Origin of the sequence: Rhodococcus sp. 05-2254-2 (genome assembly GCF_002259095.1) — a bacterium.
In the GTDB taxonomy this organism is placed as follows: domain Bacteria; phylum Actinomycetota; class Actinomycetes; order Mycobacteriales; family Mycobacteriaceae; genus Rhodococcoides.
Map to the genome: position 1 here is coordinate 451,568 of NZ_NOZJ01000001.1, position 57,671 is coordinate 509,238.

At 65.0% G+C, this 57,671-nt stretch carries 57 protein-coding genes and 4 tRNA genes (2 of these 61 running past the window's edge); 47 read left to right on the forward strand and 14 right to left on the reverse strand.

Features of this window, described 5'->3' with window-relative positions; genetic code table 11:
• Positions 1-412, reverse strand: partial view of an o-succinylbenzoate--CoA ligase gene (menE, locus tag CH283_RS02320; RefSeq protein ID WP_217901087.1) — the beginning only. 677 nt of this gene lie to the left of the window's left edge; only the first 412 of its 1,089 coding nucleotides appear in the window; it begins with the start codon at positions 410-412; the stop codon falls past the left edge of the window.
• A gap of 147 nt (positions 413-559) precedes the next feature.
• Here menE and CH283_RS02325 point away from each other — a divergent pair, with 147 nt between their 5' ends.
• Complete coding sequence (locus tag CH283_RS02325) at positions 560-1,921, forward strand: hypothetical protein (RefSeq protein WP_094641488.1); 1,362 nt, start codon at positions 560-562, stop codon at positions 1,919-1,921.
• A gap of 105 nt (positions 1,922-2,026) precedes the next feature.
• A complete protein-coding gene (locus CH283_RS02330; protein ID WP_255183050.1) occupies positions 2,027-3,310 on the forward strand; it encodes a sensor domain-containing phosphodiesterase in 1,284 nt (427 codons plus the stop codon).
• Here the strand turns inward: CH283_RS02330 and CH283_RS02335 are convergent.
• From CH283_RS02335 to CH283_RS02345, 3 genes are read right to left on the reverse strand one after another with little or no spacing between them, the layout of a single operon-like run.
• Positions 3,307-3,687: a VOC family protein gene (locus tag CH283_RS02335; protein WP_094641095.1), complete on the reverse strand. Its 381-nt coding sequence runs from the start codon at positions 3,685-3,687 to the stop codon at positions 3,307-3,309. The genes CH283_RS02330 and CH283_RS02335 overlap by 4 nt on opposite strands.
• Before the next feature lie 46 nt (positions 3,688-3,733).
• Positions 3,734-4,816 carry a GGDEF domain-containing protein gene (locus CH283_RS02340; RefSeq protein ID WP_255183051.1) on the reverse strand — a complete coding sequence of 361 codons (1,083 nt, stop codon included), beginning with the start codon at positions 4,814-4,816 and terminating at the stop codon, positions 3,734-3,736.
• 46 nt (positions 4,817-4,862) lie between these two features.
• Positions 4,863-5,756, reverse strand: coding sequence for a 1,4-dihydroxy-2-naphthoyl-CoA synthase (locus CH283_RS02345; RefSeq protein WP_094641096.1), 894 nt, complete (start codon positions 5,754-5,756; stop codon positions 4,863-4,865).
• A 78-nt stretch (positions 5,757-5,834) separates the two neighbouring features.
• On the opposite strand from CH283_RS02345, the gene CH283_RS02350 reads away from it, so the two are divergent.
• From CH283_RS02350 to CH283_RS02360, 3 genes are read left to right on the forward strand one after another with little or no spacing between them, the layout of a single operon-like run.
• Positions 5,835-6,467, forward strand: a complete 633-nt coding sequence (locus CH283_RS02350; RefSeq protein ID WP_068046293.1) for a PaaI family thioesterase — start codon at positions 5,835-5,837, stop codon at positions 6,465-6,467.
• Entirely contained in the window at positions 6,464-7,435 is a 972-nt protein-coding gene (locus CH283_RS02355; RefSeq protein ID WP_094641097.1) for an o-succinylbenzoate synthase, read from the forward strand. Before CH283_RS02350 ends, CH283_RS02355 begins: the two co-directional genes overlap by 4 nt.
• A gap of 52 nt (positions 7,436-7,487) precedes the next feature.
• The gene (locus CH283_RS02360; RefSeq protein WP_094641098.1) at positions 7,488-7,931 is read left to right on the forward strand and encodes a DUF6918 family protein; all 444 of its coding nucleotides are present in this window, start codon (positions 7,488-7,490) and stop codon (positions 7,929-7,931) included.
• Positions 7,932-7,982: 51 nt separating this feature from the next.
• Here CH283_RS02360 and CH283_RS02365 read toward each other — a convergent pair whose 3' ends face one another.
• The 3 genes from CH283_RS02365 to CH283_RS02375 all read right to left on the reverse strand — a co-directional run bounded on the left by CH283_RS02365 (position 7,983) and on the right by CH283_RS02375 (position 11,104).
• Positions 7,983-9,380: a DUF2252 domain-containing protein gene (locus CH283_RS02365; RefSeq protein WP_068046318.1), complete on the reverse strand. Its 1,398-nt coding sequence runs from the start codon at positions 9,378-9,380 to the stop codon at positions 7,983-7,985.
• A 75-nt stretch (positions 9,381-9,455) separates the two neighbouring features.
• Entirely contained in the window at positions 9,456-10,520 is a 1,065-nt protein-coding gene (locus CH283_RS02370) for an AbrB family transcriptional regulator (protein WP_094641099.1), read from the reverse strand.
• Positions 10,517-11,104: a flavin reductase family protein gene (locus CH283_RS02375; protein WP_094641100.1), complete on the reverse strand. Its 588-nt coding sequence runs from the start codon at positions 11,102-11,104 to the stop codon at positions 10,517-10,519. The genes CH283_RS02370 and CH283_RS02375 overlap by 4 nt, the downstream gene beginning before the upstream one ends.
• 62 nt (positions 11,105-11,166) lie before the next feature.
• On the opposite strand from CH283_RS02375, the gene menD reads away from it, so the two are divergent.
• Genes menD through CH283_RS02390 form a run of 3 tightly spaced genes read left to right on the forward strand, consistent with a single transcriptional unit; the run spans position 11,167 to position 13,942 of the window.
• Positions 11,167-12,777 (forward strand): 2-succinyl-5-enolpyruvyl-6-hydroxy-3-cyclohexene-1-carboxylic-acid synthase, encoded by a 1,611-nt coding sequence (menD, locus tag CH283_RS02380; RefSeq protein ID WP_094641101.1) that lies wholly within the window; start codon positions 11,167-11,169, stop codon positions 12,775-12,777.
• A gap of 45 nt (positions 12,778-12,822) precedes the next feature.
• Entirely contained in the window at positions 12,823-13,302 is a 480-nt protein-coding gene (locus CH283_RS02385) for a DinB family protein (RefSeq protein WP_217901081.1), read from the forward strand.
• A gap of 37 nt (positions 13,303-13,339) precedes the next feature.
• Positions 13,340-13,942 (forward strand): class I SAM-dependent methyltransferase, encoded by a 603-nt coding sequence (locus CH283_RS02390; RefSeq protein WP_176460400.1) that lies wholly within the window; start codon positions 13,340-13,342, stop codon positions 13,940-13,942.
• A gap of 781 nt (positions 13,943-14,723) precedes the next feature.
• Here the strand turns inward: CH283_RS02390 and CH283_RS02400 are convergent.
• Positions 14,724-15,227 carry a DUF2505 domain-containing protein gene (locus tag CH283_RS02400; RefSeq protein ID WP_094641104.1) on the reverse strand — a complete coding sequence of 168 codons (504 nt, stop codon included), beginning with the start codon at positions 15,225-15,227 and terminating at the stop codon, positions 14,724-14,726.
• Positions 15,228-15,282: 55 nt separating this feature from the next.
• Here CH283_RS02400 and CH283_RS02405 point away from each other — a divergent pair, with 55 nt between their 5' ends.
• The 4 genes from CH283_RS02405 (at position 15,283) to CH283_RS02420 (ending at position 18,054) form a co-directional block, all read left to right on the forward strand.
• The gene (locus CH283_RS02405; RefSeq protein ID WP_176460399.1) at positions 15,283-15,723 is read left to right on the forward strand and encodes a DUF3592 domain-containing protein; all 441 of its coding nucleotides are present in this window, start codon (positions 15,283-15,285) and stop codon (positions 15,721-15,723) included.
• A complete protein-coding gene (locus CH283_RS02410) occupies positions 15,716-16,141 on the forward strand; it encodes a glutaredoxin domain-containing protein (RefSeq protein ID WP_094641105.1) in 426 nt (141 codons plus the stop codon). Before CH283_RS02405 ends, CH283_RS02410 begins: the two co-directional genes overlap by 8 nt.
• Positions 16,142-16,204: 63 nt before the next feature.
• Positions 16,205-17,344 (forward strand): glycosyltransferase family 4 protein, encoded by a 1,140-nt coding sequence (locus tag CH283_RS02415; protein ID WP_217901082.1) that lies wholly within the window; start codon positions 16,205-16,207, stop codon positions 17,342-17,344.
• A gap of 14 nt (positions 17,345-17,358) precedes the next feature.
• On the forward strand, positions 17,359-18,054 hold the full coding sequence (locus CH283_RS02420; RefSeq protein WP_068046274.1) for a demethylmenaquinone methyltransferase: 696 nt from the start codon (positions 17,359-17,361) through the stop codon (positions 18,052-18,054).
• Positions 18,055-18,060: 6 nt separating this feature from the next.
• On the opposite strand, the gene CH283_RS02425 is transcribed toward CH283_RS02420, so the two are convergent.
• The gene (locus tag CH283_RS02425; protein WP_094641496.1) at positions 18,061-19,308 is read right to left on the reverse strand and encodes a geranylgeranyl reductase family protein; all 1,248 of its coding nucleotides are present in this window, start codon (positions 19,306-19,308) and stop codon (positions 18,061-18,063) included.
• Positions 19,309-19,496: 188 nt separating this feature from the next.
• Between CH283_RS02425 and CH283_RS02430 the strand changes: the two genes are divergently transcribed.
• Together CH283_RS02430 and htpX are read left to right on the forward strand one after the other, a co-directional pair.
• Positions 19,497-20,516 (forward strand): polyprenyl synthetase family protein, encoded by a 1,020-nt coding sequence (locus CH283_RS02430; protein ID WP_094641106.1) that lies wholly within the window; start codon positions 19,497-19,499, stop codon positions 20,514-20,516.
• 89 nt (positions 20,517-20,605) lie between these two features.
• Positions 20,606-21,475 (forward strand): zinc metalloprotease HtpX, encoded by an 870-nt coding sequence (htpX, locus tag CH283_RS02435; RefSeq protein WP_094641107.1) that lies wholly within the window; start codon positions 20,606-20,608, stop codon positions 21,473-21,475.
• A gap of 137 nt (positions 21,476-21,612) precedes the next feature.
• On the opposite strand, the gene CH283_RS02440 is transcribed toward htpX, so the two are convergent.
• Entirely contained in the window at positions 21,613-22,113 is a 501-nt protein-coding gene (locus CH283_RS02440) for a YajQ family cyclic di-GMP-binding protein (RefSeq protein ID WP_008713817.1), read from the reverse strand.
• Between the two features lie 175 nt (positions 22,114-22,288).
• On the opposite strand from CH283_RS02440, the gene CH283_RS02445 reads away from it, so the two are divergent.
• From CH283_RS02445 to rplA, 11 genes are all read left to right on the forward strand, one after another.
• Positions 22,289-22,371, forward strand: a tRNA-Tyr gene (locus CH283_RS02445).
• Positions 22,372-22,553: 182 nt separating this feature from the next.
• A tRNA-Thr gene (locus CH283_RS02450) sits at positions 22,554-22,626 on the forward strand.
• Positions 22,627-22,688: 62 nt separating this feature from the next.
• Positions 22,689-22,761, forward strand: a tRNA-Met gene (locus CH283_RS02455).
• A gap of 81 nt (positions 22,762-22,842) precedes the next feature.
• A complete protein-coding gene (gene rpmG, locus CH283_RS02460) occupies positions 22,843-23,010 on the forward strand; it encodes a 50S ribosomal protein L33 (RefSeq protein ID WP_027498281.1) in 168 nt (55 codons plus the stop codon).
• A gap of 138 nt (positions 23,011-23,148) precedes the next feature.
• Entirely contained in the window at positions 23,149-23,661 is a 513-nt protein-coding gene (hadA, locus tag CH283_RS02465; protein ID WP_068046265.1) for a (3R)-hydroxyacyl-ACP dehydratase subunit HadA, read from the forward strand.
• Positions 23,648-24,073 (forward strand): (3R)-hydroxyacyl-ACP dehydratase subunit HadB, encoded by a 426-nt coding sequence (gene hadB / locus CH283_RS02470; RefSeq protein WP_068046262.1) that lies wholly within the window; start codon positions 23,648-23,650, stop codon positions 24,071-24,073. The genes hadA and hadB overlap by 14 nt, the downstream gene beginning before the upstream one ends.
• Before the next feature lie 190 nt (positions 24,074-24,263).
• Positions 24,264-24,336, forward strand: a tRNA-Trp gene (locus tag CH283_RS02475).
• Between the two features lie 30 nt (positions 24,337-24,366).
• On the forward strand, positions 24,367-24,846 hold the full coding sequence (gene secE / locus CH283_RS02480) for a preprotein translocase subunit SecE (protein WP_094641108.1): 480 nt from the start codon (positions 24,367-24,369) through the stop codon (positions 24,844-24,846).
• A 65-nt stretch (positions 24,847-24,911) separates the two neighbouring features.
• Entirely contained in the window at positions 24,912-25,736 is an 825-nt protein-coding gene (gene nusG / locus CH283_RS02485; RefSeq protein WP_094641109.1) for a transcription termination/antitermination protein NusG, read from the forward strand.
• Between the two features lie 62 nt (positions 25,737-25,798).
• A complete protein-coding gene (gene rplK / locus CH283_RS02490; protein WP_008713829.1) occupies positions 25,799-26,233 on the forward strand; it encodes a 50S ribosomal protein L11 in 435 nt (144 codons plus the stop codon).
• A gap of 161 nt (positions 26,234-26,394) precedes the next feature.
• Positions 26,395-27,114, forward strand: a complete 720-nt coding sequence (gene rplA / locus CH283_RS02495) for a 50S ribosomal protein L1 (protein WP_094641110.1) — start codon at positions 26,395-26,397, stop codon at positions 27,112-27,114.
• Between the two features lie 71 nt (positions 27,115-27,185).
• Here rplA and CH283_RS02500 read toward each other — a convergent pair whose 3' ends face one another.
• Both CH283_RS02500 and CH283_RS02505 read right to left on the reverse strand, forming a co-directional pair.
• On the reverse strand, positions 27,186-28,097 hold the full coding sequence (locus tag CH283_RS02500) for an alpha/beta fold hydrolase (RefSeq protein ID WP_094641111.1): 912 nt from the start codon (positions 28,095-28,097) through the stop codon (positions 27,186-27,188).
• Positions 28,098-28,107: 10 nt separating this feature from the next.
• Positions 28,108-30,054: a CocE/NonD family hydrolase gene (locus CH283_RS02505; protein WP_094641112.1), complete on the reverse strand. Its 1,947-nt coding sequence runs from the start codon at positions 30,052-30,054 to the stop codon at positions 28,108-28,110.
• Between the two features lie 237 nt (positions 30,055-30,291).
• Between CH283_RS02505 and CH283_RS02510 the strand changes: the two genes are divergently transcribed.
• From CH283_RS02510 to CH283_RS02530, 5 genes are read left to right on the forward strand one after another with little or no spacing between them, the layout of a single operon-like run.
• On the forward strand, positions 30,292-31,530 hold the full coding sequence (locus CH283_RS02510; RefSeq protein WP_094641113.1) for an SDR family oxidoreductase: 1,239 nt from the start codon (positions 30,292-30,294) through the stop codon (positions 31,528-31,530).
• 1 nt (position 31,531) lies between these two features.
• Positions 31,532-31,729: a serine/threonine protein phosphatase gene (locus CH283_RS02515; protein WP_094641114.1), complete on the forward strand. Its 198-nt coding sequence runs from the start codon at positions 31,532-31,534 to the stop codon at positions 31,727-31,729.
• Entirely contained in the window at positions 31,729-32,469 is a 741-nt protein-coding gene (locus tag CH283_RS02520) for a phosphatidylserine decarboxylase (RefSeq protein ID WP_094641115.1), read from the forward strand. The genes CH283_RS02515 and CH283_RS02520 overlap by 1 nt, the downstream gene beginning before the upstream one ends.
• Positions 32,466-33,620, forward strand: coding sequence for a hypothetical protein (locus tag CH283_RS02525; RefSeq protein ID WP_094641116.1), 1,155 nt, complete (start codon positions 32,466-32,468; stop codon positions 33,618-33,620). Before CH283_RS02520 ends, CH283_RS02525 begins: the two co-directional genes overlap by 4 nt.
• Positions 33,621-35,840, forward strand: coding sequence for an MMPL family transporter (locus CH283_RS02530; protein ID WP_094641117.1), 2,220 nt, complete (start codon positions 33,621-33,623; stop codon positions 35,838-35,840).
• Here the strand turns inward: CH283_RS02530 and CH283_RS02535 are convergent.
• Together CH283_RS02535 and CH283_RS02540 are read right to left on the reverse strand one after the other, a co-directional pair.
• Positions 35,819-36,586 carry a hypothetical protein gene (locus CH283_RS02535; RefSeq protein ID WP_094641118.1) on the reverse strand — a complete coding sequence of 256 codons (768 nt, stop codon included), beginning with the start codon at positions 36,584-36,586 and terminating at the stop codon, positions 35,819-35,821. The two genes, CH283_RS02530 and CH283_RS02535, sit on opposite strands and share 22 nt — an antisense overlap.
• Positions 36,583-37,101, reverse strand: a complete 519-nt coding sequence (locus tag CH283_RS02540; protein ID WP_255183052.1) for a sigma-70 family RNA polymerase sigma factor — start codon at positions 37,099-37,101, stop codon at positions 36,583-36,585. Before CH283_RS02540 ends, CH283_RS02535 begins: the two co-directional genes overlap by 4 nt.
• A 159-nt stretch (positions 37,102-37,260) precedes the next feature.
• Between CH283_RS02540 and CH283_RS02545 the strand changes: the two genes are divergently transcribed.
• From CH283_RS02545 to rpoB, 17 genes are all read left to right on the forward strand, one after another.
• Positions 37,261-38,019, forward strand: coding sequence for a CHRD domain-containing protein (locus tag CH283_RS02545; RefSeq protein WP_094641119.1), 759 nt, complete (start codon positions 37,261-37,263; stop codon positions 38,017-38,019).
• Between the two features lie 158 nt (positions 38,020-38,177).
• Complete coding sequence (locus CH283_RS02550; protein ID WP_255183053.1) at positions 38,178-38,624, forward strand: class F sortase; 447 nt, start codon at positions 38,178-38,180, stop codon at positions 38,622-38,624.
• Between the two features lie 356 nt (positions 38,625-38,980).
• The gene (gene rplJ, locus CH283_RS02555) at positions 38,981-39,562 is read left to right on the forward strand and encodes a 50S ribosomal protein L10 (RefSeq protein WP_094641121.1); all 582 of its coding nucleotides are present in this window, start codon (positions 38,981-38,983) and stop codon (positions 39,560-39,562) included.
• Positions 39,563-39,652: 90 nt separating this feature from the next.
• A complete protein-coding gene (gene rplL / locus CH283_RS02560; protein ID WP_057475236.1) occupies positions 39,653-40,039 on the forward strand; it encodes a 50S ribosomal protein L7/L12 in 387 nt (128 codons plus the stop codon).
• Between the two features lie 446 nt (positions 40,040-40,485).
• Entirely contained in the window at positions 40,486-41,691 is a 1,206-nt protein-coding gene (locus CH283_RS02565; RefSeq protein WP_176460398.1) for an ABC transporter ATP-binding protein, read from the forward strand.
• A gap of 5 nt (positions 41,692-41,696) precedes the next feature.
• Positions 41,697-42,491 (forward strand): MlaE family ABC transporter permease, encoded by a 795-nt coding sequence (locus CH283_RS02570; RefSeq protein ID WP_037191254.1) that lies wholly within the window; start codon positions 41,697-41,699, stop codon positions 42,489-42,491.
• A 5-nt stretch (positions 42,492-42,496) separates the two neighbouring features.
• Positions 42,497-43,357: an MlaE family ABC transporter permease gene (locus tag CH283_RS02575; RefSeq protein ID WP_027498223.1), complete on the forward strand. Its 861-nt coding sequence runs from the start codon at positions 42,497-42,499 to the stop codon at positions 43,355-43,357.
• Positions 43,354-44,709 carry an MCE family protein gene (locus CH283_RS02580; RefSeq protein ID WP_094641123.1) on the forward strand — a complete coding sequence of 452 codons (1,356 nt, stop codon included), beginning with the start codon at positions 43,354-43,356 and terminating at the stop codon, positions 44,707-44,709. Before CH283_RS02575 ends, CH283_RS02580 begins: the two co-directional genes overlap by 4 nt.
• The gene (locus CH283_RS02585) at positions 44,706-45,773 is read left to right on the forward strand and encodes an MCE family protein (RefSeq protein WP_094641124.1); all 1,068 of its coding nucleotides are present in this window, start codon (positions 44,706-44,708) and stop codon (positions 45,771-45,773) included. Before CH283_RS02580 ends, CH283_RS02585 begins: the two co-directional genes overlap by 4 nt.
• Positions 45,770-46,768 carry an MCE family protein gene (locus tag CH283_RS02590; protein WP_094641125.1) on the forward strand — a complete coding sequence of 333 codons (999 nt, stop codon included), beginning with the start codon at positions 45,770-45,772 and terminating at the stop codon, positions 46,766-46,768. Before CH283_RS02585 ends, CH283_RS02590 begins: the two co-directional genes overlap by 4 nt.
• Positions 46,768-48,051, forward strand: coding sequence for an MCE family protein (locus CH283_RS02595; protein ID WP_094641126.1), 1,284 nt, complete (start codon positions 46,768-46,770; stop codon positions 48,049-48,051). Before CH283_RS02590 ends, CH283_RS02595 begins: the two co-directional genes overlap by 1 nt.
• Positions 48,052-48,080: 29 nt before the next feature.
• Entirely contained in the window at positions 48,081-49,349 is a 1,269-nt protein-coding gene (locus tag CH283_RS02600) for an MCE family protein (RefSeq protein ID WP_094641127.1), read from the forward strand.
• Entirely contained in the window at positions 49,346-50,593 is a 1,248-nt protein-coding gene (locus tag CH283_RS02605; RefSeq protein ID WP_094641128.1) for an MCE family protein, read from the forward strand. Before CH283_RS02600 ends, CH283_RS02605 begins: the two co-directional genes overlap by 4 nt.
• An 84-nt stretch (positions 50,594-50,677) precedes the next feature.
• On the forward strand, positions 50,678-51,370 hold the full coding sequence (locus CH283_RS02610) for a hypothetical protein (RefSeq protein WP_094641129.1): 693 nt from the start codon (positions 50,678-50,680) through the stop codon (positions 51,368-51,370).
• A 58-nt stretch (positions 51,371-51,428) separates the two neighbouring features.
• The gene (locus CH283_RS02615; RefSeq protein ID WP_094641130.1) at positions 51,429-52,271 is read left to right on the forward strand and encodes a hypothetical protein; all 843 of its coding nucleotides are present in this window, start codon (positions 51,429-51,431) and stop codon (positions 52,269-52,271) included.
• A 214-nt stretch (positions 52,272-52,485) separates the two neighbouring features.
• Entirely contained in the window at positions 52,486-55,062 is a 2,577-nt protein-coding gene (locus CH283_RS02620) for an aminotransferase class III-fold pyridoxal phosphate-dependent enzyme (RefSeq protein WP_094641500.1), read from the forward strand.
• A 502-nt stretch (positions 55,063-55,564) separates the two neighbouring features.
• Positions 55,565-57,671 carry the 5' portion of a DNA-directed RNA polymerase subunit beta gene (gene rpoB, locus CH283_RS02625; RefSeq protein WP_094641131.1) on the forward strand. It continues 1,400 nt past the right edge of the window, so the window shows 2,107 of its 3,507 coding nt (coding positions 1-2,107); it begins with the start codon at positions 55,565-55,567; the stop codon falls past the right edge of the window.

The window sequence follows — 57,671 nt, forward strand, 5'->3', positions numbered from 1 at the left end:
GTGACGTGTAGCGCAGGGGCCCCGACATCCGGCCGATCGCGTCGATCAGAGCGGTGGGATCGAAACCTGTCGACACGTCCATGATGACGGGCGAGGTTCCGGCCAGCACACTGCGTAGCAGCACCTGCATTCCGGCGATGTGGTGTGCGGGCAGCGCCAGCAGCCACGACCCCGGTCCGCCGAGCCGCTCCTCGGTGGCCGTTGCCGAGGCCACCAGCGCAGCGGCCGACAGCATCGCTCCCTTGGGAATGCCCGTCGTTCCGGAGGTCGCGACGACCAGTGCGACGCCGTCGTCGATGGGTGTTCCCGGTGCCAAGGCGTCGTGCAGGCGCTCGGTCTCACGCGGATCGTCGGCCGGCACGGGAAGCAGGGCCGGGCCGTCGCCGGCGAGCATGCGGCTCAGCCGCGGCATGATGTTCGCCGCTGCCGGTCCCGTCGGAATGGATACGCTCTCGAGCACGGACTCGAGGCTAGTCGCCGGGCTCGAACCAGGGCGGGCGCACCTGTCGGCCCGGCGGTTGTCACCCGACGTCGAGTTGCTGTGGAACAGTGGAACATCGTGAAGGGATCGGGCATGGACGACGCGGTGTGGGCAGCTCTGTCGTACTTCGATTCCGTCGATCCCGCGCTCGCCGCCGATGCGCGCCTGGGGTGGGACGGTCTGGTCGAGGTGTCTCCGCCCGCGGGCCCGACTCAACATTCCGTGCAGACCTACCTGTGGGTGTATCTGCGCCACGCGGCCGAGGGGCCCGATCGTGCGGTCGATATCGCCCGTGCGCTCGGCGACCTACTCGACCGCCTCGGACGCGTCGGATACGCGGAGATCGCTCGGAGCGGCGTCACCGAGGAACTCGTGCGGATCTCCGACGATGCCGTGTGGTTGCAGCACTACCGCGCCGCCACCGAACAATCGGGTATCGGTGCCGTCGATACCGATCTCGTCACCTGGCAGGACGCTCCGACCGGCGTCGAGCGGGCCATCGTCGAGAAGATCGGCGAGACATTGGAAGTCGCGACCATCGCCGGTGAGTTCGAGCCGTCCAAGCCCGGTGGGCGACCGCTCGGCACCAACGCGCAGGCCATGCGCCGACGCGGCGTCACCGATGCTGTGCTGACGTCCGATCGAGGCAAGGACGACTCCGAGGCCGTCCTGCTCGAGCAGCTTCTCGACCACCGCATCGACCTGTGGAGCAACTACAGCGCACCGCGGGCCGAGCTCTATCTGGGGCTGCGCGAGACGCTGCACGAGGCCGCCCAGCCCGTGTACGGCTGCGTGCGCAGGCTGGAAAGCTTCATCGGATGCATCGGCGACGGTGTCGGATTGACCGACGCCGGGTATCTGCCGGACGAGCTGGTGGCGACCATTGCGACCACGGTGTTTCCTCCGGCCGAACGTCCCCTGCACATCGGCCGCGAACTCGACACGGAGAAAGTACTGACTGTCCGACGCCTCCTGATGAGGGTGCGTCTGCTGCGTCGTTCCGCCGGGCGGTTGGTGCCGACGGCACGTACACGGCAGCTCAGCTCCGACGGGCTCTGGCGCGTGCTCACCGCAGGCATCGTCGGCACCGAATATCACCCGGACACGATTGCCGCGGAGGTGGTTCTGGCACGGATGATCGTCGGTCACGAGGTGACCGACGTGGACGCGACAGCAGACGACCTCGCGCGTCTGCTGCGAGCCGAAGGGTGGACCCATTCCGGTGAGGAGCCCGCTGCCGAGCACGCCGAGCCGCTGGCGCGGACCCTGATCGCCGAACTGGGTGCCCTCGGAGCGTTCGAGCCGACGGAACCGGGTGCGTCGGGACCGGGTGTTTCGGGACCGGAGCCGTCCGGTTCGGTGGCGACCGAGGAAGGCAAGCGACTCGCCGCAGCGGTGCTGCGGCATAGGCTGCTGCACACGCGCTATCCGTCGTTGTGACCGCTCCAGGTTGGGCTATCGGTCGAAACTGCAGATCCGGCACGGTTAAACTCGCCTGGATCCGGTTCCAGAACGGGCCCGGCTGGTCGTTGCGAGGTGATGCCGGTGGACGGTGAGGTCGCGGACCCCGCGCGCTCCCAGTCTCGCCGGCAGAGCGACTCCGCCCGTCGCTACCTCGATTTCGAGGCGACGACGCCTGCTCTGCGATCGACGGTCGAATTCGCCGCACGCAGCGTCGGATTCGCCATCGCACAGCTCAACGTGCTCGACGAAGACACTCAGTACACGCTGGTCAACATCGGTGGACCGCCGGTGTCCACCGTCGTGCGAGCCGACACCCTGTGCGACGACGTGGTGCGTTCCGGCGAACCTTCAGTCGTGGCGCACGGTCGCGTGCACGCCACCACTCGGCAGCGCGCCATTCTCGACGAGAACGGCATCGCGTCGTACGCGTCGGTTCCGCTGCGCGGGCGAGAGGGCCTGGTCATCGGCACCCTCTGCCTGCTCGATCGCACGCCCCGTCCGCTCTCCGGTGAGCAGATGCAGGAACTCGAACAGTTCGCGTCGGTGCTCGAGGAGCAGCTCGATCTGCATCGCCGCGTCGGATCCGGCGTCATCCGGCTGGGCAGCGACAACGACATCGCCGACTCCATCGCCGACGGTCACATCGTGCCCTGGTTCCAATCGATCGTGGACTTGCGCACCGAGGAGATCGTCGGCTTCGAGGCATTGGCGCGGTGGCACCACCCCACCAGGGGGATGGTGGTGCCGGCGGATTTCGTACCGTTCGCCGAGGCCAGCGAACTGATCATCGACGTCGACCTCAGCGTGCTCACCCAGGCCGCTGCCGAAATGAAGAAGTGGCACGTCCATCGTCCGGACCTGCGACTGACCGTCAATATTTCCGGACGCCACCTCGCCCATCCCGACGGCGTCAGTCAGCTGCAGCGTGCCATCGCGTCCTCCGGGGTGTCGCCGTCGTCGATCTCGCTCGAGCTCACCGAGACCACTGCCGTGACGCCGGGGCCGCTGCTGCGCAGGCATATCGACGACGTGCACCGGCTCGGCTTCCGGGTGTTGCTCGACGATTTCGGCTCGGGCTGGTCTTCGCTCGAACGACTGGTGACGCTGCAGCCCGACGGCATCAAGATAGACGGGCACCTGACGAGGTTCGTCGACACCGTGGCCGGACGCGCCATGATCAGGTCGTTGGCCGGAGTGGCGAAGGATCTCGATCTGACGATGATCGTCGAAGGCATCGAAAGTCGCGAACAAGCCGAAGCGGCCCTCGAACTCGGTTGCACGTTGGCGCAGGGATATCTGTGGTCGCGGCCGCAGTCGGCAACGGCAGTGCTTCGCACGATCGCCGACGGCGTGAAAGACCGCTAGCGGTTGTCCTTACGCAACGGGTGATCCTGTGGAATCTGCACCAGCACGATGGGAATCCCGTCCGGATCCTCGATCCACATCTCGACCAGACCCCACGGCTCGGTTCGCGCCTCACGGACGATCTCGATGCCGCCTGCGGTCAATTCCTCTGTAGCAGAACCGATATCGCGTACCTGCAGCCACAGGGCACCGGAGAACGACCCCGATTCGTCACCGCGATGGTGCGCTGCGACCTCGATCAGCCCTTGCCCCGCGAAGAACACCGTCCCACCGGGGTATTCGCGACACACCGCCAACGAGAGACCGTCACGGTAGAACTCGAGAGTCCTCTCGTAGTCGACCGGCCGAAGAATTGTCCGAGAAGCGAGTATGTCCACCCCGCATGGATACCACGATCACCCGCAGGCTCCACTCCTGTCTCTCTCACAGTTCGGTCGTCGCGATTCGGTTGCCGCCCGCGGCCTTCGCCTCGTACATCATCGAGTCCGCGACCTGCGTTGCCCGCGTCACGATGTCGAGGTTCTGGTCCCACACGGGCGAATCCGCGTGCAGAATCGCGGCCCCCACACTGACCGTCACCGCGATGGGATCCTCGGGATCGCGAAGCGCTCGGCGTACTCCGTGGACCAGTGCATCGATGTGCAGTCGTGACGTCGACACGACGGCGAGATACTCCTCGCCGCCGGTGCGCGCGATCACGCCGTAGTCGCCCAGGTGTGCTCGCAGGCGCTCGGCGACCCGCACGATGACCGCGTCGCCTTCCTCGTGCCCGTACATGTCGTTGACGGATTTGAAGCGGTCGATGTCGATCATCACCGCCGCGGAGCACTGATCCTTCTCTCGGCCCAGTGGCCACACCTCGTCGATGGCCGCGTCGAGACCACGACGATTGCGCAGACCGGTGAGCGGATCGAGCAACGAATTGCGGGCATCGTCGGTCAACATGGTGATGAGCAGATGCGACACCAGCGGAACGCCTGCGATCGCGAGCAGTACGACGTGCGTCCGGAAGATCAGTGAGGCGGTGTCGATCTCCCCACCGGAGTGCGTGGCCGCCGCGGCGACGAGGGTGCACGCCACCGCGAACACCAGGTGCGCGAGCAGCCAGCGTGGACTGAGGCAGAACGTGCAGAACGTCCCGATCACCGCGAACAGCGTGCAGGTCAGGAGCGCGTCCGCGAGTGGGTTGATCGCTATCGCCGACGCCGTTCCGAGGTCGGCGAAGACTGCGAACGCCACCACCCCGACTCGGCCGGGAAACGGTCTGGTGATCCACGCCGCGCTGACGGCCACGACCATGACCACCAGACATACTTTCCAGGTGACGGCGACCGGGCTGCGTGAAGTGTCCTCCGAGAACAGTGACACCGCCGCCAGCACGCCGAAGTTGAGCGTCAGGAATGCCATCACCCACCGGACGATCTTTCCGGCGGGCCGGGAGTTCTGGAAGTCCGCCATCCAGCGGTAGTCGTAGGGCTGGGTGAACCAGGCGCGTAGAGCGCCCACAGCACTGTGGTGGTTTCGGCGGTGCGACGTCGAAATCACCAGTGGGTCAGAAGTATCGGGGGAAAGGAGACCAGTCGGGCTCGCGCTTTTCCAGGAAGGAGTCGCGCCCTTCCACGGCCTCGTCGGTCATGTACGCCATTCGGGTCGCTTCACCGGCGAACAGTTGCTGACCCACCAGGCCGTCGTCCTGCAAATTGAAGGCGTACTTCAGCATTCGTTGTGCCTGAGGTGATTTCGCGTTGATCTTCGCAGCCCACTCGATTGCCGTGTTCTCTAGCTCTGAGTGATCGACCACCTTGTTCACTGCGCCCATACGGTGCATCTCCTCGGCCGAGTACGTCTCGCCGAGAAAGAATATCTCCCGGGCGAACTTCTGACCGACCATCTTGGCCAAATACGCACTGCCGTAACCACCGTCGAAGCTGCCGACGTCCGCGTCGGTCTGCTTGAACCGGGCATGCTCGCGGCTCGCGAGGGTCAGATCGCACACCACGTGCAAGCTGTGGCCGCCGCCCGCTGCCCAGCCGTTGACCAAGCAGATGACCACCTTGGGCATGAAGCGGATGAGGCGCTGCACCTCGAGGATGTGCAGGCGCCCGGCGCGGGCCTTGTCGACGGTGTCGGCGCTCTCTCCGTCTGCGTACTGGTAGCCGCTGCGTCCGCGAATGCGCTGGTCACCGCCGGAGCAGAAGGCCCATCCGCCGTCCTTGCTGCTCGGCCCGTTGCCGGTGAGCAGAACGGTCCCCACATCGGAGCTCACCCGAGCATGTTCGAGCGCTCGGAAGAGCTCGTCGACGGTGTGCGGCCGAAACGCGTTGCGAATCTCGGGACGATCGAACGCGACCCGGACGGTCGCGTCGGACACGTGCCGGTGATACGTGATGTCGGTCAGGTCCTCGAAGCCGGGAACGGGACGCCACAGTGCTGGGGTGAAGGTCACGGGCGTCAGCTTAGTGCGGGCCGACGCCGGATCAGGGCTGGGTCCGTGCCGACCGGTCGGTGCAGCTAGCGTGCAGTCATGACCGACCCGATCGAACTGGACCGCGATTACGACCACCACGGAGGCTTCCCGCGTTTCGTGCCTGCGAAGGTGGGCCCGGAGTACGGGCAGCTGCTCGAGGCGCTGCGCACGGTGCAGGACCTCGCGGTATCGACCTCGTTGCCGGCCGAGGTCACCCAGGCGGCGGCAGACAAAGCCCGTGAACTGATCGAGTTGCTGACCCCGCACGTGGTGGCCGAGGGCCGCCAGACCGCCGGGCGCGTTCCGCGTCTGCCGGGTCGAGGCTCGCTGCTGTTGATGCCGTGGATCATCGAGAAGATCGACGCCGACGGCGTCCGCAGTCGGGGCATGTTCCGTCGTTTCCATCTCGGGGGAAACTCCGCAGCGCACGGCGGCACCCTGCCGCTGCTGTTCGACGACCTCTTCGGCCTCATCCAGCACGCCTACGGCAGGCCCATCAGCCGGACGGCGTATCTGCACATCAACTACCGCAAGGTGACGCCGCTCGATACCGAGCTGGTCGTCGAGGGTGCGGTGGATCGGGTCGAGGGACGCAAGACGTTCATCAACGCTCGGCTGACCGATCTGGACGGCAACCTGCTGGCCGACTGCGAGGCGTTGATGGTGCAGTTGCTCCCGGGGCAGCAATGATTCCCCCGATCGGCGATGTGCTCGACGGTGCACACGTGCTCTCGCTGCCGATGCGCACCAAGTTCCGTGGCATCACCATCCGTGAGGTGATGTTGATGCGCGGGCCCGCCGGGTGGGGTGAATTCTCACCGTTTCCCGAGTACGACGACGCGGAATCGGCCCCGTGGTTGGCGTCGGCGATCGAAGCCGCGTGGGACGGCCCGCCGAGTCCGCTGCGCCGACGCATCCCGGTGAACGCGACGGTCCCGGCGGTAGCGGCTTCGGACGTGGCGTCGGTGCTGAGCCGGTTCCCCGGGGCCGAGACGGCGAAGGTCAAGGTAGCCGAGAAGGGGCAGACCCTCGCCGACGACGTCGCACGGGTGCGCGCGGTGCGCGAGCTGGTTCCGCGGGTACGGGTCGACGCCAACGGGGGTTGGAGCGTCGACGAGGCGGTTGCGGCTCTCGTCGCCCTGACCGCCGACGGTCCACTCGAGTACGCCGAGCAACCGTGCGCGTCGGTGCCGGAGTTGGTCGAAGTGAGGCGTCGGGTGCGCGGGGTGCGGATCGCTGCCGACGAGAGCATTCGCCGGGCCGAGGATCCGATGAAGGTCGTCCGCGCAGGCGGAGCCGACGTCGCGGTGCTCAAGGTCGCTCCGCTCGGTGGAATGCGGGCGCTGCTCGAGCTCGCAGGCGAACTGGGGGAGTACGGCGTGCCGGTGGTGGTGTCGAGTGCGCTCGATTCGGCCGTCGGTATCTCGGCCGGTTTGGCCGCAGCTGCTGCGCTGCCACATCTCGAATTCGCCTGCGGTCTGGGGACGGGCGCACTGTTCGTTCGAGACGTCGCAGCCGCACCCGAGGTGATCGACGGAACGTATCCGGTCGGCAGCCTCGAACCCGACGCCGAGGCCCTGATCGAGCTCGATGCGGACGCTGATCGCACGCAGTGGTGGATCGATCGAGTTCGGCGCTGCCACGCGCTTCTGCGGTAGTCTTGCGCCCGGTCCGCGTGGGGCCGCTGACACATCTGGGAGGAACTTCGAAGTGGTTGCTGCACTCAAGGATTCACTGCTCGACGAGTCGAAGGCCGACGCGCTGCGCGCCGATGTCCTGGCTCTGATCGACGCCGAGGTCGCAGACAAGAAGGGTGCGAGCGGGCTCGCGGTCAAGGGGGGATACGGCGCGGTGAAGAAGGTCGGGCCGTCGTACATCGACAACGCGGTCTCGGCTCTGTGGCCCGATTTCGTCGACAAGCTCGACCCGTTCTGGCAGTCGTACAACGCTGCCCCGCAGGGCACGTTCGGTCAGTACCTGGCCGCCAACGGCGACGCGGCCTCCGACGCACTGCTCTCGGTCACCGATGCCCGTATCGAGGAAACCGACAAGTCCGTCGTGAAGAAGTTCTACGGCAGCCTGCGTGGCTCGGCGAAGAAGAACGTCACCGAGGCACTGCCTCGGGTGGGTGACCTGGTCGCCAAGCACGCCTGAGCGGCTTCGCCGCATGTGAGTGGAAACTCGTAGCCTGCTACGAGTTTCCGTTCACATGCGCGTAGCGCTCAATCGCTCCCAGTCGGCTTCCGTCTGATCCGCGTACAGCTGCGCGAAGCGGCACAGCGCAACCTCGAGGGCATCGGAATCGCCGGTGTAACCCGAGATCATCGACGCGCCACTGGTGCGCGCATGTCCTTTGGCCAGCAGTCGGCCCACCACCCGTGCGTAGTCGACCAGAGCGGGCGCATCGATCGACGACAGGTCGATCGTTCCCTTCATGTTGCGGAATTGGCGCACGTAGTACTGCCGTCCGGCGATGGTCGTCCAGCCCAGCAGCGGATCGCTGACGGTCTGCAGATCCTGCTGGTACTCCACGACCCGCTGGCCCTGGTGATCGTGCCAGGCCGATTCGCCGTGCACGTACGGCGCGAGCACCGAACGTCTGGCCTGCTTGAGCTGCAGGAACACCACGTCGTCCTCGCTGGTGCCCTCCAACAACGCCACGTACGCCCGCAGGCCGACGCTGCCGACGCCGACGACGCGGTGCGCCACGTCGATCAACGTGTATCCACCGAGCACTCGACGCCAGTGCGGGGTGAGGGTGAGCAGGTACTCGTCCAATCCGACGGCGAGGAGTTCCTCGTCCCGCGCCGAGATGCGGGTGGTGATCGGCGGCTCCTCGACGATTCTTCGCTTGCCCTCGTGCTTTTCGGTGAAGCGCGGCAGAACGCGGTCACTGGTGCGTCGACGCGCTTTCTTGGTGGCGCGTTTGATCTCCTTGCGCAGCGAACCCTCGGTGGCGTCGCGCTGCAGTTTCTCGGCCGTCAGGCGCTGGAACGAACGCGACATCAGTGGCTCGTCGGCAAGTCTGGCCACCTCGATTCGGTACGCGGACACGCAGGCGGTGACGGCGTCGCGGCACTGGTCCTCGGTGCGGCCGTTCTGCCGCCCGGCCACCCAGATGCTCGCGGCGAGGCGTCGTAGATCCCATTCCCAGGCTCCCGGGTGGGCCTCGTCGAAGTCGTTGAGGTCGATGACGAGGTCGCGTTCGGGGGAGGCGTAGAAGCCGAAGTTGCCCAGGTGCGCGTCGCCGCTGATGACCGGGTTGATGCCGGTCGACGGCAGCATCGCCACGTCCCGGGCCATGACGATGGCCGTGCCGCGCAGGAATCCGTAAGGGGATTCGACCATCCGCTCGAGGCGCGTCGGGATCAACCATTCGATGCGGCCCTGGTGCGAGTATTCGATCTGCTTGACCGGGTCGGGTCGATCCGCCGGTGGGGTCCAGTCACCCAGGGAGGCGATCGGTACCTTCTCGCGGAGGCGTCGACCCAGTTCGTAGCGTTCGGCGCGGGGGAGAGGACGGGCACGCAGCGAGGCGAACGATGCGCTGTCGACATCTACCGAGTCGGTGACGACCGTGTGACCTTTTCCCAAGCCGGACATGTGAGATGACACTAATCCGTCCTCGGCCGTGCGGACGACATCGGTGGACCTGAGTGCGTATGGGGTCGCGTCGATTCACTCGGGCCGCCCTCGCCGATAGTGCTGGACGACCTTCGCTCCCATCGGCACTGCGAACAGCATCATGAACACTCGGATCACCTGGGCGGCCACGACGAACGTCACGTTCGCACCGGTCGATGCCGCGATGGCCAACACTGCGTACACCCCACCCGGGGTGGTGGCGAGGTAGCCCTCGTATCCGCTGGTGCCCGTCGCCGAGGCCAACCACAGCCCCAACATCGCGCACCCGACGGTGACGGCGATGATGAGCAGCAACGCGGACGGCAGCACCCGCGAGATGGACTTCAGGCTCGCGACGGTGAACCGCAGACCGGCTTGCCACCCGATCACGATGTACGCCGCCCACAGCAGCAACGTGGGAACAGTGGCGTCGAACGAGAACCCGAGAAGGTCGGCGCACGTGGCGACGATCAGCGGGCCCAACAGTGCCGGAGCGGGAAATCGGAGTGCCAGTGCGAGCAGCACTCCCACCCCGCCGCAGACCAGAACGAAGGCCAAGTCCACGTACAGCGGAGCTCCGGAATCGGCGAGCATCGTCGACTGACCGGGTTGTGCGCGGAACACCAGTGTCGCCACCAGCGGCAGGGTGGTGGTGACGAGAACGACCCGCAGGTACTGCACCACCGCCACGACGCGTTCGTCGCCGCCGAGTTCCTGGGCGATGGCCACCAGCCCCGACGCGCCGCCCGCGACCAGTGCCAGCGCACCGGTCAGCGAATCGATGTCCTTGCGCAGTCCCAGCAGTGCGCCCGCGGCGATGGACAACAGAAGCGTTCCGACGCAGGCCAGCAGCACCGGCAACCAGGCGTCGCCCAGTGAGCTGAGCGTGTCTCGCTGCACCAGCGTTCCGATCTCGACACCGAGCACCGCCTGAGCCACCATGCCGAGCCGTCGCGGCAGCGGAGCGCGCTCGGTGCCCGTGGTCGGTGCCCAGCCTGCGAGAGCGAAGATCACCGCCACCAGCAGCGCGACGAACAGCGCTGCCGACGGAATCCCCAGAGCGTCCGCGCCGACGGTCAGGCCGACGGTGACGAGAACCAGCAGCGACCAGCGAATCAAGAAGGCCGCTCGATCTCACGAACCTCGGGCGGCAGCCCCCACTCGGAACGGCCGAGCCGGCTCAGCGGGGCGATGGCGTCGAACTCGGGGAGGCCGTCCTCGGCCAGATATTCGGGACGCACCGACAGGGCGACGACGTTGCCCATGACGACGAAGCAGTTGCCGACCTCGACGACGCGATGCAGTCTCGCCTCGATGGCGATCGGAGCGGCCGCCACGCGCGGTGGTGTGACGACGGTGCTGGGCTCGCTCTCGATCCCGAGCTCCTCGAATTCGCTGACGCCGTGATCGAAGCTCGCCGAGCTGCCGTTGACCTGATCCACCAACGGAGCCGTCGCCAGATTGACGACGAACTCGCCGGTGGCCTCGATGTTGCGCAGACTGTCCTTGCGGCTCACCGAGGTGAACTGCACGACCGGCGGTTCCACCGAGGACACCGTGAAGAAGCTGTACGGCGCGAGGTTCGCCACACCGTCGGCCGAGACGGTGGAGATCCATGCGATCGGCCTGGGGACCACCGACGCGGTCAGTAGCTGGTAGAAGCGGCGGGGGGAGACCTCATCGGGCCGGAAGACTGTACGCACACGTCAATACTGTCAAAGCCCGGTTGCGGCGGCTGACCGACACATCTGACACTCTGGATTCTGTGAATCCGTCCACCGCACAGGCCACCGCAGTCGTCGACGAACTGGCACGCAGCGGGATCCGAGACGTCGTGTTGTGTCCCGGCTCGCGGAACGCCCCGCTGGCGTTCGCGCTGCAGGAGGCGGATGTCGCCGGTCGCCTGCGGTTGCACATGCGGATCGACGAGCGAACCGCGGGCTTTCTGGCCATCGGCCTGAGTCTGGGCAGTGGTCAGCCCGTTCCTGTGGTGATGACGTCGGGAACCGCGGTCGCCAATCTGGGGCCTGCGGTTCTCGAAGCGAACTACGCGCGCATCCCGCTGATCGTCATCAGCGCCAACCGCCCGTACGAGATGCTCGGCACCGGCGCGAACCAGACCATCGAGCAGCTCGGTCTGTTCGGATCTCAGGTACGCGCGACGATCAGCCTCGGACTCGCCGAGGAAGGCCCCAAGCAGAACAGTCAGTGGCGCAGCGCCGTCTCCCGCGTCATCGCCGCAGCGCGCGGCGCACGCTCCGGCAACGCTGGTCCGGTGCACTTCGACATCCCACTGCGTGAGCCACTGGTGCCTGCGATCGGCGACCCCGGCGCGCGTCCGGAGGGTCGGCCCGACGGGTTGCCGTGGACCTCGACCACCCAGGCGACACTCGACGTCCCCGTCGAACTGGATCTGACAATCGACACCGTGGTCGTGTCCGGCCATGGCGGTGCCGTGCGTCCGGAGCTGGCCGGGTTGCCGACCGTCGCCGAGCCGACCGCACCCCTGCACGGAATCCCGTTGCATCCCTTGGCTCTTGCGCAGTTGAAGCCGCGCCAGGCCGTCATCACCGGGCGGCCGACCCTGCACAGGCAGGTCTCGGCTCTGCTGGCCGATCCGGCCGTGGACGTCATCGCGCTCACCACCGGTCCGCGCTGGCCCGACGTCTCGGGCAACGTGTTGGCCACCGGTACCCGAGCAGTCACCACCGGTGCGCCCGACCCCGCCTGGATCACCCGCTGCGCCGCGCTCTCCGAGAGAGCCGAACTGGCTGTGCATCAACAACTTCGAGAGCACCCCAAGCCGACGGGACTGCACGTGGCCGACGTGGTCATGTCTGCGCTGCAGCCCGGAGATCAGCTGGTGCTCGGAGCGTCCAACCCCGTGCGCGACGCGGCCCTGGTGGCGACTCCGAACCCGGACGTGAAGGTTCTCTCCAACCGCGGCGTGGCCGGTATCGACGGCACCGTCTCGACGGCTATCGGTGCCGCGATGGCCGGAAAGCGGCGCACCGTGGCACTTCTCGGCGATCTGACATTTCTGCACGACGCATCGGGCTTGCTGATCGGCACCGGTGAACCGCGTCCCGAAGACCTGACGATCGTCGTCGCCAACGACGACGGCGGCGGCATCTTCGAGCTCCTCGAACAGGGCGATCCGCAGTACGCGGGGGTGTTCGAGAGAGTGTTCGGTACGCCCCATGGCATGGACCTCGGCGCGATGTGCGGTGCCTACCGCGTGGAGCACCACCTGGTCGACTTGGCCGATCTGGCAACCGAACTCACCGGACATGCCACGGGAATCAGGGTGCTGGAAGTGACGACCGAACGATCGGGACTGCGAGATCTACACGCGGCGATTCGGGCGCGGCTCTAGAAGTCGTTCTTGCCCTGCCGGAACTTCGCTGTGAAGGAGGACCCCGTGACGGGTGCTTTCGAGGTACTGGTGGACGATGATCGCACTCAGCTCGAGGCGTTCGTCGAGGACTACCGGAGGGCGCTCGATGCGACAGTCGATGGTCTCACCGAGGAGCAGGCGCGCGAACGGTTGGTTCCCTCTGCCACAACGGTTCTGGGATTGCTTAAGCATGTGACATGGATGCAGCGAGTGTGGTTCGAGGAATGCATCGGAGGTGGGTCCCGGGCTGCACTCGGCCTGGTTCGCAGTCCCGCGGAGTCTTTCGTCCTGGAGGACGGCGACACCATCGCCGGCGTCGTCTCGGCGCACAGACAGGCGTGCGCAACTGCCCGAACCGTCGTAGCCCCGTTGGCGCTCGATGCCATCGTGACGGGCCATCACACCGGGCCTCGTACCGTGCACTGGGTATATCTGCAGGTGCTCCGGGAATTGGCACATCACTGCGGCCATGCCGACATCCTTCGGGAACAGATCCTCGCGTGAAACCAGAACTCGGTCGACCGAACGAAGGAGCGGACAAGTGAGTAGAACCCTTGACAGTTACGAATCGGCGGCTGATGTGTACGTTCAGCGAACGAGACGCGATTCGACGCGCGCGTGGCAGCCGTTCATCGACGAGTTCGTTGCACAGGTCGATGCCGGCCTGGTGCTCGAACTCGGAAGTGGACCCGGTTGGCACGCAGCCGAGCTCGAGCGCCGTGATCTTCGGGTCGAGCGGAGCGACGGGGCTGCGGCCTTCGTCGACATGATGGAGAGGGACGGCTACTCGGCTCGCACGCTCGACATCATCACCGACGACTTCGGTGGGATGTACGACGGAATCTTTGCCAACGCTGTGCTCCTGCATCTGAATTCGCTTCAGTTCGATGCCATTGTCGCAAAGGCAGCCGCGGCATTGCGTCCCGGCGGGATGCTTGCTTTCACTCTCGAGGAAGGTGACGGCGAGGAATGGAGTAACGAGAAGCTCGATCTTCCGCGCTACTTCAAGTACTGGCGGGAACCGGACGTTCGCACACGCCTCGATCCGAGTGTGTGGGAGTCGGTATCGATTGCATCCGAGATGTCCCGCGGTGGGCAGCAGTGGCTGATGGTTCTCGCCGAGCGAGGGCGAGCGGTGTCCTGAGACAAATAAATCGAGCGATGCATCCATCGTCGAGTCGATCTGCTCCAGTAGCAGTGTGACTGTATCGCTGGATTCGCTGTCCGTTCGCGTTGCCATTGAGGCGGATGCGGCTGAACTGCTTGTCTTGCAACGCTGTTGCTGGGTTCAGGAAGCGTTTCCCAACGACACCCTCGATACCCCACCGCTTCGCGAGACCCTCGACGAGGTGACGTCGAGGATCGACGAATCGAACGTATCGATCGTGTGTGACGGCCATCGGTTTGTCGGTGCTGTTCGGGTTCGGTTGATCGACCGCACCTGGGAAATTGGCGTTCGAGTTGTTCACCGGCGCGCGCAGCAACAAAAACATCGAGTTGTACCGACGAGCCGGCTACCGGATCGTCGACGTTGATGAGACCCCGCTGGACACATCCGCGGCGCGATTGTCATGCGAAAGCCTGTGTCCGGACGGTGGTATCGGAGGTCACGCGTCGGTCCGAAGTTCAGAAAGAGCCTCGGTGAGGTGCGCGCGCCCTGTTGTGGTCAGCTGTACGGCCATCCCGCTGCGGCGGACAAGCCAACGGTTCCGTAGGCACGATTCGAGAATTGCGGCACCGAGTGTCCCAGCGAGATGAAATCGTCGTACGCCGAGAATTGCTGCCGCAACGGATGCTCCACTCGGATTTGCGACCCCGGGGTTTCTCCGCTTCCGAGCCCCGGAGTGGAGCGAAATGTGCACGCTGGGAGCGCCCCTGACCCAGGGCCGCGCGATGGCAGTTCTCCTTGCTGGAGCTACGTCTCGCTAACCCTGTTGCTCTGCAACCCATTCGAGGGTCTGGCCGGTTTCCTGGTCGATCATGTCCTTGATCATCTTGTTGATCAGGTCCTCGATCTTGCCGCCCACGATGGGGATCTTCACGGTCGAGTCACCCTTGACGATCAGTTTCGCGCCGGTCCCATTGGGGCGCAACGACAGGGTGCCGTTCACCTTCGCGGGCAAACCGGTGGTGCCGCCGATCAGTGTCCCCTCGGCTCGGTCGCCCTCGAGCGGCCCCCAGTGATCGGTGCGCGAGACGATCAGCTTTCCCTTGATCACTTTCGTGACGAAGCCGGGGAGTTCGGACGTGCCGACCTCTTCGGAGATGTCGACGGTCAGGCCACCGTCGTCGTGCTTGGTCAGCTCGTACCCGTCGGTCTTCTTCGCTTTGGCGAACCGCGCCATCCACTGGTCCTCGCTGGTGAGTGCTGCGTGCACGTCAGCGGGGGGATTGGACGATTCGACGGTGAACTCGAAGCTGCGCGACATGAGTCCAGACGCTACCCGAGCCGAGTCCCGTCGGCTGCGAAGTAACCTGATCGCTGTGACCGATACCGACAGAGGCAGCCGAACGCTGCACAGGGCCCGGCTGGTCGTGCTGGTGGTCGCCGTCGCGATTTCTGTCCTCGCCGTGTTGCTCGTCATCGGAGCCTGGCGCAACGACGTCACCATCGATTCCGACAAGGGCACCGCCACCGCCGAGGTGCTGTCCGCGGGCAAGCTGCGCTCGGCCGTCAGCTTCATAACCCCCGACGGTGTGACGCACAACCCCCCTCTCGGCGTGCTGTACCCCACCAATCTCGTCGCGGGCCAACGCATCGAGGTCGAGTACTACAAGGCCGACCCGGACGTCGAGTTGGTTCGCGTCGCGGGCCGCGACGCTACCGTCGCGATCGTTCCGGCCGGATCCGTCATCGTCGTCACGTGGCTGATTGCCGGCCCGGTGCTGTTCTGGTTACGTCGCAAGGAGGCCGAGAATGCGTAACGCCAAGCAGTGGGTCATCGCTGCGCTCGCCGCAATCGCCGGGTTCGCGCTGGTGAATTTCGGCAACATTGCGTCCTCGATCGTGGTGATGGTGCTCGCCGTGGTGTTCGTTCTCGTCCTGACGACGCCCGTGCTGTATCCGCGATCTCTGTCCGACGACGCGTCGCGCAATCAGGCAACGGAGAAATCGGTGCCGTTGATCTACTGGCGTCCGGGATGCATCTTCTGCTTGCGGTTGCGGGTCGCGCTGCTGCTGCGCGGAAAGAAGGGCGTGTGGGCGAGCATCCGCCAGGACCCCGCTGCGGCCGCGCGAGTGCGATCGGTGAACGACGGCAACGAGACGGTTCCCACGGTGTTCGCGGGCTCCGAACATCGCACCAACCCGGATCCGTCGTGGGTGCTCGCGCAATTCGTGTGACGTTGGCCCACACGTAACGTTGTCCATACCTGGCCGACGGCGGGGCCGCCCACACTGAGGATCGTGCGAGTAGCCATCGTTGCGGAATCGTTCTTGCCCAACATGAACGGCGTCACCCACTCGGTGATCCGTGTCCTCGAACACCTCGACAAGACGGGGCACGACGCCATCGTCATCGCCCCTGACAATCCGTCCGGTCCCAGAGCCGCGACGTGGCACGACAACGTTCCGGTGCACCGGGTGCCGTCCGTCATGGTCCCCAAAGTGAGCTCGCTACCCGTCGGCGTCCCCGGGCTCGGCATGGTCTCGGCGATGCGCGCCTTCGCTCCCGACGTCGTACATCTGGCGTCACCGTTCCTGCTCGGAGCGGGCGGGCTGGCCGCCGCCAACCGTCTGGACCTGCCCGCGGTCGCCGTTTATCAGACCGACGTCGCCGGTTTCGCCGCCAGCTACGGCCTCGGCCTCACCTCGAAGGCCGCGTGGCGCTGGACCAGGAGACTGCACAGAGGCGCGGCCCGTACTCTGGCCCCGTCCACCTCGGCCGTCGACGCGTTGGAGTTGCACGGCATTCCGCGCGTCCACCGGTGGGCCAGGGGAGTCGACGCCGTCCGGTTCGCACCCTCGGCCGCATCGCAGACGCTCAGAAGCCGGTGGGGAGCGGACGAGAAGCTGATCGTCGGCTTCGTCGGCAGGCTCGCCCCGGAGAAGCACGTCGAGCGGCTCGCCGTACTGGCCGCAGACCCGTCGATCCAGCTGGTGATCGTCGGCGGCGGACCCGACACAGCGGCACTGCAGACCCTGATGCCCGGAGCGATCTTCACCGGCCAACTCGGCGGCGACGAACTCGCTCGGGCCTACGCCAGTTTCGACATCTTCGTACACCCCGGCGAACACGAAACCTTCTGCCAGGCAGTGCAAGAGGCCCTCGCCAGCGGCGTCCCGGTCATCGGGCCCGACGCGGGAGGCCCGCGCGATCTGGTCTCGCACTGCCGCAACGGATATCTGCTGCCGGTCGACAAGTTCACCGAACTGCTGCCCAGTGCCGTCGGAGCGCTCGCCGAACCCACCACCCGCGCCCGCTTCGGCGACGCAGCCCGCAAATCGGTACTGCACCGCACCTGGCCTGCCATCTGCGACGAGCTGATCTCGCACTACTACGACGTGCAAGGCATCACAGCGCCGCGGGTGCAGAAGATCGCTTGAGTAGTCTGGACTTCGTGGCCCAGACATCACGCGCAACCCTGGCAAAAGAGCCCCACGAGGTGGCGTCGATGTTCGACGGCGTCGCCCGTCGATACGACATCACCAACACGGTTCTGTCGTTCGGACAGGACCGGAGTTGGCGCAAACTGACTCGGCGCGCCCTCGATCTCAAACCTGGCGAGCGGGTACTCGACCTCGCCGCAGGCACCGGCGTCTCGACCGTCGAACTCGGGCTCAGCGGAGCCTGGTGTGTGGCCACCGATTTCTCCAAGGGCATGCTGCAGGCAGGACTGCAGCGAGGCGTTCCGATGGTCGCAGGCGACGCGATGGCGCTGCCCTACGCCGACGCCAGCTTCGATGCCGCCACCATCTCCTTCGGCCTCCGCAACGTCTCCGATTTCGACGCGGGCCTGCGCGAGATCGCCCGCGTCACCAAGCCCGGTGGCAGGCTCGTCGTCTCGGAGTTCTCCACGCCGGTGTTCGGACCGTTCCGCACGGTGTACATGGAGTACCTGATGAAGGCGTTGCCGAAAGTCGCTCGCGCCGTGAGCAGTAACCCCGATGCCTACGTCTACCTGGCCGAGTCCATCCGCGCGTGGCCGACGCAGGAGCAACTGGCACAGCGGATCGCCGATGCAGGCTGGACCGACGTGCAGTGGCGCAACCTCACCGGTGGAATCGTGGCTCTGCACAAGGCAACTCGGCCCTGACGCGATTCACGTAAAAGGCGGCCGGGAATCGATTTTCAGTGATCCGGTTCCCGATGCCCGCCACGTGCGGGCGACGAGGTCGCTGTCCGCTTCGGTGATGAGGTTACCCATGCAGCGGACGGCGACTTTCATCAGTGCCCGTGAGCGCATGCCCACCGGTCCCGCTGCGGGTAGGAATCTCGGCACCGTCAACAGTCCGGCGAGGCGTCGAGCGATGGAGAAGGCCTGCCCGTAGTGCTCGCGCAGCAGGGTCGGCCAGGCGTCGGTGAGGTCGGGGTGATCGAGCAGGTCGACGACCATGCGGCCGCCTTCGAGTCCGTAGTCGATGCCCTCGCCGTTGAGTGGGTTCACGCAGGCTGCGGCGTCGCCGATGATGGCCCAGTTGGTGCCTGCGATTCCCGAGACCGCGCCGCCCATCGGCAGCAGCGCCGACGCCACCGAGCGCAACTCCCCGCTGAGGTCCCATTCACCGCGGCGCTGGTGGGTGTAGAGGTCGAGCAGTGGCCGCAGCGCTCCGGGTGCCGGCCTCTTGGCGGTGGCCAGGGTGCCGACGCCGATGTTGATGGTTCCGTCGCCCAGCGGGAAGACCCAGCCGTAGCCGGGTTGCAGAGTGCCTGCCGCGTCACGTAATTCGAGGTGCGAGCTGATCCATTCGTCGTTGCTTCGGCCCGAGTCGATGTAGGCGCGAGCGGCGACGCCGAATGCGGTGTCGCGATGCCATTGCCGCCCGAGTTGCTTGCCCAGGTTCGAGCGGACACCGTCGGCGACGATCAGTGTGCGACAGGAGAGCTCGTGTGCGCCGGCGGCGGTCTGCAGGGTTACCGAGCGGACCGAGTTGCCGTCTCGGGTGACGGCAACAGCCTTCGCTCCCTCGGCCATCACGGCCCCGGATTCGACTGCGGCGACGCGAATCCTGTCGTCCAATTCGGTTCGGGGAACTGCACTTCCGACGGTGGGAAGGGACTTGCTCGGCCACTCGAGTTCCAGTTCCTGCCCGAATCCGCTCAGTCGCAGTCCTCGGTTGCGCGCTTTGCCGCGCACCCACTCACCCAGACCCAGCTGATCGAGCTCGGCGACGGCACGTGGCGTCAACCCGTCGCCGCACGTCTTGTCGCGGGGGAACACTGCCGCGTCGGCCAGGACGACGTCGCGGCCGGATCGCGCGGCCCATGCCGCAGCGGACGATCCTGCGGGGCCCGCGCCCACGACCAAAATGTCGGTCGCGGTGGGTGGGGCGGGATGGGGAGAGGTCACGGGTTCCAGTATCCCGATTTCTACCAACGGGTGCGGCGAGGGCCTCCGGTCGACGCCGTGTGAAGCGTCACCTGTGGTCGGTGACACCGTCCCACCGGTGTGCACGCTAGGTTCACTACGGTAGAAGGCGAGCAGTGGCGCTTCGCCGCTGCCGCCGGCATGTCGACGACAGGACAGGGACCAACATCGTGAGTACAGACGACGCTGCCGTAGCAACGGTCGTTGCCGGAGTCGACCTGGGTGACCCGGAGCTCGCGCGAACCGTCGCCGACGGCCTCGCACGCGTCGAAGAACTGATGATCAGCGAGCTCTCCGACGGTGAGGAGTTCCTCACCGAGGCCGCTCTGCACCTGGCCAAGGCCGGCGGAAAGCGCTTCCGACCCCTGTTCACCGTGCTGACCGGTCAGCTGGGACCGTCGCCGACCGATCCGGCGATCGTCACCGCGGCCACGGTCGTCGAGCTGGTTCATCTGGCGACGCTCTATCACGACGACGTCATGGACGAGGCGTCGATGCGTCGAGGTGCCGAGAGCGCGAACTCACGCTGGGGCAACAGTGTGGCGATCCTCGCAGGCGACTACTTGTTCGCGCATGCGTCTCGTCTGGTGTCCACCCTCGGACCCGACGCCGTCCGCATCATCGCCGAGACCTTCGCAGAACTCGTCACCGGTCAGATGCGCGAAACCATCGGGGCCAAGAGCACCGACGATCCCGTCGCGCACTACCTGAAGGTCGTGTGGGAGAAGACCGGATCGCTCATCGCCTCCTGCGGACGCTTCGGCGGAACGTTCAGCGGCGGCGACGCCGAACATGTGGGACGCCTCGAGCGCCTCGGTGACGCCGTCGGTACCGCCTTCCAGATCTCCGACGACATCATCGACATCTCCTCGGCAACCGAGCAGTCCGGAAAGACTCCCGGTACCGACCTGCGGGAGGGCGTACACACTCTGCCGGTGCTCTTCGCGCTGCGCGAGGAAGGTGCCGACGGCGATCGGCTGCGCGAGATCCTCGCCGGTCCGGTCACCGAAGACGCGCTGGTCACCGAGGCTCTGGAGCTGCTGCAGCGCTCACCCGGCATGGTCTCGGCAAAGAAGACACTCGGTGAATATGCCGCGCGGGCACACGCAGAACTCGCCCTGTTGCCGCAGGGTCCGGCCAACGATGCCCTCGGCCGCCTGGTGAACTACACCGTCGAGCGCGTCGGGTAGTCGGCTCGGACTTCGGGCCGGGAACTGCCGGTCCAGGTGTTTTCGTTGAATCGGGTAGGAAGACCCGGTACGAGGAGGCATCTTCAGTCATGAACGGTTACGCGAACGGTGCGAAGACTTTCGGCCTGTTGGTCGGGATGTCGGCGCTCATCGTGTTCATCGGTTCGCTGTTCGGTAACGCGACCATTCTCATCGGCTCCATCGTGTTGGCAGTCGGCGTCAACGGCTACGCGTACTTCAACAGCGCGAATATGGCCCTGCGGTCGATGCATGCGGTGCCGGTGACCGAGCTCGAGCAGCCGGCGATGTATCGCATTGTGCGTGAGCTGGCGACGGCCGCTCATCAGCCGATGCCTGCGCTGTACGTCAGTCCCACCAACAACCCCAACGCGTTCGCCACCGGCCGCAACCCCCGCAACGCTGCGGTGTGCTGCACCGAGGGCATTCTGCGGATCCTGGACGAGCGGGAACTGCGCGCGGTGCTCGGGCACGAGCTCTCTCACGTCTACAACCGCGACATCCTGATCTCGTCGGTGGCCGGTGCGATGGCGTCGGTCATCTCGGGTCTGGCGAACCTCGCCTTCTTCGCCAACATTTTCGGCGGACGCGGCAACGGGGGCCCGAACCCGCTCGCGTTGCTGCTGGTGTCGATGCTGGGGCCCGTTGCGGCCAGCCTGGTGCGCCTCGCGGTCTCTCGCTCGCGTGAGTACCAGGCCGACCAGTCCGGGGCCGAGCTGACCGGTGACCCGTTGGCGCTGGCGTCGGCACTCCGCAAGCTCGAGCAGGGAGTGCAGCTGGCACCGCTGCCGCCCGAGCCGCGGTTGGCGGCGGAGTCGCATCTGATGATCGCGAATCCGTTCCGCATGGGCGACAAGGCCGGGCAGCTGTTCGCCACCCACCCGCCGATGGCCGACCGCATCGAGCGACTCGAGCGGATGGCCGGCCACCGGCCGTACTGAGCGGCTGCGCCGCATGTGAGCAGAAACTCGTAGCCCACTACGAGGTTTCGTGCACATGCGGCGCAGGAGTGGAGCCTGCGGAACGACCCAGGTGAGCAGGAGTGGAGCCTGCGGAACGACCCAGGTGAGAAGCCGCTCTACCGGTAGTTGACGAACTGCAGCGCGATGCCGAAGTCCTCGTTCTTGAGCAGCTGCTGGATGGCCTGCAGGTCGTCGCGCTTCTTGCTGCTCACGCGCAGTTCGTCGCCCTGGATCTGCGCCTTGACGCCCTTGGGGCCGTCGTCGCGGATCTTCTTGGAGATCTTCTTGGCGTTCTCGGTCGTGATGCCCTGCACCAGCTTGCCGGTGACCTTGTAGACCTTGCCGGACGCGGCCGGATCGTTGGTCTCGAAGGCCTTGAGGGAGACGTCCCGTCGGATCAGCTTTTCCTTGAACACGTCGAGGGCGGCCTTGACCTTCTCCTCGGATTCGGACGTGATGACGATCGTCTCGGACTCGCCGCTACCGGACCATTCGATGCTGGTGTCGGATCCGCGGAAGTCGAAGCGGGTCGCCAGCTCCTTCGCGGCCTGTCCGACGGCGTTGTCCACTTCCTGTCGGTCGACCTTGCTCACTACGTCGAAGGACGAATCAGCCACTTCTCACACTCTCCAGTCGAATCGAAAATTTGGTTTGGCGGTGGTGTCGGTCCACATCCCGCAGGGACTTTATCGGCCCGCTACCGACCGTATCCACCCGGTTTGCGTTCCGGGGGGACGTTCGTTGTATTCTTCTCACCGCGCCGAAGAGCAGTACGGGCTTCGATCGCATCACGGCAGATTGCCCGAGCGGCCAATGGGAGCGGACTGTAAATCCGTCGGCTTATGCCTACGTAGGTTCGAATCCTACATCTGCCACACCTGGAACCCCGGCGAGGATTTCTCTCGCTGGGGTTTCCATGTGAAGAGGGACATGAACGGCTCGCTGACCACGCAATTTGGTAGTCGGCGCTCCGAATGTGTAACCTCTTGAAGGCTTCAGCGCACGGCTCGATGTGCCCTGGAGTGGAGCCTGCGGAACGACTGTTCCGTAGCCACCCGCCCCCTTAGCTCAGTCGGTAGAGCGTTTCCATGGTAAGGAAAAGGTCAACGGTTCGATTCCGTTAGGGGGCTCGCTGGATTGGATGGCTCGACGTCGCGTTCCCCGCGTGGGATGGTGGACGGTGAGCACCTGAGGCGGTGTAGCTCAGTTGGTAGAGCAAACGACTCATAATCGTTGCGTCGCCGGTTCAAGTCCGGTCACCGCTACACAGTAGGCAAGCACGACCAGTAGCACTCATGAACAGTCCTGATTGACCCTGATCAGATTTACCCGAAAGTAGGCGTCCAGTGGCCTCCTCCACCGATGTGCGGCCCAAGATCACCTTGGCCTGCGAGGTTTGCAAGCACCGCAACTACATCACCAAGAAGAACCGTCGGAACGACCCCGACCGCATCGAGCTGAAGAAGTTCTGCTCCAACTGCGGAACGCACCGGGCGCACCGCGAATCCCGCTAGTCTGCACGGCTCGCTGGTTCGCATTCCCGATTTTTCTTCGGCGCCCGGCGTTAGGTCGCATTTTCTTCCCTAACGGCTCTTGCGTCCAGGGTAGAAAAGGTCTCCACCGTGTCACAAGCTCCACATGACGTACCGGCCATGGATGCATCCGCTCACGCGGCGTCCATGGTCGGTTGTCATTTCCGCGTCGACGACTTCTACGAGGTCGGCCGCGAGAAGGTTCGTGAGTATGCGCGTGCCGTCCAGGATTTCCATCCCGCGCACCACGACGAGGACGCAGCGAAGGGCCTCGGTTACGACGGTCTCCTCGCGCCCTTGACCTTCGTTTCCCTGCTCGGGATCATGTCGCAGACCCGCATGTTGCAAGAGGTCATCACGGGTTACGACCCGAGTCAGATCCTGCAGACCGATCAAAAACTGGAGTTCCATCGCCCGATCCAGGTCGGCGATCGAATTTTCTGCGACGTGTATCTCGAGTCGTTCCGGCAGATGGGTGGCAGCGACATCATGACCACCAAGAACATCATCACCGATCAGAACGGCGACCTCGTGCAAACCACGTGGACGACGATCGTCGCGCGAACCGGCGGGGAGATCGACGAGAACATCGCCCATGCGGTGAAGGAAGTGATCAGGCATGGCGCTTCGTAACTTCGACGACGTATCGGTCGGGGACGAACTGCCTGAGCGAGTGGTGTCCCTGACCCGCGGCGACCTGGTCAACTACGCAGGCGTGTCCGGCGATCCCAACCCGATCCACTGGAGTGACGAGGTCGTCGCGCTGGCCGGATTGGACGACGTCATCGCGCACGGGATGCTGACGATGGGCCTCGGTGCCGGTTTCGTCACGTCGTGGCTCGGCGACCCGGGTGCGGTCACCGAGTACAACGTGCGCTTCACCAGTGCGGTGTTGGTCCCGGCCGATGCCCCGGCGTCGGTGGAGTTCACCGGCAAGGTCAAGTCCGTGGACGCCGACGAGCGAACCGCGATCGTCGCCATCGTCGCGAAGTCCGCAGGCAAGAAGATTTTCGGGCGAGCGACCGCAACGGTGCGCTTGGCCTGAGCATGGTCGATCCGGCGGAGGTCGTTCACCGCCGGGACGACGGGATTTATCTGTTCCGAAGGGTGTGCAGTACACTGAGATTTCTGGGGTAATTCGGCGCTCCGCGCTGCCCGCGTCCTCCCTCTGGAGAGCGCGAAGGCTGTGTGTGGGAGCCGAATGGACACCAGAGCGGCCGAGAAGCTTCGGCCGAAGGGGCGTAGCTCAATTGGTAGAGCAACGGTCTCCAAAACCGTAGGTTGCAGGTTCAAGTCCTGTCGCCCCTGCCCAAGGTGTCAGCAACTGAGAGGAACGACGTGAGCGAGGAGCGCGGTAAGCGCGACGGTCGATCGGAGGAGGAGTTCGAGAACTCCTCGGCTTCGGGCGACGTCGCACCTGGCTCCGAGGGCCGTCCTTCCGATGCTGACACCACTGCCGGTGAATCCGCTGCAGACGCCGTGGTGCCCACCGGCAAGCGATCCACCAGCAGGTCCCGCGGTAGCGCTTCGGGCGTGTCGATGTCCAAGGCTCCGGCCGCATCCACCGCGCCGGCCAAGACCAAGACCGGCAGGACTCGTTCGGGCAAGGTCAAAGCCGACAAGCGGCCGAACGTGTTCATGCGTCTGCTGCAGTTCTTCCGTGAGGTCGTCGCCGAGCTTCGCAAGGTCATCTGGCCGAACAAGAAGCAGATGGTCACCTACACCAGCGTCGTGCTCGTCTTCCTGACGTTCATGGTCGCGTACATCAGTGGCCTCGACCTGCTCTTCATCCAGGGCGTCGGCTGGCTGTTCGGCTGACCGATCGCAGCTGCGTGAACTACCGACGATCGAACCGAGCAGGAAACTAGAGAAAGGGTGCTGACGTGAGCACGCCGCACAACGACGCCACCGAAGTGGCCGCATTCGACGCCGATGTCGAGGCGACCAAGCAGGGCCTCGAAGCGGAGCAGGCCGCTCAGGACCGCGAAACCGACGAAGCCATCAAGGCCGACGTTGCCGCCGCTGCCGGTGAGGACGTTCCCGCCGAAGACGGCGAGGCAGCCGACGCCGACGTGACAGCCGAGCCCGAGGATCCCGTCGCCGAGATGAAGGCGGCTCTGCGCCGCGCTCCCGGTGACTGGTACGTCATTCACTCGTACGCCGGCTACGAGAACAAGGTCAAGGCCAACCTCGAGACTCGCGTGCAGAACCTCGACGTCGGCGACTACATCTTCCAGGTGGAAGTTCCCACCGAAGAGGTCACCGAGATCAAGAACGGCCAGCGCAAGCAGGTCAACCGCAAGGTTCTGCCCGGTTACATCCTCGTGCGCATGGAACTCAACGACGAGTCATGGGGAGCGGTTCGCAACACTCCCGGCGTCACCGGTTTCGTCGGTGCCACCTCGCGGCCGTCACCGTTGACCATCAACGAGGTCGTCAAGTTCCTCATGCCGCAGGAAGGTGCCAAGAAGGACGCGAAAGCGACCGCAGGCGCAGCCGAGCAGGGCGGCGACACCACGTCGAAGCCGACCATCGAGGTCGACTTCGAGGTCGGCGAGTCGGTCACCGTCATGGATGGCCCGTTCGCCACCCTCCCCGCGAGCATCAGCGAGGTCAACGCAGAGCAGCAGAAGCTCAAGGTGTTGGTATCGATCTTCGGCCGTGAAACACCGGTCGAGCTCGGCTTCACTCAGGTCTCCAAGATCTAGAAGCCGACCACAGACTTGCAGTAGCAACCGCAAGAAACCCGAGCGAATACAAGGAAAAAGAAATGCCCCCGAAGAAGAAGAAGCTAGCCGGGATCATCAAGCTTCAGATCCAGGCCGGTGCCGCCAACCCGGCACCGCCCGTCGGCCCCGCACTGGGCCAGCACGGCGTCAACATCATGGAGTTCTGCAAGGCGTACAACGCCGCGACCGAGTCGCAGCGCGGCAACGTCGTGCCGGTCGAGATCTCGGTCTACGAAGACCGTACGTTCGACTTCAAGCTGAAGACTCCTCCCGCCGCCAAGCTGCTGCTCAAGGCCGCAGGCGTGGCGAAGGGCTCCGGCGAGCCGCACAAGACCAAGGTCGCCAAGGTGACCATGGACCAGGTGCGCGAGATCGCCAAGACCAAGCAGGAAGACCTCAACGCCAACGACATCGATCAGGCCGCGAAGATCATCGCCGGCACTGCTCGCTCGATGGGCATCACCGTCGAAGGCTGATTTACCTGCCCAGCAGGAGCGAAGCCTGCGGAGCGACCGTTCCAGCAGGAGCGGAGCCTGCGGAGCGACCAAAGACCCTGCGGAGCGACCAAAGACACAGAACGTGGGAGAGCCGGCCAGGCTCGTCAACCACACTGAACTCGAACGAAGGACAGTAAGACATGGCAAAGCGCAGCAAGGCCTACCTCGAGCAGGCCGCGAAGATCGACCAGGACAACCTCTACTCGCCTCTCGAAGCCGCGAAGCTGGCCAAGGAGACCGCGTCGAGCAAGTTCGACCCCACCGTCGAGGTCGCAGTGCGACTCGGCGTCGACCCCCGCAAGGCCGACCAGATGGTGCGCGGCACCGTCAACCTTCCCCACGGCACCGGCAAGACCGCTCGGGTTATTGTTTTCGCCGCTGGTGAGAAGGCTGCAGAGGCCGAGGCAGCAGGAGCCGACGTCGTCGGTGCAGAAGATCTGATCGAGCGCATCCAGGGCGGATTCCTGGACTTCGACGCAGCGATCGCCACCCCCGATCAGATGGCCAAGGTCGGCCGCATCGCCCGTGTCCTCGGACCGCGTGGCCTGATGCCGAACCCGAAGACGGGCACGGTCACCAACGACGTGACCAAGGCCGTCAACGACATCAAGGGCGGCAAGATCAACTTCCGCGTCGACAAGCAGGCCAACCTGCACTTCGTCATCGGCAATGCCTCGTTCGACGAGACCAAGCTGGTGGAGAACTACGGCGCAGCACTGGACGAGATCCTGCGTGCGAAGCCGTCGTCGGCCAAGGGCCGTTACGTCAAGAAGGTCACCGTCTCGACCACCACCGGACCCGGCGTCCAGGTCGACCCGAACCGCACGCGCAATCTACTCGAGGACGACGCGAACGCGTAAATCAGCTCAGCACTACGACGAAGGCCGGCCCCGATAGATCGGGTGCCGGCCTTCGGCGTTCGTGGAGGTGCCTACGCAGCCCGCGCCCGAGCGAAGTTCGCCAGGATGATGCCCGCGATGCGGTCGATCAGTGCGGCGGGCAGGTCGTGGGCCATACCGTCGATCAGCGTCAGTTCGGCGTCGGGGACAGCGCGGGCGATGGCCTTCCCACCCGACGGCCGGACCAGTTTGTCGGCGGTGCCGTGGATTACCGTGGTGGGAGCGGTGATCTTCTTCGCGTAGGGCCGCAGACTGCCGGTGCCGGTGATGGCGGCCATCTGCCGCACGACACCGGACGGGTTGTAGTTCCGCTCGTACATCACCTGCGCGATCTCCAGTTGCTCCTCGGGCGGAGTGCGATAACCGGGGGAACCGATCGCGGCGAGCGTCTTCGCCGAATGCGCGATGATCTCGTCCTTGGTGGCGTCCTTCCCGACGCCACCGATGAGCGGCAGTAGGGCGCGCGGATCGGGCGGTGGCAGGAACGGTTCGTTGGTGCTCGAGAAGAGGATCCCGACCGACTTCGTTCGTTCGGGATAGCGTCCGGCGAAGACCTGGGTGATCATTCCGCCCATGGAGGCACCGACGACGTGCACCGAGTCGATGTCGAGGTGGTCGAGCACGCCGACGGCGTCGGCCGCCATGTCCGTGATCGTGTAGGGCACGTCCGAGGACATCCCGAACTCGTGCCGGATCAGGCGAAGAATCTGGGAACCCCGCACTTTCTGCCCCGTCATCTTGGTGGACAACCCGATGTCGCGATTGTCGATTCGGATCACCCGGTAGCCGGCGTCGACGAGACGGGTGCAGAAGTCCATGGGCCACAACGTCAATTGCGCTGACAGGCCCATGATGAGCAACACTGCGGGGTCTTCGATCGACCCCATGTCCTCGTACGCGATCTCGACGGAGTTCGTCGGCGCGACACCTTGTTCGATTCTCATGTTCTCGTTCCTACCAGCCGGGCTCACCGAGTACCGGAACCACCAGGTAACTCGGATTCTGCGGATCGATGTCGATGTCCTGTCTGCGCAATCGCGTACGCACCAGATCCGGCAGGATCGGAATGAACCGCGGTGTGTCGGTGGCGAATACACTCACGCGCAGGCGGTGGCCGGATGCGATGACGGCCTCGGTGGTGAGGATGTCGATGTCGAGAGCGATGGGTTCGCCGATGGGGACCGGGAGCAGCGCTGCTTCGGTGAGTGGATGGTAGGGGCGGGTGTAATCGCCGTTCGGGGCGAACAGTGATCGCTCGTCGTCGACGGCTCGGCGGGAGGCGAGCAGTGCGCCGTTGCTCAGCACGATCGATCGACCGCTCGGGGCGACGTCGCAGATCATGATGGCCCACATCGCTTCCGGTGCACGGCAGACGACGCGCAGGTGCAGGTTCATGGGGCCGGACAGCACGGTGTCCGACTCGGCGGGTGCGGTGGTGAAGGTGACTGCGGCCCCCTCGGCGAATCGATTGTCGTAGGTGAAGCCGCCGCCCAGGACTGCCGTCACGCCGGCGAGAACCTGTGTGGTGTCACGAGATACGACGGCTCGCAGTGACGGGCGAACGGTCAGGACGTCGGATTCGGCGGCCGGCTCGCCGGTGAGGCTGCCGTCGCCGACGGCATGAGGGGCGGTGCCGGACGCCGCTGCCGACAGGTACAGCCTGCGTGGTTGTGCCCGGGGAGCCGGAAAGTGCCCGTGCGCAGTCCAATTACCGCCCTGCTGACGCAGGGTGACGGGGCCGTAGTTCTCGATTCCGTTGTCCACGTCGCGTAGCCATTTGTCGAACCAGGCGCGCTCGAGTACGTCGAGCCGAGGCGGAAATCCTGGTTCGCCGAAGCCGATTCCCGGGTTGCCGTGGTAGCCGTCGCCGACGAGCAGTTGCTTGAATCCGCGTTCGAGGGGCAGCCGGTTGTAGATGTCCGGTGCGGAGCCGCCGAAGATGTCGTGCCAGCAGCCGTACAGAAACGTCGGTGCCGCGATGTCTTCGATGACGGCATCGATGGTGTCGTAGTACTCGTTGTCGTAGATTCGCGGATCTCCGCCTGTGACAAACCCTTTGGCCAGGTCGAACAGATTAGTGGCCGGGGATCGAGCGCGATCGCGGAGCCAGGCGAGCGTGTCGATTCCGCCGACCGCAGGCGCCCACTTGAGCCCGTTGACGGCCGCGAGCCACAGTGGAATGAACGCCGAGGTGGCACCTCCGGTGGCGAAGATCTCGCGCACGATGTCCACCGAGCCCTCGACCGCGAAGACCGCGTCGAGCCCGGCGGGCTGCTTGGCTGCGGCCTGCAGAGAGTTGATCGCGGAGTACGAGATTCCGGCCATCCCGATCCGGCCGTCGCACCAGTACTGGCGTCGGGCCCAGTCGATCACCTCGAGCGAGTCGAGCTGTTCCCGGGGACCCAGCACGTCCCAGGTGCCCGAGGAGCTGCCGGTGCCACGGACGTCGACGATCATCTGCACGTACCCGCTGCGGACGAGATGACGGTTGACCGAGAACAGGTCGGCAGCCCCGCCCGCCACCACTCGGGTGATCTCGGTGATGCCGTCGAATCTGCTTCCGGTCAGGTCGAATGCGGACGAGAAAGCTCTGATGGCACGGCCCAGAACCGGGGTCTCGAGGACGGTGTCGATGCCCTTGATCAACAGCTTGTTGTAGGGCGTGAGGTTCAGGACGGTGGGAAACGTGCCTTCCACCGCCTGTCCCGACGCGTCCGCGGGGCGAAAGACGTATGCGCGCAACGCGGTTCCGTCGCTCATCGGAATGCGCACGTTCGTCGTGATGGACACCCGAGGGTAGCGCGGTTGTTCGCGCACGATTGCCGCCCACGCCGCTGCCGCGTCGCCGCCGCTCGGATCGCGTGCGGGTTGCAGGAGGGGGTGGGGGTGTACTGCCGTCATGGGAAACGATTAGACCGTCGAAGGGCCTCGTTTGTCTCGCGGAACGCGCATCACCGGTGATGTCACCGACCGGCACAGGGCGATTTGCCGACTTCGATTGGGAACACTCTCAACGCCGGTTGAGCGCCGCTGTGGGGGTTCCCAGACTTTCCCGGTCACCCGGTTATGAGCCCGCGTCATTGCTAACGTCTGCCCGTCCGAGTGATGTGGGACACCGACCGTTGCAGGGGAGCGCGAATGCACGTAGAGGCACTGTTCGGAGACGGATCGTTGCGTCCGATCTGGCCGCACGCAGATGCACTGATCACCAACGAATGCCCGGGGCTTCGTTTCGCCGGGAAGTATGCCGACGTCGTCGCGCTGAGCAACGGTGATCCGACGGCGCTGCGCCCGTTCATCGACGAGGACACTCGCCGCCGTGTGGCAGATATGGCAGCACCGCGTACCGACACCGCGTTGGTGTTCGGGGCCAACGGCTTTCTCGGTGCTCACCTGATCGGCCGCCTCACTCGTGATTCCGCCGTCGAGGTCGTCTATGCGATGGTGCGCCCCACCGAGGAGGAAACGGCTCTCGAGCGCCTGCAGCGCACGTTCGACCAGTACGAGATCGCGGTGGACGCAGACAAGATCCGCATCGTCGAGGGCACTCCCACGAAATTCCGGTTCGGTCTCGACAAGACCGCCTACTACGACCTGGCTGCCGGAGTGGGACAGATCTTCAACTGTGCCAGTTCCACCGATTACACCGAGAGCTACGCCGAGCTGCGCGACGACTGGTTCGTCAGCGTGCTGCGCATCCTCGAATTCAGCATCACCTCCACCCGCAAGCATCTGACGTACGTGGGCAGTATCGGTGCCCACCTCTATCAGAAGCCCGAGGATTTCCGTCGTCCCGATTCGTGGTGGTACTCCGGATACGCGCAGATGAAGTGGGTCAACGCAACGCTGCTCGGGTGGCTGTCGATGTCGGACACCTACTCCGTCACCCTGTGCGAGGCGCCCTACATCCTCGGAAGCACCGAACTCGGTCGTGATCCGGGTCGGGTCTACAGCTTCTGGCGCATCATCGAACTGGCGATCGCGGCCGGTGCCATCTGGGACGGCCCGGGGATGAACTACGTTCCGGTCGACGTGATGTGCGACGTCATGGCGAGCAACTCGTTGCGCAGCCATCCGCTGACGAGGCTGTTGCCGAGCAATCCCACCGGCTACGGTCACGATCTGTACGCCGATCTTCTCGGCCTCGATCTGGTGAGCTGGGACGAGTTCAAGGAGCGCGTCAGTGCGCGCATCTCGCCGCGGTTCGCCGAGACGATGCTGGCAGACAACATCGATCAGCTCATGCGGCTGGTGCACAAGCCCGAGGCGATCCTGCCCGTCGACCACGACGTCTCCTGGTGCGATCATCGCCGACTCTTCGAGCTCTACTTCGAGAAAGCACAGCTCAAGACGCTCACGCCCGCCGCCGTCAACTGACGTGTCGGACGGACTCGAACCCACCTCGGTGCGCCTGCGGGACGTACCGATCGGCCGCGAGGTGACCAACGGCGTTCTCTCGCTGGGCTTCTACGTGGTGTGCGGGCTGATCGGGCTGCTGCCCGGCTCGCTGAGGAACCGGGCCGCCGACGCCTTCGTGACCTGGTCGGAGAGCGTCGACGAACAGCGGCACAACTGATGTGGTGGGTTCGAGGGGTACTCGTCCTCGGTGTGGTGCTGGCAGCTCCGTTCGCTCTGTTCGTGTACTGGCGGACCCGGTTCTTCTTCCGTGATCCGCACCGCGAACCGCCCGCCGATCCGCGGGCGGTGCTCGCGCCGGCCGACGGCTTCGTCACGTACGTCAAACGGGTGGAGGCCGGCAGTACCGCGTTCGCCGTGAAGAAGGGGCGGACGATCGTTCTCGACGAGATCGCCGGAGTCGCGTCCACCGCCAGCGGCTACCTGATCGGGATCTACATGTCCGAATACTCGGTGCACCGCAATCGAATTCCCGTCTCAGGCACCATCGGTATGCGTCGCCACCGGTCCGCGGCCCCGTTCAACAAGTCGATGGCCAGGGTGGGCGCGAATCTGTTGACCCGACGCACCCCCTACGACGAGGGCTGCGACTACCTGCTCACCAACGAGCGGCTCACCATCTCGATCGAGCACGAGTCCGGTGCCGTGGTGACGGTGACGCAGATAGCCGATCTCTGGGTGGACCGCATCGTCGCGCACGTCGCCGTCGGCGACAGCGTCGAACGCGGCGAGCAATACGGGATGATCCGCTTCGGTTCTCAGTGCGACGTGTTCGTGCCGGACGCACTCGTCGACGAGATCACCGTCCGGCCAGGTAATTACGTGTTCGCCGGGGAGACGACGGTGGCCCGTTCGCCGATCCTCGTGGACGGCAGTCAACAGAGCGAAGAGGAACGATGATCACGATCGAAGAGGTCGACGGCAAAGCAGGCTGGCGCGAGTTCGAGGCCGTCTCGGACCTGGTCTACCAGGGCGATCCGTATCGCCTTCCCGACGAGTCGATGGACCTGCGTCGAGTGCTCATCGCACCGCCGTCCTCGGTCGCCGCCACCCGCATCACCAAGGCATTCCTGGCGCGCGAGAACGGAATTGCCGTCGGTCGCATCGTCGCCATCCACGATCTCTCGTTCACCGAGTACACGGGGGAGTCGATCGGCTTCTTCGGCTTCTACGAGGCCGTCGACGATCACGACGTCGCGACAGCGTTGCTCGACGCTGCCGCGCAATGGCTTTCGGCGCGCGGGCTCGCGACGATTTCCGGGCCGTTCGGACCGTCGATGTTCTACAGCGCAGGCATCGTCGTCGACGAGATCCCGGCGCTGCCCCTGGTGGGGATGCCGCACAATCCGCTCTACTACGCGGCCCACTTCGAGAAGTGGGGTCTGATGGCGGTCAAGGACTTCTACAGTTACCTCTTCGACGACCCGTGCATCATCTACAACGACCCCAAGTACGCGCGGCACATGCAGATCTTCGAGAAGATCAAGGCGCGGTCGGAGGTGACGTTCCGGTCGATGAAGTATCGGACGCTACGCCGCGACGCGCGCATCGTGCGAGACCTCTACAACAAGACGTTCGTCAACTTCTGGGGCTTCTCGCCGCTGTCCTACACGGAGCTGTTCGAGTTGCTGAAGATGATGCTCCCGGTCATCGACCGCAGGCTCACGCTGCTGGCCGAACTCGACGGCAAGCCCGTCGGCTTCCTGATGGGCATCCCGGACGTCAATCAGGCCGCCGCCAAGGCGTCGCACCTGAAGTCGCGCTGGGCGCGAGACCTGGTGACGCTGTGGCACGTCAAGCGTCCGGGCCGGACGGAGATCATCGACGGCGTACGGGTGGACATGCTGTTCGTCGATCCCGATTGCCCCGACCGGGCCGTGTCCTCCCTGCTGATCATGGAGATGTCGGTGCGCATGCGCGACCTCGGGTTCACGCGCGTCGAAGCCGCTCCCGTTCTCGACGACAGTCCGTGGATGAAGGGGTCGGTCCTGTCCAGGACGAAACTCGCTCCGCACCGCACGTACCGCATTTTCAGCCGGGAGTTGACGTAGATGACCGACACGATTTCGCGCATCGACCCGCAGGTGACCACTGGAAACATCGGCGACCGGTGGGGCCGACTCGTCGCGCGTCGGCGCTGGGTGGTGCTGGCGATCTGGACGCTGCTCGCGGTCGGATCGGCGATTCTGTATCCGGCGCTGCAGAATTCGCTGGTCGGAGCCAACTTCTCGGTACCGGGCACCGAATCGAGCCGCGCCGACGACCTGATCGAGCGTCACTTCGAGTCGTTCGGCTCCGAACAACTCGTCGTCACGTTCACCTCCGAATCGGTGAACACGTCGGACCCGGCGTTCCGTGAGCGAGTGGGGGAGGTGGTCTCCTCGCTGCGGCAGTCCCCCGATGTGCTGCGGGTCGTCGACCCCTACGAGACCGCGGGCTTCGTCCCGACGATCTCGCAGGACGGCACGTCGGCGCTCGCGTTCGTCGGTATCGGCGGAGAGGCCAGCGATCGGATCGCGGTGGCCGAACGCGTGCAGGAGATGATCGGCGCGGCGTCCGGCGACGGCGTCGAGGTGGCGGTGACGGGGTATTCCCCGATGACGGTCGATCTCACCCGCGTCGAATCCGAGGACGCCGTGCGGGCCGAGAGCATCGGTCTGCCCATCGCCTTCGTGGTGCTGGTTCTCGCGCTGGGGTCCGTGGTCGCGGGCATCGTGCCGTTGGTCTCCACCGGAATCGGCGTGCTGGCGGCGTTCGGAATGTTCGCGCTGTTGTCCAACTTCATGACGTTCGACGTTCTCGTCACCACCGTGGCGGCGATGTTCGGCCTGGGTCTGGGAATCGATTACGCACTGTTCATCGTCAGTCGATTCCGGGAAGAGATCGGGCGAGCCGGACCACCCGACGATCCGCACCGGACCGAGCGCGCGGTGGGGGCGGCCATGGGTACGGCCGGGCACACCATCGTCATTTCCGGTCTGGTCGTGTTGATCGCACTCGGAGCCCTCGCCATCGTCGATGTTCCTGCCGTCCGCAGCATCTCGTTGGTGGTCGCGCTGACCATCGCGACCGTCGTCGTGGTCGCGTGGACCCTGCTGCCGGCGATTCTCGCGGTTCTGGGAACGCGCATCGGCGCGTGGTCGCTGCCCCACAGATTCCAACCTCCGTCGGTCGACGAGCACGAGGCCGCAGTTCCTACCTGGTGGTCACGGTGGGCGCAGCATGTCATCGAACGACCGTGGCGCTACACGGTCGCGTCGGCCGCGGTGCTCGTCGTGTGCCTGATTCCCATCGGTTCCATCTCGTACGGTGTCGACCTCGGGGCCGAGGCGCTGAGCGCGGAACCGTCCGGACGGGCCAACACGGTCCTGACCGAGAAGTTCGCGCCCGGGACCATCTCGCCCATCACCATCGTGTTCACGGGTGAGGACGACAGTCCGTTGGGACCGCAGCAGCTGGCCACCGTCGACGCGTTCGCTGCCTCCGTGCGCGACGACGATCGCGTCGCCTACGAGCTGGCACAGCCGGAGGGCGGGCGATCGTTGCTGATCGTGGTTCCGTCGGTGCCGATCGACTCGACCGAGGCCGCCGATCTCGTGGGATCCCTTCGAGCGCAGGCGGTTGCCGCCGGCGACACGGACGGCACGAGCGTCTCCGTCGGTGGCACCACCGCACTGGTGGTCGACGCCGCCGACGAGATCTCCGGCAAATTCGCCTGGGTCGTGGCCGCGGTCCTGGCCTTCTCCCTCTTCTACCTGGCCGTCGTCTTCCGCAGTGTGGTGATTCCGCTCAAGGCCGTCGCCATGAACCTGCTGGTCACCGGCGCAGCGTTGGGTGCGACCGTCGCCGTCTTCCAATGGGGTTGGGGGTCGAGCATTCTCGGCTTCGAGAGCCCGGGCTACATCCAGGTGTACCTACCGGTGACGGTGTTCGCCGTGGTCTTCGGCCTGTCGATGGACTACGAGGTGTTCCTCATCGGCCGCATGCGTGAGATGTTCGTGCGGGGAGCGAGCAACGACGTGGCCGTGGTCGACGGCATCGAGCACACCGCCAGGCCCATCACGGCGGCCGCCGCGATCATGATCGCCGTGTTCGCCAGCTTCCTCACCGCCGACGTGCTCGAGCTCAAACAGTTCGGCTTCGCTCTCGCCATCGCCGTACTGTTCGACGCGGTGCTGGTGCGCATGATGATGGTGCCGGCGATGATGAAGCTCTTCGGCGAGCGCAACTGGTGGCCCGGCTCGAAACGCTACGAGGCCGTCGGCAGCTGAGCACGCGCCAGGACGGCACCGCCGGACGTGCGGATCTCGATGTCGGTCACGTCCTGACGCAGCACCGCGGCGTTCATTCGGCACTCGATGGTGATGTCACTACCGAGGAACGTGCCGGACGGACGCTCGACACCCGATCGGTCGACGAGAACCACCTCGTACGGGCCACGATCGGAGATGCCGTCCATCTCCAGGACGGTCTCTGTACCCCACGTGTGGGCGACCAGACCTCCTTCTATGTCCACACTCGGCACCTCGGTGGTGAAGGCGACCTGCTCGTACGCGCCGAGGGTTCCGGGTGGACCGGTGATCGCGGCGGGTGGATTCGCGGGGTCCTGGCGGTAGGCGTCGACTCCGAGCACCACCCCACTGCCGACCACCACCCCCACGATTGCGGCCGCAACGGCCAGCCCTGCCGATCTGCGCTGCCCCCCGAACCGCTGCCTTCCCAACCGCTGCCCACCGAACCGCTGTGTCCGCCGATCTTGCTGCAGCGACCTTTCGGAGCTGCCTGTCGCACCGAGGATTCGCTCGCGAAGGTCGGGTGACGTCGAAGATTCGAGCCACGCGTCGGTAGGGCCGCGGCTCCCGAGAGTCATGGTCAGCGAGCGCAATTCGGCGATCTCGTCGTCGATCGTGGGATCGGATGCAGCGAGCCGACGCAGTTCGGCGGCTTCGGCGTCGTCGAGATCGTCACCGACGGCAGCGGCGATCAACTCGGCTCGGCGATCGGGTGCTGCGCTCATGTCTCCTCCTTTCCGTCGAGATGTTGTCGTAGGGCTCGCAGTGCGTAGAAGGTGCGGGTGCGCAGTGTTCGCACGGCGACCCCGGTCGATTTCGACAGCTCCGCGTAGGAGCTGCCGCCCAGGTGCACTGCGACGACGACCTGCCGATGCTCGGGGGAGAGCAGGGCGAGTGCGGCGATGATGCGGAGCCGCTCGTCGACGTCGGGGCTGGTGTCACGCGTGACCCTGCCCGACTCCCGCCCGACGTCGTCGATCCGGTCCGAGGCCGGCATCGGCATCCTCGTCAGCGACCGCTGAGCATCGACGATCACGTTGCGTTCGATGGCGAACAGCCACGTTCGCAGGGACCCGCGCCCGGGCTCGAATCGGGACCGCGCTCGCCACGCCCGAAGGAAGGTCTCCTGAACACAATCCTCGGCCAGAGTTCTGTCACGGAGAGCGTTGACGGCGAACCCGAGCATGGCCGACGCGTGCTCGTCGTACGCGGCAGCGACGTCGAAGTCCAGTTCGATCACGCTCCCGATGCTCATGACAGTGGATACGTCGGTGGACCCTCGGACGTTCATGGCGAGGGCGGAAAACATTTCTTTACCGAGCTTTGAACATTTTGGCATCGGCGCTCGTACACCTTGCACGGGCTCGCCTGCCCGATACTCCCACGGAAGGCACACGAGATGACCAGACGCTCGATCCCCCGCCCGGCAACGTCGATCCGATCCACCGCCACAGCGCTCGTCGGTGGTACCGCCACCGCTGCGGCGATGATGCTGTTCGCCGCCGCCCCGGCCGGTGCCGATACGCCTGTCGCCGAACCGGATTCCTTCACCAGCGCATTCACGGCCATGGCCACTCCCGACCAGGTGCTCAACGGAGAGGGCGTCGCCACTCCGGGTCAGCCCGGTGCGATGGGTACCTTCACTCTGCGCATCAACTCCGACCTCGACATCATCTGCTACGACATCGCGCTCGAAGGCGTGACCGGCGACTACATGAGCCCGGCCAAGACCGCCACGCACATCCACCAGGCTGCGGCGGGCGCAGCAGGTCCTCCGCGTCTGGCATTCCCGAACCCCACCCCGATCGGCGATGGCCCGCGCACCAGCAGCGGCTGCATGCAGGGACCGTTCACCACCGGCCTGACGCCTGCCGGTGCCGACGCGGACAGCGGGACCGGATTCACCCTGGATCAGATCGAAGCCGACCCGGCAGCCTTCGCCGCCGACACCCACACCGTCGACTTCTCGGCCGGAGCGGTGCGCGGCCAGCTCAGCCAGATTCCGGTCGGGTCCGTTGCGACCGGTGGCGGCGGGTCGGCGCTCGCGGCGTCCGATTCGGCGTCGAGTTCGGTGCTGCCGGTCGTCGGTGCGGTGGCACTGGGCGCGATGGTCGTCGCGGGCGTGACGGTCGCTGCTCGACGCGAGGTGCGGAGCTGAGATATCCGGTTCTGATCGCGGTCGCTGCCGCGGCGGTGGTGGTGGGCTGTTCCTCGCCCCCTCCATCGCCGCCGGCGGCGACCACGCCGGTGTCTTCGCAGCCGTCGTCGAGCACCACCGCGCCTGCACCCGCCGTGCCAGTACCCGCAGTGGATTCGGTGAGACCGGCCCCGACGCGGGTGAGTGCCGTGGACATCGCGCTCGACGAGCCGTTGATCGGCCTGGGGCTCACCGAATCGGGTGAGATGCAGGTGCCCACCGACTACGACGACGTCGGGTGGTTCACCGGAGGTGGCCGACCCGGCGCGATCGGCAGTCCGACGGTGATAGCCGGGCACGTCGACTCGACGACCGGTCCCGCGGTGTTCGATCGCCTGTCGGAACTCGGAATCGGCGATGTCGTTGCGGTGGACGACGAGGCGGGTGGCCGAGCCGAGTACCGCATCGACGAGATCGGTGATTACGGCAAAGCCGAGTTCCCGACGGCGTCGGTCTTCGGGGCTGTGCCTGCCGACGAGATCCGGCTCATCACCTGTTCGGGTGACTTCGACGCAGCCGTGGGCAGCTACGAGCGCAACCTCGTTCTCTACGGAGTGCGCATATGACAGTGCAACGCATATGGCAGTGCGAACACCGAACGTTTTGGAGTTGACCCCGAACGTGTTGTAGCCTGGTCGACGGTTCGGATCACGAATGCTCGCACTCGTGCCCTGACCGCCCAATCAAGTTCTACCCAAGACCGTTGGTCACCGCCTTCTCGAAGGATTCGCTTCCGGGAGTTGTGCGGTTGAAGGTCCGAGACAGCTTCGGACGGCCCACGCAGGAGAACGAGGTAGGGAACCTGTATGCAGCCCTGGTGGCTGCCCGCTCGTTCACGCCCCGTGTGCTTCTTGCGCCGGGGCGTTCGTCGTTTTCCGGCCCTCTCGCGATCGACACAACTTCCCACGAGAGGAGGCGAAGTATGGCAAAGCCCGAAAAGGTCTCAGCAGTATCGGAGATCACCGAACAGTTCAAAGGTTCGACGGCTGCCGTCGTCACGGAATACCGTGGCCTGTCGGTGTCCGGTCTGACTCAGCTCCGGCGTGCGCTCGGCGAAGGTGCCACGTACTCCGTCGCCAAGAACACCCTGGTCAAGCGCGCAGCAGCCGAGGCCGGCATCACCGGCCTCGACGACTTGTTCGTCGGACCGACCGCCATTGCATTCATCAAGGGCGAGCCGGTCGACGCAGCGAAGGCCATCAAGGCCTTCGCGAAGGACAACAAGGCCTTGATCGTCAAGGGCGGCTACATGGACGGCGCAACGCTGTCCGTGGACGAGATCAACAAGATCGCAGACCTCGAGTCGCGCGAAATCCTGTTGGCCAAGCTCGCCGGCGCCATGAAGGGCAACTTGTCGAAGGCTGCAGGCCTGTTCAACGCTCCCGCATCGCAGTTCGCGCGTCTTGCGTTCGCGTTGCAGGAGAAGAAGGCTGCCGGCGAACCCGCCGCAGCCGAGGCACCTGCAGAAACAGAAGCACCGGCGGAAGCTCCCGCCGAAAGCTGATCCGCTGGTATTGGCGAACAGCTCAGCTCCACACCACCAACACCAAGTCGCGGATCAGCGACCAGGTACTTACAGGAAGGACCCGCCACCATGGCGAAGCTCAGCACCGAAGAATTGCTCGACCAGTTCAAGGAGCTCACCCTCCTCGAGCTCAGCGAGTTCGTGAAGGCATTCGAGGAGACCTTCGAGGTCACCGCAGCCGCTCCCGTCGCCGTTGCTGCTGCAGGCGGCGGCGCTGCCCCCGCCGAGGCTGCTGAAGAGCAGGACGAGTTCGACGTCGTCCTCGAGTCGGCCGGCGACAAGAAGATCCAGGTCATCAAGGTCGTCCGTGAGGTTGTCTCCGGCCTCGGCCTGAAGGAAGCCAAGGACCTCGTCGAGAGCGCTCCGAAGGCAATCCTGGAGAAGGTCGCCAAGGATGCAGCCGAGGCTGCCAAGGAGAAGCTGGAAGCTGCCGGCGCAAAGATCTCCGTCAAGTAAGACCGCTTCGTTGCAGTCGCACGTCACGCTCTGACATCGAGAGCGAGTCGAGGGACCGTTTCCACTCCGGTGGGGACGGTCCCTTTTCTGTGTTTCCGGTGGCACCGGTCGAGGTGCCGTTGTGATCGGTCACGGACTCCGCGAGATCGCGTGACACTCGCTCTGCGTCCCTGTTTACTCGACCTCGCCGAAGTCCGAAGCTTTCCGAAGGGTTTCGGCTGTGATCGCTTGTGGCTTGTCACAGCAAAGCTCGGCAGGGACTTGTCACAGTTCTGGCGAGTCGCCGACCGTGTCGCGTGAGATGGGCCACACTGATGCAAGCTCTACAGCCTGACTCGGGGAAGTTCTTACTGGGCGGTAAGCTCCTGTGTCGGAGCGGACACGTGCATGGGTTACAGTGACGCAACCCACATCTGGGTCGATGTGTACGAATTGTGGAGGTCAGCGTGGGAGTCGAGGTTTCGGTCGAGGGATTGACCAAGTCTTTCGGTGTACAGAAGATCTGGCAGGACGTGACGTTGACCCTGCCGAAGGGTGAAGTCAGTGCTCTCCTCGGTCCGTCCGGAACCGGTAAGTCGGTCTTCCTGAAGTCTCTGATCGGCCTCCTCCGGCCCGAGCAGGGCAAGATCTTCATCGACGGAACCGACATCCTGCAGTGCTCCTCACGTGAGCTCTACGAGATCCGCAAGCTCTTCGGCGTGCTGTTCCAGGACGGTGCACTGTTCGGCTCGATGAACCTGTACGACAACGTCGCGTTCCCGCTCCGCGAGCACACCAAGAAGTCCGAGTCCGACATCCGCAAGATCGTCATGGAGAAGTTGGAACTGACGGGTCTGCTCGGTGCCGAGGACAAGCTCCCCGGTGAGATCTCCGGCGGTATGCGTAAGCGCGCCGGCCTCGCCCGCGCTCTGGTTCTCGACCCCGAGATCATCCTCGTCGACGAGCCCGACTCCGGCCTCGATCCCGTTCGTACCACGTACATTTCGCAGACCCTGATCGACATCAACGCCGAGATCGACGCGACGATCCTGATCGTCTCGCACAACATCAACCTGGCGCGGACGGTGCCCGACAACATCGGCATGCTCTTCCGTCGCCAACTGGTCATGTTCGGCCCGCGTGAGGTGCTGCTCACCAGCGACGAGCCGGTGGTCAAGCAGTTCCTCAACGGCACCATGATCGGTCCGATCGGTATGTCGGAGGAGAAGGACGAGGCGCAGATGGCGCAGGAGCAGGCCATGGTCGACGCCGGGCACCACGCCGGTGGCGTCGACGACGTGGAAGGCATCGTCCCGCAGATGAAGGCCACCCCGGGTACTCCGGTCCGCCAGGCCGTCGGACGCAGGCAGGAACGCGTCCGCCAGATCATGCACACCCTGCCGCACAGTGCGCAGGTCGCGATCCAGGAAAGCCTCGACACCACCGATCCCGGTCAGCGGAACCCCGTGTACGCAGACCAGCAGCAGGGCTACGACCAGCAGGGTTATGGCCAGCAGGGTTACGACCAGCAGGGTTACGACCAGCAGGGTTACGACCAGCAGGGCTACGGCCAGCAGGGCTATGGCCAGCAGGGTTACGACCAGCAGGGATACAGCGAGCAAGGTCATGAACAGCAGGGCTACCAAGCTCCGACTCAAGGTCGGGGTCAATAGCAGACATGGGGGGATCGAAGAAGTCCGCGTTCGCTCCGGCGAATGCCGCTCTGACTCAAGCCGGAAATATCGTCGAGCTGTTCGTCGAGGTCGTTCGGAACACCTTTCGTAGGCCGTTCCAGTTCCGCGAATTCATCGAGCAGGCCTGGTTCATCGCCAGCGTCACGATTCTGCCGACAGCGCTCGTCGCGATTCCGTTCGGTGCGGTCGTGTCGCTGCAGACCGGATCGCTCATCAAGCAGCTCGGTGCCGAGTCGTTCACCGGCGCGGCCAGCGTGCTCGCGGTCATTCAGCAGGGCAGTCCGATCGTGACCGCGTTGCTGGTGGCCGGTGCCGCAGGTTCCGCCGTCACGGCCGACCTCGGCTCGCGCACCATTCGCGAGGAGATCGACGCCATGCGGGTGCTGGGCATCGACCCGGTACATCGTCTGGTCGTTCCGCGAGTGCTCGCGATGATTCTCGTCGCACTGTTGCTCAACGGCCTGGTCTCGGTCGTCGGCATCGCCGGCGGTTACTTCTTCAACGTGATCCTCCAGGGCGGCACCCCCGGTGCGTACCTGGCGTCCTTCGGAGCGCTGGCGCAGCTTCCCGATCTGTATGTCGCAGAAGCGAAAGCGGCGATCTTCGGGCTCATCGCGGGCATCATCGCCTCCTACAAGGGGCTCAATCCCAATCCCGGACCCAAGGGCGTCGGCGAGGCAGTGAACCAGACGGTTGTCATCACGTTCCTGCTGCTCTTCTTCGCCAACCTCATTCTGACCCTGGTGTACCTCCAGGTCGTCCCAGCGAAGGGAGCGTAACCGCGATGACGATCGCAAGAGGTCGCGGTGACCGCACACTGATGCGTGTCAAGCGCGTCGGCAATGCCCCGCTCAACGTGCTCGACCGTGCAGGCGAGCAGATGTCGTTCTACCTGCGGGCCATCGGGTGGATTCCCAAGACCGCGGTGCATTACAAGAAGGAGGTGCTTCGCCTGCTGGCGGAGGTCACCTTCGGCAGCGGTGCGCTCGCCGTCATCGGCGGAACCATCGGCGTGATCGTGATGATGTCCGGCTTCACCGGCATCGTCGTCGGCCTGCAGGGCTACGCAGCACTCGAGCAGCTCGGTAGCTCGGTACTGACCGGCTTCCTTTCTGCGTACGTCAACACGCGTGAGATCGCGCCGATCGTCGCAGGACTTGCGCTCTCGGCCACCGTCGGCTGTGGCTTCACCGCCCAGCTCGGTGCCATGCGGATCTCGGAGGAGATCGACGCCCTCGAGGTGATGGCAGTACCGAGCGTGCCGTTCCTGGTGACCACCCGCATGATCGCCGGCTTCGTGGCCGTCATCCCGCTCTACATCGTCGGACTGCTGGCGTCGTACGTCGCGTCCCGTGGGATCAGCACCATCTTCAACGGGCAGTCCACGGGGTCCTACGACCACTACTTCAACCTCTTCCTACCTCCGGAAGACGTGTTGTATTCGTTCCTGAAGGTGCTGATATTCGCCTTCGTCCTGATCATGATCCACTGCTATTACGGCTACCACGCCTCGGGCGGACCTGCCGGTGTCGGTGTGGCCGTGGGCCGTGCCGTTCGTACCGCGATCGTCACGATCGCAGTGCTGGACTTCTTCTTGAGCCTCGCCATCTGGGGCACGACCACCACAGTGAGGGTTGCGGGATGATCGACTCGCCGTCGCGACTGAAGCGAGTACTGCTCGGTTTGGCGTTCTTCCTGGTGCTCATCCTGTTTCTGGGATGGAGCATCACGTCCTACAACAAGACGTTCAAGTCGGTGGTCAACGTCAGCCTCGAAACCGACTCGGTCGGAAATGCTCTGCCGATGAACGCCGATGTGAAGGTGCGCGGAATGATCGTCGGCGAGGTGCGCTCGGCGTCCACCGTCGACGGAGTCGTCACCTCGCAGCTGGCCATCGATCCGGACAAGGCTCCACTGATTCCGTCCAATGCGACGGCGCGGTTGCTGCCCAAGACTCTGTTCGGCGAGCGTTACGTGTCGCTGATCCTGCCCGAGAACGATTCCGCGTCGCCGATCACCGACGGCACGGTCCTGCAGCAGGACACCAGCGGGAACGCCATCGAGGTCGGGCAGTTGCTCGACGGCCTGCTCCCTCTGCTGCAGGCGATCCCGCCGCAGGACCTGGCGAACACCCTCGGGTCGTTGGCACAGGGACTCAGTGGACGTGGTGAGCAGCTCGGCCAGACCATCGACAACCTGACCAACGTCGTGTCGGGGCTGAACACGGAGCTGCCGAACATCCAGCAGACCCTGGTCGGGCTGGCGGACTTCTCGGAGACCTACGCCGACGCTGCGCCCGAACTGATTTCGGCGCTGGACAACCTGCGGACGACGGGCAACACCGTGGTCGAGCGGCAGTCCAGCCTCGAAACGCTGTACGGCTCGCTGACCTCGGCGTCCTACACCACCGCGGACTTCCTGCAGACCAACTCCGAGAACCTCATCGGATTGGCCGCGAACTCGCGTGAAGCTCTCGAGCTGCTGGCCGAGTTCTCCCCGACGTTCGGGTGCACGTTCACCCAGTTCGCCGAAGGTGCCAGGCGCGGCAAGATCGTGCTCGGCGAGGGCGACGAGTACCCCGGCATCAACGTGTCCGCATCGTTCGTCAACCCGAAGGGCCGTTACTTGCCGAACCAGGACGAGCCGCGCTTGTTCGACGATCGCGGAGCCACCTGCTTCGAACCCGCAGCACCGGGAGAGTTCTTCCCGCAGTACCCGGGAGGTTCGATCAACGACGGCTCCTACCAGGTGCCGACCCGCAACCCGGGACCGCAGGTGATCGAAGGGCAGGGGCCGCCCAAGTCGGCTCAGAGCTCCATCGTTCCCGCGGTCGCCGCATCCGCGCAGCCTGCGAGCTACGAGGGCTCGGACTTCGAGCGTGACACTCTCGCCGTGATCTACGGACAGGCGAGTGGTGTTGCACCGGACAGTGTTCCGTCGTGGGCAGCCGCTATCGGCGCACCGGCGATGAGAGGAGTGGAGGTGACCGTGCCATGAGAGGCCTTCTCGCGCCGATCATCAAACTGATCGTGTTCGCCGTGATCACGATCATTGCTACGGCCACCCTTGCCTTCACCATCGCCAACAGCAGTGGCGGCGGCGGTACCAAGTTCTCGGCAGTCTTCACCGACGTCACCTCACTCAACGAGGGCGACGAGGTTCGCATCGCAGGCGTTCGCGTCGGCCAGGTCGACTCGATCGAGATCGCCAACGAGCGCGAAGCGAAAGTGGACTTCACGCTGAGCAGCCGCGATTGGCTGCCCGCCAGTTCGACGGCAACCATCCGGTTCAGGAACCTGGTGGGCCAGCGCTACATCGCCATCGAGCAGGGCTCGGGTGACCAGGGCCGCAAGATCACCGAAGGTGCCACCATTCCGTTGGAACGGACCAAGCCTGCGGTGAATCTGACCACGCTGTTCGACGGCTTCCGGCCGCTGTTCACCACCCTGAGCTCCGACGACGTCAACAAGCTGTCGTACCAGATCATCCAGGTGTTCCAGGGAGAGTCGGGCACGATCAACGAACTGGTCACCAACACGGCGACCCTGACGAACACCGTCGCCGACAAGGACCAGGTCATCGGCCAGGTCATCACCAATCTCAACAACGTGCTGGCGACGGTCAACCAGAACGACGGTCAGCTGGACAGCTTGATCGTCAACACCCAGCAGCTGGTCTCGGGTCTGTCGGCCGACCGTGAGGTCGTCGGCTCGGCCGTCACCTCGCTCGCGGGTCTGACCAACGCCACCGCCGACCTGCTCGAGCCGACTCGGCCGTCGATCCAGGGATCGGTCACGGCACTGAACACGCTGGCCGAGACCATCAACCGTCGAAGCGCCGACGTGGACGCGGTCCTGGGGAATCTGCCCGTGAAGCTCGACAAGCTGATTCGCACGGCCCAGCAAGGATCGTGGTTCACGTTCTACCTGTGCGGTATCGACATCGTCGCCGGACCGGGTACCTCGCCGAACCTGAATCTGCCCACCGGGCTTCCGACCGTCAACCAGCCGCTGTACACGAACTCGGCAGAGCGTTGCAAAGCTGGGGGGATCCAACAATGAAATCTCGTCGTAGTCCGGCCACCATCGGTGCTCTGGGCATTGCCATCATCCTGCTCGCCACGATGTCGGTCTTCTTTCTCGACCGTCTCCCGATCATCGGTGCCGGCTCGGTGTACACCGCCGAGTTCAGCGAGGCCGCAGGTCTCAAGGCCTCCAACGAGGTTCGTATCGCCGGAGTGAAGGTCGGCAAGGTGACCGACGTGCGTCTCGAAGGCGACCGGGTGCTCGTGGACTTCACGGTGCAGGACGCCTGGGTCGGCAGCGAGTCACGGGCCGCCATCGCGATCAAGACGCTGTTGGGACAGAAGTACCTGGCGCTCGACCCGAGCGGCCCGGAGACGCTGAGCCCCAAGGAGCCGATCCCGCTCGAGCGCACCACGTCCCCGTACGACGTCATCGACGCGTTCTCCGATGCGGCGTCGACCATCAACGACATCGACACCGATCAGCTCGCGACGAGTATGCGGACCCTGTCCGAGGCGTTCTCGGAGACGCCTGCGAACATCCGCGCCTCGCTCGACGGCGTCACCCGGTTGTCGCAGACCGTGGCCAGCCGTGACGAGGAGCTCAAGAAGCTGTTCGAGGCCACCGGTGAGACGTCGAAGGTGTTGGCCGACCGCAACGAGCAGTTCAACAAGCTGATCACCGACGCAGGTCCGCTTCTCGAAGAGCTGAACAACCGCCAGCAGGCAATTTCGCAGCTGCTCACCGGCACTCAGCGTGTCTCGCAGGAGCTGACCGGCCTGGTTCGCGACAACGAGGCGACCATCAACCCGATGCTGCAGCAGCTCAACGGCGTCATCGAAATCCTGCAGCGCAACAACGACAATCTCGACCGTGCGCTGAAGCTGTACGAACCGTTCATCCGGCTGTACACGAACGTGACCGGCAACGGTCGATGGCTCGATATCACGCTGGCCAACCTCACACCTCCCGGAGTTCCGTTGATACCTGGCTACCGCCAGCCCTCACTCGACAAGTTGCCGGGGGAATGATGACAGACACGCAGACAGCACCGAGAAACAAGAACAAGCTCGCGCTGATCGCCGTCGTCGTGATCGTGGCGCTGATCGTGGCCGTGGCCGGTTGGTGGTTGTTCACCAGGGCCGGCACGACCAAGATCACCGCGTACTTCGACAAGTCGATCGGCATCTACTCCGGCTCCGAGGTACGAGTGCTGGGCGTCAAGGTCGGCACGGTCGACTCCGTCACGCCACTCGGTGACGACGTCGAGGTCGTCCTTCGCGTCGACCGCGGGGTCGACATCCCGGCCGACGCCAAGGCCGTGCAGGTCAGTCCGTCGCTCGTCGCCGATCGTTACGTCCAGCTCTCACCCGTCTACACCGGCGGAGACACCATGGCGGACGGCACGACGATCGGTCGCGATCGCACCGCCACACCCGTCGAGGTCGACGAGCTGTACAAGTCCATCAACGACCTGTCGACCGCCCTCGGTCCCGACGGTGCGAACAAGGACGGCGCTCTCACCGACCTCGTCAACACCGGTGCCGCGAACCTCGACGGCAACGGTGAAGCCCTGGGCGACAGCATCACCCAGCTGTCTGCCGCCGGCCGCACTCTGAGCGATTCGCGCACCGACGTCTTCGACACGATCAAGAATCTGCAGACGTTCGTCAGCGCTCTGGCCGTCAACGATCAGCAGGTCCGCAACTTCAACACCCAGTTGGCCGACCTGACCGGTTTCCTGTCGGGTCAGCGAGAGGATCTGGGAGCTGCGCTCCAGCAGCTGTCGGTTTCGCTCGGCGACGTGGCGACGTTCGTCGCGGACAACCGGACCGAACTGACCGATGCCGCAAACGGTCTCGTGGTTCCGACTCAGACGCTCGCCGACAACCGCGAGCAGCTGGTGCAAACACTCACGTTGCTGCCGCTGGCCATCAGCAACCTGGTGAACGCCTACGACGCCGAGTCCGGCACGCTCGCCTCGCGCGCCAATCTCCAGAACGAGACCCAGGATCCGCTGGGCACCGTGTGCAAGCTCCTCGACCTCGGCGCGCTCGTTCCCGGCGATCCGCGCTTCGAGGCACTCGGTGCGCAGATTCAGCCGATCATCGATCAGTGCGCCAACATCACCACGATGATCCAGGCACCGATCACCGACCAGAACCGCATCGTGCTGCCGTTCGGTGTTCTCACCAACGACATCGAGCAGAACGTGTCCGTGCCGGGCACCGTGCCGGGCGTCGTCTCGCCGAGGCTCGGAAACAGCACGATGCCCGGACTGGAGCAGTCGTACATCGGAGGTGGGGGACAGTGAGAACCTCTGTGAAAGGGAATCGAGCCCGCGTGAAGCGTTCCTTGGTCGTCGGAGCAGGCGTGTGCGTGGTGGCGCTGTCGGCCGGAGCGTGCTCGTCGGCCGGCATCTACGCCGTACCGCTTCCCGGTGGTGCCGATGTCGGTGACAATCCTTTCAACCTGACGGTGCAGTTCGACGACGTACTCGACCTCGTCCCGCAGTCGACCGTCAAGGTCGACGGTGTGGCTGTCGGCCGGGTGGCTTCCATCTCCGTCCCGAACGAGGGGTGGACGGCCGATGTCGACGTCATCCTCAACTCGGACGTGGATCTGCCTGCCAATGCGATCGCATCGGTGCAGCAGACCAACCTGCTCGGTGAGAAGTTCGTGCAGCTCTCGGCACCTCCCGCGGACGAGTCCGCAGCGCGGCTGCAGGACGGCGACACCATCCCGCTGGATCGAACCCGCCACGCGACCGACATCGAGCAGGTACTCGGTGCGCTCTCGCTGCTGCTCAACGGTGGCGGCGTGGGGCAGCTCTCGCCGATCGTCAAGGAACTGAGCACGGCATTCGACGGTCGCGAAGGCAGGACCAAAGAGCTTCTGCAGCAGGCGAACACGCTGATCGACGGCCTCAACCAGCAGCGTGACGACATCACCCGCGCCATCGATGGTCTCGACACTCTCAGCGGCCGCGTCAACACGCAGACCGACAAGATCGACGCCGTGCTGAAGGATCTGCCGATCGCCACCGAGGTGCTCGAACAGCAGCGCCCGCAGCTGACCGAGATGCTCGGAGCTCTCGATCGTCTCGGAGCCGTCGGCACCGACGTGATCGACCGTTCCAAGGACGATCTGATCGCAGACCTGCGGGCACTGCGCCCGACGCTCCAGGCGCTGGCCGATTCGGCGGACGACGTGGTGACATCGCTTGCGGTGATTCCCACGCTGCCGTTCGCCGACGGAACCGAGAAGATCATCGAAGGCAACTCCGCCAACCTGTTCCTCTCTCTCGACCTGTCGATCGGAACTGCGCTGCGTAACTTCGGCGTCGGTGAAGGCGATCCGGTCTACGTCCAGCCCAAGTACGGCAACACACTGCCGGTGGTCGATCCGTCGAATCCGTACTACAACGGAAACGGACCTCGGCCGGGTTGGCCGACGATCTCGTTGCTGCCGTTGCCTCCGATCATCCCGTCACCGGTTCCGGGCCCGGGTGCTCCGGCGAACGAGCAGGCTGCCGCGGCCGCCGCGCCCGCACCGGCCGATCCGTTGGCACCGTTGAACGATCTGCTCGAGCGATTCGGAGTTGGACAGTGAGATCGAGACTGGTTCGCATTCAATTGGTCCTCTTCGTCGTGGTCGCCGTATTGGGCTTGGTCTATGTCGGTGCCAAGTACGTGCGCCTGGACAACATGCTCGGCTTCGGGCAGTACCAGGTCGATCTGAATCTCGCTGATTCCGGTGGCATCTTCTCCAATGCCGAGGTCACCTACCGAGGTGTTCCGGTGGGAACCGTCGGGGATCTGGAACTGACGCAGGACGGCGTCCGGGTCGCGCTCATGCTCGACAACGGTGGGCCGGACATCCCGGCCGGCACGAAGGCCGTCGTCGCCAACCGGTCTGCGATCGGTGAGCAGTACGTCGACTTGCAGCCCGACACCGATCAGGGCCCGTTCCTGGTCGACGGTTCGCAGATCGCACAGGCCGACACCACCACTCCCGTGCCGGTGGAGGACGTACTCGCCAACACGAACACGTTGGTCCGGTCGGTACCGCTGGACACGCTGACGCGGGTCGTCAACGAACTCGGCGTCGCGTTCGACGGTAAGGGCGCAGATCTGGCGTCTCTCGTCGATTCGCTCGGGAACATCTCCGAAGCAGGCAACGAGGCGTTGCCGGAGACGCTTGCGCTGGTGCGTGACGCGGTGCCGGTGTTGAACACGCAGTCCGAGCAGTCGGATCTGATTCGTCAGTTCAGCACCAGCCTGGACGAGGTGACGGCTCAGTTGAAGTCCAGCGATCCGGACATTCGTCGCCTGATCGATACCGGTACGGCGGCAGGCGATCAGGTCGGCGGTCTCATCACCGATGCCGGTCCGGCTCTGACCACCGACATCAACAACCTGGCCTTGGTTGCTGCTCAGGCCGAACCGCGGTACGTCGCGCTTCGTCCGTTCCTGACGTTCCTGCCTGCCCTCGGTGCCGGCATCTCGACGATCGTCCCGAACGACGGCACCATCCATCAGGGTCTGCTGCTCGAGGTCAACAACCCGCCGCCCTGCACGGTGGGCTACGAGGGTTCGCAGGCCATCCTCGACGAGGAGAAGCGCAAGAACCCGAACTTCGATCCGACTCGGGAGAACTACCCGTTGAACCTCGACGCGAATTGCGCGACACCGCAGGGCAGCGTCACGGGTGTGCGGTCCGCGAACCGCATCGTGTTCGCGGATCCGGACGTGCCGCAGCCGTGGGACCTGAAGCCCAAGGTCGATCCGGAGAAGCTCAATCTCAACCCCATCGCCACCCAGTTGGCACCGCTGATCGGCGTCACGCCGAAGTAGTGAAATCGGTGGAACTGCTGCTCAGCACTGCCGTCGGGCCGAGAGTGGTTCGGCCGGATATTACCGAGTAGTAGGGTGGAAAGTGTGAACTCGAGCACCGAAGCCCTGGAGTCCCCAGCGACTCCAGGGCGCACCAAGACCGCGAAAATTCTGTTGGCCGTCGTCACGGTGATCGCCGTTGCCGCTCTCGCGGCGGCAGTGTTCTTCGGTTACGGCTGGGGCAATGCGTTACTGAGCCAGAAGCCCACCGCGGACACCAGGGACGCGGCGCTGACCGGAGCTCAGCAGGCCGCCGTCAACCTGAACACGGTCGACGCAGCAGCCATCGACCAGTCGTTCGACAACATGAAGTCGTCGATCACCGGCGACCTGATGCTCAACGACCTCGAGCAGACTCGCTCGGGCATCACCGATCAGGTTCGCCAGTCCGGTGCCAAGAGCGAGGCCGAGGTGTTGCACGGCACGCTCACCGAGCTGAGCACGGACGAGAACACCGCCACCGCCCTTGTCGTCATTGCGACGACGACCACCTGGCCCGATCGCGTCGAGCGCAGCAAGCTGACGATGCGTCTGGCCATGGAAGAGGTCGACGGGGTGTGGAAGACCAACAAGGTCGACCCCATCGGTTCACGGATCTCGCTCGACAACCCGAACACCAATCCCGTTGTTCCGACCGAACCGGGCGGCCCCGCCGACCCGAATGCGGTCGATCCGAATGCGGCCGATCCCAGTGCGGAAGCGACGCCGGCTCCCCAGCCCGACGCCGGCGGCAACTGAGAGACCCGGCATTGGTGTTTTCCGTCTGTACCGAAGTGAGTTTCGAAGGAGTTCTGTAGTGCCTCCCCAGCGTCGCAAGATCGTTCCACCCACCACCACCAGCAAAGTTCGCCGGAAGGTGGCCGGGACCGGGAAGCCGATTGCTGCCAACTCCGCCACGGACTCGACCGGTGCCGAGGCGTCTGCTGCGACCGAGACTTCGGCGATCACCACGACACCGCCGACCGAGCCCGTATCGGACAAGCCCGCAGCCGACAAGCCCGCACTCGACAAGCCCGCTGCCGACAAGCCTGCTGTCGCCAAGCCCGCTGCCGATAAGCCTGTGCTCGACAAGGCAGCAACCGGCAAGTCTGTGACCGCTGAGCCCGCAGCCGATTCCGCGTCGACCGACTCTGCCGCCGGGTCGGCGTCGGGGATCGGCTACAAGCACGTCATCGTCGTTGCGGTCATCGCCGTTGTGCTCGGTGCGTTCGCTGCCGTCGCCGCGTTCAAGCCGTTCGCCACGATCGACAACGCAGCCTGGGTGGATTCCGCGGCGACGCAGGAAGTCACCTCGGCCGCGACCGACGCGCTGCAAACCCTGTACACGTACAAGGCCGCCACGATCGACGCCGATTTCGATGCCGCTCGTGCGGTGCTCAATCAGTCGATGCTCGACGAGTTCAACTCCACCGCGGAAACCACCAAATCGGCCGTGGTGCAGACGGATACGGGAACCGAAGCCATGGTCACCGATATCGGCGTCTCGCGGCTGGAGGACGGCATGGCGGAACTGATCGCCAACGTGAACATCAGTGCCACGCAGAACGGTGTCGCATCGGGTAGTGCCGAGGGCCCGTTGACGGTGAACATGGAGAAGGTCGACGGCACCTGGAAGCTGTCGGCAATCGACGATCAGTAGGCGCGCCACAACAGCACTCGATCCGGCCCCGTTCGACGCAGAATTCCTGCTCGGACGGGGCTTTTTCGTGCGCTTTTCGGCGGTCTGTCACCGGCTGGCCACCGAGTTACCATCGCGATTGCGTCCTGGCTTGGGACGAGCCCTGGTTGTTCGAGACAACCAATAGACGCTCGACAGCCAGGGGTGGATCCGATGAAAACGGAGCATGCTGGTCATGACTGACACAACCATCGATTATTCCGTGCTGGAATCCAGGTCCGGTCGTTCGGGCTTTGCCGAGCACGTCAATCCCGAACTGTATCGGCTGTTGTCTGCGCTGAACTTGGATCGCGAGTACGTGCGGGGCGACGGGACGGTTCTGTTCGACGCCGCGGGTCGTCGCTATCTGGACTTCGCGGGCGCATATGGGGCGCTGCCCTTCGGCCACGGCCCCACTCCGATCTGGCAGGCGATCAACGATGTTCGCTGCAGCGGGGAGGCGATCTTCGTGCAGCCGTCGGTGCTGACGGCAGCGGGTGAATTGGCAGATCGGTTGGGGCGCATCGCACCCGACGGGTTGACGCGGACGACGTTCGTCAACAGTGGTACCGAGGCCACCGAGGTGGCGCTCAAGATCGCACGAGCGCACACCGGTCGGCTGGGTGTACTGACCACCGGGAACAGTTTTCACGGCAAGACTCTGGGCGCTTTGTCTGCGACGGGAAACATCAAGTATCAGAGCGGTTTCGGTGCACCGGTCGAGGGATTCGATCACATCGAGTTCGGTGATTCGGACGCGCTCGACGCGACCCTGGCGGCGGCACCCGGGCACTATGCGGTGTTTCTGGTGGAGCCGATTCAGGGTGAGGGCGGGGTGGTGTGTCCACCCGACGGGTACCTGCGTCGCGTGCGGGAGATCTGTGATCGGCACGGGGTGCTGATGGCTCTCGACGAGGTGCAGACCGGGCTCGGCCGGACCGGCAGGATGTTCGCCGCCGAGCACGAGGGTGTGGTTCCGGACATTCTCACCGTGGCCAAGGCGCTCGGGGGAGGGATCGTGCCGGTGGGTGCGGTGTTGTGTGCGCCGAGGTTGGTGGACGAGAGTTTCGCGCTCCGTCACACGTCGACCTTCGCGGGGAACGCGTTGGCCGCGCGGGTCGGTATCGCGGTTCTCGACGAGTTGACTCGAGACGACTGCGCTCTGGTGCAGAACGTGGCCGTTCTCGGGCGGCAGCTGAAGAACGATCTCTCCGTGCTGGCCGAGAAATATCCGTCGGTGGTCACCGCAGTGCGCGGTCGCGGACTGTTGCTGGGCCTGGAACTCACCGCGGACGTGAACTTCGTCGGGCGACAGTCGTTGCTGGGGTCGATTGCCGATCAACACAATCTGGCCGTGGTGATCTGCTCGTACTTGCTCGATGTCGAGGGGATACGTGTGGCTCCGACTCTGTTCGGTAACAGGGTGATTCGGATCGAACCACCGTTGACGGTGTCGGCGGTGCAGTGCTCGCGGCTGGTCGCGGCGTTGGATCGGGCATTGGGTTATGCGGCGGTGGGGGACCTGGACGGATTGTTCGGGCATCTGCTGGGCCGCCCGACCGTCGCCACTCCGCCCGCGCTCGAGGCGTTGCGCCCGGGTCGGACGCCCGATATCGCTGTGCGACCGGCCGATCGACGCTTCGCGTTCATCGCGCATCCACTCGATCTCGGATTCTTCGCTGCGTTCGATCCGGCGCTGGAGGTGTTCGACCACGGCGAGCGGCAGGACCTGCTCGAGCGGTTCGCGGCATCGACGTCCGAGCTCGAACCTGCGTCGTTCGTCATCGGCAGCGGCCGAGTCGTCGGGGGTGAGGAGGCGACGGCGCACGGCGATCTGATCGGGCTGCCGTACACCTCCGAGCAGTTGCTGCACCTGCCGACCGAGCAGGCTCTGCGGGTGGTCGGCAGTGCCGTCGAACTGGCGATCTCACGCGGTGCGACGGTGGTCGGGTTGGGCGGTTATTCGTCGGTGATCACCGGGAACGGGTTGGGCCTCGGCGCGACGACGCGACCGATCACCACCGGCAACACGTTCACCGCTGCGGCGAGTCTGCGGGCTGTTCGACGCGTGTGCCGTGAACGCGGTATCGATGTCGCGCGGGCTCGGGTGACGATTCTCGGTGCCGCCGGCGCGATCGGGCGAACCATCGGCATGCAGCTGGCCGGTGAGGTCGGCAGCATCGTGCTGGTCGGTAGGCGGGGGGAGAGTTCGGTCATCGCGCCCAAGCTGTGGGCGGCCGCGCAGGAGATGGTGGCGAGCGCTCGGGCCGGTGCGGGTTCGGGAGATCTGGCCGCTGCCGCGCACGCGGTCGACGGTGATCTGGACGATCTGATCAGGTCGCGACATGTCGAGTTCTTCACCGATCCTGTTGCTGCGGTGCAGGATTCGTTGATCGTCATCGCTGCGACGTCGGCGCCGCATGCGCTGATCGATCCGACGGATCTGATGGAGGGTGCCATCGTCTGCGATGTTGCGCAGCCGCCGAACATCGGCCGGGACGTGCGCAGTGAGCGGCCCGACGTGACGGTGTTCGACGGCGGCATCGTGCGGGTGCCGTCGGGCTCGGATTTCGGGTTGACCTACGGGTTGGCTCCGGGGCTGACGTACGCCTGCATGGCCGAGACGATGCTGATCGCGTTGTCGGGTGAGTTCGGACTGCGCAGTATCGGCACCACCCTCGACGGCGACAGCGTGGAGCGGTTGGGTGAGTTGGCGGACGTCCACGGTTTCGCGCTCGCCGAGGCCACGCGGTGGCGCGAGGGCGACCGGTAGACGGCAGGGGCGGGGCGCGTCGGTTTCCCGCCCCCCCGACTGCGTCGATGGACCCTTGCATACGTCTCGGCGGTGCAATGGTCCATCGACGCGACTGGTTCGAGTGCGGTATCACGAACAACGGATCGGGCCGAACCTCTTGACGAAGGGGGCGGCACGGTTCACTCTTGTCGTCAGGAGCACCCCCAGTGGTTTCTGAAGCGCAGTGGTTTGATGAGCGCAGTGGTTCCGGGCGTTCGGCAGGCGACACGCTTTCGTCGAGTCGGCGCGTGAATGGACCCCGGGTGCTACTTTTGATGCCCCCGTTGCGCTGTGCGCACATTTGGGGTACCTTTGGACGTTGCGCTGGCTGCCTCCTGTCCACCTCTCGATCGCTGTTACCCGAAAGCACGTTTTCGGGCCGCTGTGATGGGGATTCGGTCTGGTTGCACCAGCCGAAATTCGCCCCACATATAGCAAACAGATACAGCGGCGGTCGCACTGCACGAGCGACCCGCGTGAGGTGCTGGAAGGACGCATCTTGGCAGTCTCTAGCCAGACCAAGGCAGTTGTCGGAACACCGGGAGCCCCGAGGAGGGTTTCGTTCGCGAACATTCGCGAGCCGTTGGAGGTACCCGGTCTCCTCGATGTACAGACGGATTCGTTCGAATGGCTGGTAGGTGCGCAGAGTTGGCGTGACCGTGCCGCCGCCCGCGGAGACAGCAGTGTCGCCGGTGGACTCGAGGACATCCTGACCGAGCTCTCTCCGATCGAGGACTTCTCGGGCTCGATGTCTCTCTCCTTCTCCGACCCACGATTCGACGAGGTCAAGGCCTCGACCGATGAGTGCAAGGACAAGGACATGACGTACGCGGCTCCGCTGTTCGTCACGGCCGAGTTCATCAACAACAACACCGGTGAGATCAAGAGCCAGACGGTCTTCATGGGTGATTTCCCGATGATGACCGACAAGGGCACCTTCATCATCAACGGCACCGAGCGTGTCGTCGTCTCGCAGCTGGTGCGTTCTCCGGGCGTCTACTTCGATCACTCGATCGACAAGACCACCGAGAAGGACCTGCACAGCGTCAAGGTCATCCCCGGTCGCGGCGCATGGCTCGAGTTCGACGTCGACAAGCGCGACACCGTCGGTGTCCGCATCGACCGCAAGCGTCGCCAGCCCGTCACGGTGCTGCTGAAGGCTCTCGGCTGGTCCACCGAGCAGATCACGGAGCGCTTCGGCTTCTCCGAGATCCTCATGGCCACGCTGGAGAAGGACAACACCGCCGGTACCGACGAGGCGCTCCTCGACATCTACCGCAAGCTGCGTCCGGGCGAGCCGCCGACCAAGGAGTCGGCGCAGACCCTGCTGGAGAACCTGTTCTTCAAGGACAAGCGCTACGACCTCGCTCGCGTGGGTCGCTACAAGATCAACAAGAAGCTCGGCCTCAACTCGGGTCAGCCCATCGTGGCGTCGACCCTCACCGAGGAAGACATCGTTGCGACCATCGAGTACCTGGTGCGTTTGCACGCAGGTGAGACCTCGATGACCGCACCCGACGGCGTCGAGGTTCCGGTCGAGGTCGACGACATCGACCACTTCGGTAATCGTCGTCTGCGTACCGTCGGCGAGCTCATCCAGAACCAGATCCGCGTGGGCCTGTCCCGCATGGAGCGCGTCGTGCGCGAACGTATGACGACTCAGGACGTCGAGGCGATCACGCCGCAGACCCTGATCAACATCCGTCCCGTCGTCGCTGCGATCAAGGAGTTCTTCGGAACGTCCCAGCTCTCGCAGTTCATGGACCAGAACAACCCGCTGTCGGGTCTGACCCACAAGCGTCGCCTGTCGGCACTGGGACCCGGCGGTCTCTCTCGTGAGCGCGCCGGCCTCGAGGTCCGCGACGTGCACCCCTCGCACTACGGCCGCATGTGCCCCATCGAGACCCCGGAAGGCCCGAACATCGGCCTGATCGGATCGCTCTCGGTGTACGCACGCGTCAACCCGTTCGGGTTCATCGAGACGCCGTACCGCAAGGTCGTCGACGGCAAGGTCACCGACGAGGTCGATTACCTGACCGCCGACGAGGAGGATCGCCACACGCTCGCGCAGGCGAACTCTCCGGTCGACGACTCGGGCCACTTCATCGAGGACAAGATTCTCGTCCGTCGTAAGGGTGGAGAGGTCGAGTTCGTCTCGTCCGACGACATCGACTACATGGACGTCTCGCCGCGCCAGATGGTGTCCGTCGCAACCGCGATGATTCCGTTCCTCGAGCACGACGATGCCAACCGTGCCCTGATGGGTGCGAACATGCAGCGTCAGGCCGTCCCGCTGGTTCGCAGCGAGTCGCCGATCGTCGGAACCGGCATGGAGCTGCGTGCAGCTGTCGACGCCGGTGACGTCGTCATCACCGAGAAGACCGGTGTCGTCGAAGAGGTCTCCGCCGATTACGTCACGGTCATGGCCGACGACGGAACCCGCAAGACCTACCGGATGCGCAAGTTCGCGCGCTCCAACCAGGGCACCTGCGCCAACCAGCGTCCGATCGTGGACGAGGGACAGCGCGTCGAGACCGGCCAGGTCCTCGCCGACGGCCCCTGCACCGAGAACGGTGAGATGGCACTCG

Bases quoted from the DNA above. Each gene is read 5' to 3' on its own strand.
- CH283_RS02355 (WP_094641097.1), top strand. From the start codon at position 6,464: ATGATTCCCCCGATCGGCGATGTGCTCGACGGTGCACACGTGCTCTCG.
- CH283_RS02350 (WP_068046293.1), top strand. From the start codon at position 5,835: ATGACCGACCCGATCGAACTGGACCGCGATTACGACCACCACGGAGGC.
- rplJ (WP_094641121.1), top strand. From the start codon at position 38,981: ATGGCAAAGCCCGAAAAGGTCTCAGCAGTATCGGAGATCACCGAACAG.
- CH283_RS02410 (WP_094641105.1), top strand. From the start codon at position 15,716: ATGCGTAACGCCAAGCAGTGGGTCATCGCTGCGCTCGCCGCAATCGCC.
- CH283_RS02520 (WP_094641115.1), top strand. From the start codon at position 31,729: ATGTGGTGGGTTCGAGGGGTACTCGTCCTCGGTGTGGTGCTGGCAGCT.
- CH283_RS02535 (WP_094641118.1), bottom strand. From the start codon at position 36,586: ATGAGCGCAGCACCCGATCGCCGAGCCGAGTTGATCGCCGCTGCCGTC.
- CH283_RS02585 (WP_094641124.1), top strand. From the start codon at position 44,706: ATGAGAGGCCTTCTCGCGCCGATCATCAAACTGATCGTGTTCGCCGTG.
- CH283_RS02530 (WP_094641117.1), top strand. From the start codon at position 33,621: ATGACCGACACGATTTCGCGCATCGACCCGCAGGTGACCACTGGAAAC.
- CH283_RS02575 (WP_027498223.1), top strand. From the start codon at position 42,497: ATGACGATCGCAAGAGGTCGCGGTGACCGCACACTGATGCGTGTCAAG.
- htpX (WP_094641107.1), top strand. From the start codon at position 20,606: ATGAACGGTTACGCGAACGGTGCGAAGACTTTCGGCCTGTTGGTCGGG.
- rplK (WP_008713829.1), top strand. From the start codon at position 25,799: ATGCCCCCGAAGAAGAAGAAGCTAGCCGGGATCATCAAGCTTCAGATC.
- CH283_RS02570 (WP_037191254.1), top strand. From the start codon at position 41,697: ATGGGGGGATCGAAGAAGTCCGCGTTCGCTCCGGCGAATGCCGCTCTG.
- CH283_RS02510 (WP_094641113.1), top strand. From the start codon at position 30,292: ATGCACGTAGAGGCACTGTTCGGAGACGGATCGTTGCGTCCGATCTGG.
- rplA (WP_094641110.1), top strand. From the start codon at position 26,395: ATGGCAAAGCGCAGCAAGGCCTACCTCGAGCAGGCCGCGAAGATCGAC.
- CH283_RS02400 (WP_094641104.1), bottom strand. From the start codon at position 15,227: ATGTCGCGCAGCTTCGAGTTCACCGTCGAATCGTCCAATCCCCCCGCT.
- CH283_RS02365 (WP_068046318.1), bottom strand. From the start codon at position 9,380: ATGTCCGGCTTGGGAAAAGGTCACACGGTCGTCACCGACTCGGTAGAT.
- rplL (WP_057475236.1), top strand. From the start codon at position 39,653: ATGGCGAAGCTCAGCACCGAAGAATTGCTCGACCAGTTCAAGGAGCTC.
- hadB (WP_068046262.1), top strand. From the start codon at position 23,648: ATGGCGCTTCGTAACTTCGACGACGTATCGGTCGGGGACGAACTGCCT.
- CH283_RS02525 (WP_094641116.1), top strand. From the start codon at position 32,466: ATGATCACGATCGAAGAGGTCGACGGCAAAGCAGGCTGGCGCGAGTTC.
- hadA (WP_068046265.1), top strand. From the start codon at position 23,149: ATGGATGCATCCGCTCACGCGGCGTCCATGGTCGGTTGTCATTTCCGC.
- CH283_RS02595 (WP_094641126.1), top strand. From the start codon at position 46,768: ATGACAGACACGCAGACAGCACCGAGAAACAAGAACAAGCTCGCGCTG.
- CH283_RS02505 (WP_094641112.1), bottom strand. From the start codon at position 30,054: ATGACGGCAGTACACCCCCACCCCCTCCTGCAACCCGCACGCGATCCG.
- CH283_RS02590 (WP_094641125.1), top strand. From the start codon at position 45,770: ATGAAATCTCGTCGTAGTCCGGCCACCATCGGTGCTCTGGGCATTGCC.
- CH283_RS02580 (WP_094641123.1), top strand. From the start codon at position 43,354: ATGATCGACTCGCCGTCGCGACTGAAGCGAGTACTGCTCGGTTTGGCG.
- CH283_RS02500 (WP_094641111.1), bottom strand. From the start codon at position 28,097: ATGAGAATCGAACAAGGTGTCGCGCCGACGAACTCCGTCGAGATCGCG.
- CH283_RS02545 (WP_094641119.1), top strand. From the start codon at position 37,261: ATGACCAGACGCTCGATCCCCCGCCCGGCAACGTCGATCCGATCCACC.
- CH283_RS02620 (WP_094641500.1), top strand. From the start codon at position 52,486: ATGACTGACACAACCATCGATTATTCCGTGCTGGAATCCAGGTCCGGT.